40 protein-coding genes (2 of these 40 cut by a window edge) are annotated in these 57,671 nt (G+C 47.7%); 19 read left to right on the top strand and 21 right to left on the bottom strand.

The window, feature by feature from the left end; genetic code table 11:
* A protein-coding gene (locus ACESTD_RS01525) for a DUF4276 family protein (protein WP_016272130.1) crosses the window boundary here: on the bottom strand, positions 1-617 show its 5' portion. It extends 52 nt beyond the left edge of the window; 617 of the gene's 669 nt are visible here — the first part of the coding sequence; it begins with the start codon at positions 615-617; its stop codon lies off the left edge, out of view.
* 1 nt (position 618) lies between these two features.
* Positions 619-2,004 (bottom strand): AAA family ATPase, encoded by a 1,386-nt coding sequence (locus ACESTD_RS01530; protein WP_016272131.1) that lies wholly within the window; start codon positions 2,002-2,004, stop codon positions 619-621.
* A gap of 299 nt (positions 2,005-2,303) precedes the next feature.
* On the opposite strand from ACESTD_RS01530, the gene ACESTD_RS01535 reads away from it, so the two are divergent.
* A complete protein-coding gene (locus ACESTD_RS01535) occupies positions 2,304-2,738 on the top strand; it encodes a DUF6078 family protein (protein ID WP_005833904.1) in 435 nt (144 codons plus the stop codon).
* A gap of 178 nt (positions 2,739-2,916) precedes the next feature.
* Here the strand turns inward: ACESTD_RS01535 and ACESTD_RS01540 are convergent, their stop codons facing one another.
* The gene (locus ACESTD_RS01540) at positions 2,917-3,684 is read right to left on the bottom strand and encodes a DNA alkylation repair protein (RefSeq protein ID WP_373158633.1); all 768 of its coding nucleotides are present in this window, start codon (positions 3,682-3,684) and stop codon (positions 2,917-2,919) included.
* Positions 3,685-3,815: 131 nt separating this feature from the next.
* On the opposite strand from ACESTD_RS01540, the gene ACESTD_RS01545 reads away from it, so the two are divergent.
* The 3 genes from ACESTD_RS01545 (at position 3,816) to ybeY (ending at position 6,559) form a co-directional block, all read left to right on the top strand.
* A complete protein-coding gene (locus tag ACESTD_RS01545; protein ID WP_270558888.1) occupies positions 3,816-4,820 on the top strand; it encodes a M28 family metallopeptidase in 1,005 nt (334 codons plus the stop codon).
* A gap of 25 nt (positions 4,821-4,845) precedes the next feature.
* Positions 4,846-6,078, top strand: a complete 1,233-nt coding sequence (locus ACESTD_RS01550; protein ID WP_016272134.1) for a nucleoside recognition domain-containing protein — start codon at positions 4,846-4,848, stop codon at positions 6,076-6,078.
* Between the two features lie 67 nt (positions 6,079-6,145).
* Positions 6,146-6,559, top strand: a complete 414-nt coding sequence (gene ybeY, locus ACESTD_RS01555) for an rRNA maturation RNase YbeY (RefSeq protein ID WP_005826129.1) — start codon at positions 6,146-6,148, stop codon at positions 6,557-6,559.
* Positions 6,560-6,630: 71 nt separating this feature from the next.
* On the opposite strand, the gene ACESTD_RS01560 is transcribed toward ybeY, so the two are convergent.
* The 16 genes from ACESTD_RS01560 to ACESTD_RS01635 all read right to left on the bottom strand — a co-directional run bounded on the left by ACESTD_RS01560 (position 6,631) and on the right by ACESTD_RS01635 (position 37,033).
* Positions 6,631-7,170, bottom strand: a complete 540-nt coding sequence (locus ACESTD_RS01560; protein ID WP_373158632.1) for a hypothetical protein — start codon at positions 7,168-7,170, stop codon at positions 6,631-6,633.
* Positions 7,171-7,298: 128 nt separating this feature from the next.
* Positions 7,299-7,826: a hypothetical protein gene (locus ACESTD_RS01565; protein WP_008662148.1), complete on the bottom strand. Its 528-nt coding sequence runs from the start codon at positions 7,824-7,826 to the stop codon at positions 7,299-7,301.
* Between the two features lie 6 nt (positions 7,827-7,832).
* Positions 7,833-9,263, bottom strand: coding sequence for a C10 family peptidase (locus ACESTD_RS01570; RefSeq protein ID WP_016272137.1), 1,431 nt, complete (start codon positions 9,261-9,263; stop codon positions 7,833-7,835).
* A gap of 69 nt (positions 9,264-9,332) precedes the next feature.
* Complete coding sequence (locus ACESTD_RS01575; protein ID WP_373158631.1) at positions 9,333-10,469, bottom strand: aldose epimerase family protein; 1,137 nt, start codon at positions 10,467-10,469, stop codon at positions 9,333-9,335.
* Between the two features lie 29 nt (positions 10,470-10,498).
* The gene (locus ACESTD_RS01580; RefSeq protein ID WP_117963403.1) at positions 10,499-12,529 is read right to left on the bottom strand and encodes a hypothetical protein; all 2,031 of its coding nucleotides are present in this window, start codon (positions 12,527-12,529) and stop codon (positions 10,499-10,501) included.
* A gap of 33 nt (positions 12,530-12,562) precedes the next feature.
* Entirely contained in the window at positions 12,563-15,289 is a 2,727-nt protein-coding gene (locus tag ACESTD_RS01585) for a family 78 glycoside hydrolase catalytic domain (protein WP_151858503.1), read from the bottom strand.
* A 5-nt stretch (positions 15,290-15,294) separates the two neighbouring features.
* Positions 15,295-16,302, bottom strand: coding sequence for a family 43 glycosylhydrolase (locus tag ACESTD_RS01590; protein WP_087332823.1), 1,008 nt, complete (start codon positions 16,300-16,302; stop codon positions 15,295-15,297).
* Positions 16,303-16,329: 27 nt separating this feature from the next.
* Complete coding sequence (locus ACESTD_RS01595) at positions 16,330-17,298, bottom strand: glycoside hydrolase family 43 protein (RefSeq protein WP_057259006.1); 969 nt, start codon at positions 17,296-17,298, stop codon at positions 16,330-16,332.
* A gap of 3 nt (positions 17,299-17,301) precedes the next feature.
* Entirely contained in the window at positions 17,302-18,270 is a 969-nt protein-coding gene (locus ACESTD_RS01600) for a glycoside hydrolase family 43 protein (RefSeq protein WP_234146289.1), read from the bottom strand.
* A 244-nt stretch (positions 18,271-18,514) separates the two neighbouring features.
* Positions 18,515-21,157: a family 43 glycosylhydrolase gene (locus tag ACESTD_RS01605; RefSeq protein WP_234146287.1), complete on the bottom strand. Its 2,643-nt coding sequence runs from the start codon at positions 21,155-21,157 to the stop codon at positions 18,515-18,517.
* A gap of 84 nt (positions 21,158-21,241) precedes the next feature.
* Positions 21,242-22,819, bottom strand: coding sequence for a RagB/SusD family nutrient uptake outer membrane protein (locus tag ACESTD_RS01610; protein WP_005826150.1), 1,578 nt, complete (start codon positions 22,817-22,819; stop codon positions 21,242-21,244).
* A 22-nt stretch (positions 22,820-22,841) separates the two neighbouring features.
* Positions 22,842-25,853 (bottom strand): SusC/RagA family TonB-linked outer membrane protein, encoded by a 3,012-nt coding sequence (locus tag ACESTD_RS01615; RefSeq protein ID WP_373158630.1) that lies wholly within the window; start codon positions 25,851-25,853, stop codon positions 22,842-22,844.
* Between the two features lie 300 nt (positions 25,854-26,153).
* On the bottom strand, positions 26,154-30,107 hold the full coding sequence (locus ACESTD_RS01620; protein ID WP_117880850.1) for a hybrid sensor histidine kinase/response regulator transcription factor: 3,954 nt from the start codon (positions 30,105-30,107) through the stop codon (positions 26,154-26,156).
* Positions 30,108-30,212: 105 nt separating this feature from the next.
* A complete protein-coding gene (locus tag ACESTD_RS01625) occupies positions 30,213-32,030 on the bottom strand; it encodes a glycoside hydrolase family 2 protein (protein ID WP_005826156.1) in 1,818 nt (605 codons plus the stop codon).
* A 331-nt stretch (positions 32,031-32,361) separates the two neighbouring features.
* Positions 32,362-33,852, bottom strand: coding sequence for a RagB/SusD family nutrient uptake outer membrane protein (locus ACESTD_RS01630; protein ID WP_005833916.1), 1,491 nt, complete (start codon positions 33,850-33,852; stop codon positions 32,362-32,364).
* 19 nt (positions 33,853-33,871) lie between these two features.
* Positions 33,872-37,033: a TonB-dependent receptor gene (locus tag ACESTD_RS01635; RefSeq protein WP_329779256.1), complete on the bottom strand. Its 3,162-nt coding sequence runs from the start codon at positions 37,031-37,033 to the stop codon at positions 33,872-33,874.
* Positions 37,034-37,328: 295 nt separating this feature from the next.
* Here ACESTD_RS01635 and mnmG point away from each other — a divergent pair, with 295 nt between their 5' ends.
* From mnmG to deoC, 6 genes are all read left to right on the top strand, one after another.
* Positions 37,329-39,203 carry a tRNA uridine-5-carboxymethylaminomethyl(34) synthesis enzyme MnmG gene (gene mnmG, locus ACESTD_RS01640; RefSeq protein WP_005826165.1) on the top strand — a complete coding sequence of 625 codons (1,875 nt, stop codon included), beginning with the start codon at positions 37,329-37,331 and terminating at the stop codon, positions 39,201-39,203.
* Between the two features lie 56 nt (positions 39,204-39,259).
* Positions 39,260-39,784 carry an adenine phosphoribosyltransferase gene (locus ACESTD_RS01645; protein WP_005826167.1) on the top strand — a complete coding sequence of 175 codons (525 nt, stop codon included), beginning with the start codon at positions 39,260-39,262 and terminating at the stop codon, positions 39,782-39,784.
* 122 nt (positions 39,785-39,906) lie between these two features.
* The gene (uvrC, locus tag ACESTD_RS01650; protein ID WP_005833920.1) at positions 39,907-41,727 is read left to right on the top strand and encodes an excinuclease ABC subunit UvrC; all 1,821 of its coding nucleotides are present in this window, start codon (positions 39,907-39,909) and stop codon (positions 41,725-41,727) included.
* Positions 41,728-41,807: 80 nt separating this feature from the next.
* Positions 41,808-42,260, top strand: a complete 453-nt coding sequence (dtd, locus tag ACESTD_RS01655; protein WP_005826171.1) for a D-aminoacyl-tRNA deacylase — start codon at positions 41,808-41,810, stop codon at positions 42,258-42,260.
* Positions 42,260-42,598: a nucleotide pyrophosphohydrolase gene (locus ACESTD_RS01660; protein ID WP_009037466.1), complete on the top strand. Its 339-nt coding sequence runs from the start codon at positions 42,260-42,262 to the stop codon at positions 42,596-42,598. The genes dtd and ACESTD_RS01660 overlap by 1 nt, the downstream gene beginning before the upstream one ends.
* Complete coding sequence (gene deoC, locus ACESTD_RS01665; protein ID WP_009037467.1) at positions 42,585-43,487, top strand: deoxyribose-phosphate aldolase; 903 nt, start codon at positions 42,585-42,587, stop codon at positions 43,485-43,487. Before ACESTD_RS01660 ends, deoC begins: the two co-directional genes overlap by 14 nt.
* 85 nt (positions 43,488-43,572) lie before the next feature.
* Here deoC and ACESTD_RS01670 read toward each other — a convergent pair whose 3' ends face one another.
* The gene (locus ACESTD_RS01670) at positions 43,573-44,547 is read right to left on the bottom strand and encodes a polyprenyl synthetase family protein (protein ID WP_005826176.1); all 975 of its coding nucleotides are present in this window, start codon (positions 44,545-44,547) and stop codon (positions 43,573-43,575) included.
* A gap of 87 nt (positions 44,548-44,634) precedes the next feature.
* On the opposite strand from ACESTD_RS01670, the gene polA reads away from it, so the two are divergent.
* The 3 genes from polA to ACESTD_RS01685 all read left to right on the top strand — a co-directional run bounded on the left by polA (position 44,635) and on the right by ACESTD_RS01685 (position 48,918).
* Positions 44,635-47,490, top strand: a complete 2,856-nt coding sequence (gene polA, locus ACESTD_RS01675; protein ID WP_373158629.1) for a DNA polymerase I — start codon at positions 44,635-44,637, stop codon at positions 47,488-47,490.
* 278 nt (positions 47,491-47,768) lie between these two features.
* On the top strand, positions 47,769-48,161 hold the full coding sequence (locus tag ACESTD_RS01680) for a DUF3836 domain-containing protein (RefSeq protein WP_005826180.1): 393 nt from the start codon (positions 47,769-47,771) through the stop codon (positions 48,159-48,161).
* A gap of 133 nt (positions 48,162-48,294) precedes the next feature.
* Positions 48,295-48,918 carry an HD domain-containing protein gene (locus ACESTD_RS01685; RefSeq protein WP_005826183.1) on the top strand — a complete coding sequence of 208 codons (624 nt, stop codon included), beginning with the start codon at positions 48,295-48,297 and terminating at the stop codon, positions 48,916-48,918.
* 270 nt (positions 48,919-49,188) lie between these two features.
* Here ACESTD_RS01685 and ACESTD_RS01690 read toward each other — a convergent pair whose 3' ends face one another.
* Positions 49,189-50,805, bottom strand: coding sequence for a family 43 glycosylhydrolase (locus ACESTD_RS01690; protein ID WP_373158628.1), 1,617 nt, complete (start codon positions 50,803-50,805; stop codon positions 49,189-49,191).
* 339 nt (positions 50,806-51,144) lie between these two features.
* On the opposite strand from ACESTD_RS01690, the gene ychF reads away from it, so the two are divergent.
* The 6 genes from ychF to ACESTD_RS01720 all read left to right on the top strand — a co-directional run.
* On the top strand, positions 51,145-52,248 hold the full coding sequence (gene ychF, locus ACESTD_RS01695; RefSeq protein ID WP_120129573.1) for a redox-regulated ATPase YchF: 1,104 nt from the start codon (positions 51,145-51,147) through the stop codon (positions 52,246-52,248).
* Positions 52,249-52,322: 74 nt separating this feature from the next.
* Positions 52,323-53,135, top strand: a complete 813-nt coding sequence (locus ACESTD_RS01700; protein ID WP_120129571.1) for a carboxypeptidase-like regulatory domain-containing protein — start codon at positions 52,323-52,325, stop codon at positions 53,133-53,135.
* Positions 53,136-53,149: 14 nt separating this feature from the next.
* Positions 53,150-54,070 carry a ketopantoate reductase family protein gene (locus ACESTD_RS01705; protein WP_120129568.1) on the top strand — a complete coding sequence of 307 codons (921 nt, stop codon included), beginning with the start codon at positions 53,150-53,152 and terminating at the stop codon, positions 54,068-54,070.
* Between the two features lie 86 nt (positions 54,071-54,156).
* Entirely contained in the window at positions 54,157-55,059 is a 903-nt protein-coding gene (gene lgt, locus ACESTD_RS01710; RefSeq protein WP_022401919.1) for a prolipoprotein diacylglyceryl transferase, read from the top strand.
* Between the two features lie 101 nt (positions 55,060-55,160).
* On the top strand, positions 55,161-57,497 hold the full coding sequence (locus ACESTD_RS01715; RefSeq protein WP_373158627.1) for an alpha-xylosidase: 2,337 nt from the start codon (positions 55,161-55,163) through the stop codon (positions 57,495-57,497).
* A 169-nt stretch (positions 57,498-57,666) separates the two neighbouring features.
* Positions 57,667-57,671, top strand: the 5' portion of a protein-coding gene (locus ACESTD_RS01720; RefSeq protein ID WP_373158626.1) for a glycoside hydrolase family 3 C-terminal domain-containing protein. The gene runs 2,173 nt beyond the window's last position; the window shows 5 of its 2,178 coding nt (coding positions 1-5); it begins with the start codon at positions 57,667-57,669; its stop codon lies beyond the right edge, outside the window.

The following is a 57,671-nucleotide window of genomic DNA, read 5'->3' on the forward strand; positions in this document are numbered from 1 at the left end:
TGCCTATATGAAGGAAGCAGATGCAACTTTTCCAATTCCAACCTCGCACCAATGGAAGCATATAGTTCACTAATATCCAAATCCTTCCTATGCCTACGTGTCGTAGTCCGATTAGATTTACCTATGGCTTGTATAATGGTAGCCTTAGGATCAAGATAAAGTTCCGGCATACGATTTATACCCAATTCTTCATCCGACATCCTTGTACCCATTTCCTCTTTTAATAGTTCTTTGTCAGCAAGCATCCATGCTTCTACCATCCTCACTGGAACAATAGGAATCAGACTCTTGCAAATCTCCCCTTTCTTATCAGACAAGAACTCTTTGGCCGGATTTATCTTTTCAGCATAGGCTCTTTTAGTATCCTTACTATCAGCATCTGTATGGACACAAAGTATATCCATACCCATCTCTTCCATTCCTCGACGTGAAGCTTTCTCTACATATTCATTAAAACTAAGTCGCACTTTTTCCACAGTCAAGCATTTCACGTATGGTTCTAAATCATTCTCGCATTCAAAAGCCACATCAATAAAAGTCCTTTCCACCACACTCTGCAAGAAACGTACATCCGTAGGGCCTTCCGTGATTAATCCAATAAATAATTGTCTAGCCATATTACCACTCCTTTAGGGTATTTTCTAAGTACTCCTTAATCATTTGCAAAGAAAGCTTTCGTTCTTGCTCAGAGAAATTGATAGTCAATTGCCCTTCTTTAGGAACTTGTATAATTTTCGAAACATCGAGTTTCACCTTATTGCCCGATGGCAAAGAAAGCACTCTTGATTTCATCTCCGCAAAATGGATGGAAACATTCAAATCATCTTCCCATTTCTGAATTTCACCGACAAAAACGGTAGAATGCGTATTCACAATCACTTGTCTTAAAGGTAGATCATGGTCTTCAAAGTTAGTGGTCAAATCCTTCAATAATTTCGCCATTGATTTTATCCTAAATGGGTGAATGCCATTCTCCGGTTCTTCAAAACAAAGCAAACCGGAGTATTTCATATCGTGTTGCAGGATGCAAAGCGTAAGCAATCGCAACGTACCCTCGGACAACACGCGGGAAGAGTATTTCTTTCCGTCCACATTCTTCAGATAAATGATATACTGCTTGTTTTCTGTATCATCTTCTACAAAGACCTGGGTATAGTTGGGAATAAAACTATTTAATTCACGAGATATCTCTACCAATGAATATTTATCTTCCTGCTGAATCCTAAATAATGCTGCAGCCAGGTTTTTCCCAGAAACACCAATGACATCTTCTCCCGTCCTCTTACTTGTGGGTTGACGTAAATCCTCCGGGTTCAACTGTAAGAAACGCCAACTGATCATTTCCTGCTTCACGGCCAGAATATGGCGGAAATCAACAGAATCAATGCTGCTCAATACCGTACGCGTAGCATTTCTCAGGGGAAAACTTCGCTTGTTACCTCCACCACCATCTTGAGGAACAAATACCGTAGGCAATTCATTTTGCTCTTGTGTATAGATATAAGGTTGACCACGTTTCCCTGTAATTACTTTAGGTCTCCAAAATTCTATTTGTTCTTTAGGCAAAAGTTTTATCCATTTGTCTTCTTGATGTTTCAATGTAGCCAAATGTTCATAAACAACTTCTAAATCATCAATACCACTGGAGTTTACAAAGCGATGTATTTTTAGTTCATAACGCAACCTCGTATATTTCAATCTTGCAGTAGCTCCCCAAGCATCAGTCACTTCACGATTTACCAGCACTTCCACACAAAACTCCATTTCATCGGCATAAGCATGTTCATCATACTGAGTGAATAGTTCAAACAAATCACCTCTTTGCCCTTCTCTGAATGCTGTATGTATTTTGTCCACTTCAGCCAAGCGTGACAACAGATTCAATGCATCAAACAAGTTACTCTTCCCAGCAGCATTTGTTCCTGCAACAATGGTCAAAGGGGTAAACTCCATTTCAAAATTATGAAATGACTTAAAACCATTTATTTTAAGATAAGTAATCATAGGGATATTCCTTTTGTTTCCTGCAAAATAACGAATTTATTTTGAGATAGCACTCATCCCCTTTCTTTTTTCACATAAGTAAAAGGCGTATGACATACCTAGTACGCTCCATACAACGGAATATTATGCTGCCCGGAGGCAAATTACAGAAAAAACGATAGAAGTAGCAAGATATATACTTGAAATATATTTGCAGGCTCACACTTTCTTCCTACATTTGTGCAGAATAACCAGCCATTTACTGACAGCAAGCCGAATCTCCCCCCTGCTGAAAGCACAATGCATAGAACACGCTACTTATGAAAGAAGAAATATCCTTTACCCAAGTCCCCTTCGACTACCCCTTATGCCTCAACGGGCAATGCCCCAAGGCTGCCACCTGCCTCCGCCAGCTCGCCATGCAGAGCATGCCTACCGAAAAGGATTACTGGAAAATCATCAGCCCCAAACGCCTTGCCACCGTCAAAGGGGAATGCCCCTTCTACCGCTCCAGTCAGAAGGCGCGTTACGCCAAAGGCTTCATGAACATGCTGAACAGCCTACCCTACAACAAGCGGGGAATCGCCATCGCCAACCTGATAGCCGGCTTCGGCCAACGCACCTACTACCGCGCCCGCAAAGGCGAACGCCTGCTGCTCCCCGAAGAGCAACAATCCGTACTGAACGTCTTCAGACATCTGGATGCCGGCATGGCTACAGAATTTGATAGTTACGCAGAAGGCTACCTTTGGTAACACACTGACCATCAGAGACTAATTTTGCCAACTCTTTGCCTCACCTTTGGCAAAACTTTGCCATGCCTATGGCAAAAGTTTGCCAACGCGGTGGCAAAGTCTTGCCAATAAGGTGGCAAAAACTTGTCAACTTGTTGGCAAGAAGAGCAAAATACAGTTTAACGATTTTCATTCCCCATCAGCGCTTCATAAACTCCTTGCGCTCCTCCTCTGGAAACTTCTCTATGGCATAGCGCAACATCGTTCGCGGCATCGTCCTGCAATACTTCTCCAAGAATTGTACCAGCAAGTCCTTGTCCCGCTTACCCATCTCCCGGAGCATCCATCCTACCGCCTTTTGCATCAAGTCATGCTTATGATGGAGCAGCCGTTCCGAAAGGGCTAATATATCGATGAAATCACCATTTTTGATAAGAGTATAGGTAGATACCACAGCAATGCGCTGGTCCCAAAGCAGCGGACTATCCACCAGCCGGTAGAGGTCTTTACGAAGTTTGTCTTTCAAATATTCGCCCACAATGCCGGGGGCAGACAAATCGACCAAATCCCAATTATTGATACGGCCCGTTTGCGAAAGGTAAAAGTCATAAATCTCCTTTTTCCCCTTTTCATCGCTCTTTTTGAATCGCTCCACCAACATCAGCAAGGCACAAAGGCGACACTCGTGCCATTCACTCTGAAGCAAGGTTGCCATTACCCCAAAAGGTTCGTGCTTGTGCTGCTTTGCCACCTGCCGGGTGTTGGGTACCACCACTCCCAGAAACTTATCCCCCTCGCCATACTGCCCCTTTCCGGTCTTGAAGAAACGGGGAAGATACTCCCTTTTCACCGGGTCGATATACGCCTCCAATTCCTGCTGAATCTGTACCGAGATGCACGCCACTTCTTCTGCCGAAAGCACACGTTCGCACAAGACGGTTTCCACTGCTTCATTCTTCTTTTTCATCCTTCTCTCATTTGATTTACACGGATTTGAATTCATCCACCAATGGACAAAAATACAACATTTATATAGAAACTATGGAAAGTTATCTTTAATTTTGCAACCGGTATGTCCAATCCTTAAAACCGTACGACATGTATAAAGCTGTTTTGGGAGCAATCTGCTGCCTTTCTTTCGCACTATCCTTACATGCACAATCTCCACAAGAAAAGGGGTTGCAAAGCATCAGCCGCACTTCAGCCAAGGCTATTGTCGGCTTTCTGGCCGATGATGAGCTGCAAGGACGCGAAGCAGGCATGCACGGTTCACGACTGGCTGCCCGCTATCTGGCATCCTGCCTGAAAGAAGCCGGCATTGCCCCGCTGGAAAAGGACAATTATTACCAGCCCTTCGAGGCTTACAACAAGGAACGCCAACAACGGGGACGGTGGCAAGTGCATCCCGACTCCATCGCCATCCTTAAACAAGGCGTCCACCGCATCCTGCAGATGAGTAATGTATTGGGAACCATCCCGGGAGAACGACCGGATGAATATGTCATCGTAGGTGCCCACTTCGACCATCTGGGTGTGGACGAGACGCTGGCAAACGACCGGATATACAACGGTGCAGACGACAATGCCTCCGGTGTCTCTGCCGTCCTGCAGATAGCTCGTGCATTTCTTGCCACCGGACAGAAGCCTCTGCGCACGGTCATCTTTGCCTTTTGGGATGGGGAAGAAAAGGGATTGCTCGGCTCAAAATACTTTGTACAAAGCTGTCCTTTCATCAGCCAGGTGAAAGGTTATCTCAATTTCGACATGATAGGCCGTAACAATAAGCCCGAGCAGCCTCAACACGTTGTCTACTTCTACACCGCCGCCCACCCCGTATTCGGCGACTGGCTGAAGCAGGACATTGCACGCTACAGCTTGCGCCTGCAACCGGACTACCGCGCCTGGGACCGCCCCACGGGAGGAAGTGACAATGCTTCTTTTGCCCTGTGCAACATCCCCATCATCTGGTACCACACAGACGGACATCTCGATTATCACCAGCCTTCGGACCACACCGACCGGCTGAACTGGGAAAAAATGATAGAAATAACCAAAGCAGCTTTCCTCAACGCCTGGAATCTTGCCAACGAAAACAAATATTAATCCACTAGAAACAAAGTAACGATACATGGTTTTAAATTACATCTGGGTAGCTTTCTTCGTCATCGCATTCATCGTAGCCCTCTGCAAACTCATCTTTATGGGTGATGTGGAGATATTCACAGAACTCGTCAACTCCACCTTCTCCTCTTCCAAAACAGCTTTTGAAATATCCCTGGGACTGACGGGAATACTCGCCCTCTGGCTCGGCGTGATGAAAATAGGCGAAAACAGCGGCATGATCAATGCCCTCTCCCGTTGGCTGAGTCCGGTATTCTGCCGTCTCTTTCCCGAAATACCGAAAGGACATCCTGCCATGGGCTCCATTTTCATGAATCTCTCTGCCAACATGCTGGGGCTGGACAATGCCGCTACTCCAATGGGGCTGAAAGCCATGAAGGAACTTCAGGAACTAAACCCGAAAAAGGACACCGCCACCAATCCGATGGTCATGTTCCTTGTCCTCAACACCTCGGGACTGATACTTATCCCCGTCAGCATCATGATGTATCGCTCGCAGATGGGTGCCGCCCAACCCACGGACATCTTTATCCCCACACTGATAACGACTGCCATCTCGACCATTGTCGGTGTCATTGCCGTCAGCATTGCACAACGCATCAACCTGTTGAACAAGCCCATACTTATCCTGATTGGCTGCATCAGTCTTTTCTTTGCCGCGCTCATTTATCTGTTCACACAGATTAGCCGTGATGAAATGGGTGTATATTCCACTTTGATTGCCAACATACTGCTGTTCTCCATCATCCTGCTGTTCATCCTCTGGGGGCTATGGAAGAAAATCAATGTATACGATGCCTTTATAGAAGGAGCCAAAGAAGGCTTTACCACTGCCGTACGCATTATCCCTTATCTGGTTGCTTTTCTCGTTGGAATCGCCGTTTTCCGCACTTCCGGCGCCATGGATATACTGGTGAACGGTATCGGTTATGTAGTAGGACTATTCGGTGTAGATACCAGCTTTGTAGGTGCCCTACCCACTGCCCTGATGAAGTCACTGAGCGGCAGCGGTGCCAACGGACTGATGATTGACACCATGAAACAGTATGGCGCCGATTCATTTGTAGGACGCATGAGTTGCGTGGCACGTGGCGCTTCGGACACCACATTCTATATTCTTGCGGTGTATTTCGGCAGCGTAGGTATCACCAAAACGAGGAATGCCGTGACGTGTGGGCTGATTGCCGATTTTTCCGGCATCATTGCAGCCATCATCATCAGTTACTTATTCTTCTTTTAAAAGAACTAGCTTAATCGCAAGAACGTAATTTCAATCGTACATCGTAAATCATTAAATCGTAAATAAAATGATTAGTTATCAGACAGACGGCGTGGAAATGCCATCCATCAAGAAGCGTGAAACCACGGAATGGATAAAATCCGTAGCCGCCACTTACGGAAAAAGAGTCGGTGAAATCGCCTACATCTTCTGCTCGGACGAGAAGATACTCGAAGTGAACCGCCAATATCTGCAACACGATTATTACACAGATATCATCACTTTCGACTACTGTGAAGGCAACCGCCTTAGCGGTGACCTCTTCATCAGCCTCGATACCGTACGCACCAATGCGGAACAGTTCGCCGATAACAACTACGAACGTGAACTGTACCGGGTCATCATCCACGGCATCCTCCACCTTTGCGGCATCAATGACAAAGGGCCGGGAGAACGGGAGATTATGGAGGAGGCGGAGAATAAGGCGCTGGCGATGCGGTAATTCCAAAGAATAAAAACTCTGTCTTGATAAAGTGCTGATTTTACCAAGACAGAGTATTTAAGAAAAACAAGTTACTTTGCCAACACAGCGATAACTAACGGTTGTTGATATTTGTCTGTTCCTGATTCGATGCGGGCATCCACACCATCTATAGTTATTCTAATAAGTTCAACACTGCCATAACCATCATTATACTTCCAATGGGAAATAATGGAATGTTCCTCTTCGTCACCAAAGATATAGGGGCAAACAAAGGTACGTGTCAACACTTCAGGCTTCTTGTCATATTTATATCCATCCCATAATACATCAAAGATTGCCAAAGTAAAAAGTCCGTCCCTGCTTTCCACATAGATACAGTCCGGTCCGGTAAAGTCATCTTTAGAATCGGGTTCTACCAATTTATAGGAGTAATCTTTCTCTCTCAAAGCAGGCTTACCATTTCTTCCAAGACCGGTTTGCATTCCCTCAATCAAATCATTGCCATTTTCATCGACAAATGCTAAATTGTATCCATAATGAATAGGAGGATAAGAGTCTTCCTCACTTTTGCAACCCATGAAAATCAAAGGGAATAAAGCAGTCAATAACAAAAATCTAAAATTTCTCATAATATATTTTCTGAAGTGAAACATACAAACTTACTCTATCATATTGATAAATCTATCTTCTATAGGACTAACATCATAAGCTGTATACCAACCATTATATCGTCCATATAAAAAACATAAGATACTCTCTATTTATCTAAGCTAACAAGAGCTTGAGGATAAAATTTGTCAAAACCTTCAAGAATCGGACTCTCCACATCATCTATTGTAAGACGGATAAGTTCTGCCTCCCGATAATCAGTATCAAACTTCCAATAAGAAACAATCGTATGTACTTTCTCATCACCGAATATATGCTTACAGGCAAGTTTATGAGTAAGGACTTCCGGCTTCTTATGCCCATACCAGTCTTCCATGCAGACATCAATGCGTAGCGATTGATAGCCACTTACCTTTCCTAATATTAATGATTTGGTATCAAAATAATCATCTTCCGTTGATTTGATAAACTCAAAAGTATAAGTTCCGCGTAATAAAACAGAATCCCTCTCGCTGTTTATTTCAAATGGTACATCTGCAAGCAAATCATTACCCGATTTATCTATGAATGCTAAATAGTATCTATAGAGATGAGGCGGGTAAGAGTCCAATTTATGTTCACAACCGGCAAAGCATATCGCAAACAATAACAATGAATAGATATATACTCTTCTCATAATGCGTCATTTTAAGGGTGAAACATACAGATTTTCTCTGTCGTATTGATAGTTCCTATCATCTGTAGGATTCACATTATTTCCACTAAACCAGCCATTACCAGTGCCATACCACCCCCAGTTCATATGAAAATATATGCGACCAGAACCAAAAGAAGTAGTAGTGGGATTCATATAATTAGGGAATCCACAACTTGAATAACTTGGATTTGTAGAACGGTTTACAAGATACTCCACAAAATAGCTATAGGAACTTCCATATTCTTCCGCACCATCACAAACCCATGCATGCCCTTTCCAAGTTATTCCGATAAAATTTTTCCTGTCACCTGTCATATATACAGGACGTCCTCTAAAATAGATTTCACTTTCTACATCCCACATGTCATGATCCTTTTTAGATACTGCATACCCCATTGCCTCAAAACCTCTTTTGGCATCACCTAAGGAAGCTCCAGATTCGTCTTTACCATATTCCATATTCACGGCTTTACCAATCATCGCTATTAGAGATTGAGATGCAGAAGTCGGTCTATCATTAGCCATACCGCTCCAGTCAAAGGATTGAGGCCATTCATGATACTTCTCAATCTGAGCCATAGCAATGGCAACACAGCCAGCAGGATATTCATTCGGACATAATGCACTATATCCTCCCTCCTGCCCCCATTTTGTATTCATCAAAGGCCCAACTTTTCTGTTATTACTATTATATCCTACTATTGTAAACTCAAGAGGAGAACCATAAAAATTAGCCTTTTCTACAAGACTTTCATAATCTGATTGTGAGAGAAAAGATCTTGCAGAACTTAAAGGACCAAACGAATATCCCGGACACAAAGTATACAATTCGCCTAACCTTTCACGAAACATTGTCCCATCACTATAATGATCAGAAGTAGCATCACGTGTTGTGGCAGGCAGTATTTCGTAAGCCTCCCACATAGAGCGCATATTTGCCAAAGTCTCGGCATTTTGCATATCGCTTTCCTTAATAGCCCAATTTGTTTCATCCATCCAAATAGAAAAGCCACTCTGCTTAGCTTTTTCTATATTGATAGAGTTAGTATCTGAATATGCCAGAATCGGATAGTAATTCTTGGTAGCACCTACTATAACAAAACCACCGCCTTCATAATTTATTATATACATAGAAGGCGTATTGTCTTCACCGTAAACCGTCTTAATATCTTTTACTGTTTTACCAGAAAAGGCATCTGGCTCAATAGAGCCATTTCTTGTTGTCACCGCATCTTTACCATTAGCAGCTAAAAACAAGCCGGCCACCTCTGTGGCTTGACTAACCGGCACAAAGCTTTCATCATTTACAATGTCTACACAATCAGCATCCACTTCTATAGGAAGGGGTTCCATGCTATTCTCACTGCATGAACAAAATGCTGATACAATCCAAGCATACAATAAATACTTTTTCATACGCATTAATTTTTAAAGTTAACAAAAGAGATTATTATAAATATAAGGCAGGCTACGCCTGCCTTATATTTATTTCTTCACCGAAAAGCGATAGATGCAATGACTGTCATACTTTTCTCCCGGCTTCAGCAACGCCGAAGGCCATTCCGGCTTGTTGGGCGTATCGGGATATTTCTGCGTCTCCAAACAGACGGACGCACGATGACCGTACACGATACCTTTCTTTCCGGTCAGTGTGCCATCCAGGAAGTTACCGGCATAAATCTGAATGCCCGGTTCGTTGGTATAGACATCAAGCACAATACCCGTTGAGGGAGATTCGAGGGTGGCACACGGACGGGTGATGTCACCCTTCGTATTGAGTACCCAGTTATGGTCATAGCCCTTGCCGTTCTTCAATTGCTCAAAGTCATTGTCAATGCGGGCGCCAATGGCTGTAGGAGTGCGGAAATCCATATCCGTACCTTCTACGGAAGCTATCTCACCGGTAGTCATGAAGGTACTGTCCACGGGAGTATAGGCATCTGCATCGATGGTAAGCAGATAATCCGAATTGGACTTGGAGGGATCGCCATCCAGATTGAAGTAAGAGTGGTTCGTCATGTTGATGACAGTGGTACGGTCTGTTTCGGCACTGTAACGAATGTCGATGGCATCGTCATCTGTCAGCGAGAAAGTGACCTTGCAGGTCAGGTTACCCGGGAAACCCTCCTCTCCGTCTTTCGACAGATAAGTCAGTTCTAAAACCTGATTACTCAACTGGCGGGCATCGAACACTTGATATTGGTATCCCTTGGGACCTCCATGCAGGCAATGACCGTAATTGTTGCGCGGCAGCTGATACTCTACCCCATCCACCGTAATCTTACCCTGGTTGATTCGGTTGGCATAACGTCCGATGGTAGCGCCGAAATCCGAAGGGAACTTGATGTAGTCCTGAATGGAATCGAAGCCCAGCACCACATCACGCATAACGCCATCCTTGTCCGGCACCATCACTGATACAATACGTCCACCGAAATTCGTAATACAAACTTCCATACCATTCTTATTCTCCAAAACAAACAAGTCTGTCTGCTTGCCATCCACTTCCGTACGGAAGTTCGCAGGTTCCAGTCCAGAAGCAGTCTTTTCACTCGCCTGTTTGCCCGTGCAAGCCGATGCCAATAGCATCACGCTTGCCAACAAAGTCATCATCTTATTCATAAATACAATATTGGTTACTGTTTAGACTATCATTTTTTCAACAAGAACTGCTCCGCACGTCCCGGAGTGAACAACTCCCACAAAGAAGCAACCGTCCAGCCCGGAGCGAAGATATTGTTGTAATATCCCTTTCCGTTACGTCCGTAATCCCAATTGGTATGCTGCACCACTTCCGGGTAATAGCCTACTTTGGCAATGCCACACATGTGCCCTTCATACGGCAGTAACTGGCGCATGGAAGTGGATATCACCTCGGCAAAGTCAGAGAAGCGCGGCTCGTTGTACTCCTTGGAGAGCCAATGCAGCACATCGGCAAATTCGAAGATAAATACATCGATATGGTTATTCTCTACCGACACATTTCCCCAACCACGGGTTTTCAAGCCGATATCTCCCAGCATCTGACCTTCGGCAAAAGGAACATCCCAAGTATAATACCATGACAAGGCAAAATAAGCGGCTTTCTTTGCCAGACCGGCATAGTGTGCACGCTCTTCTCCTTTGGTAACCAAAGCCAGGTAATAAGCAGCCGTAGCAGCATACAAGGAGGCTTCCTTGTCCTCGCAGTTGGCATCCAGCGTAGAAGAGAAATAATCGGCTTTGGATATCAATTCCTTCTCCAGATAGTCTACCGTACGCTTGGCGCTTGCCAGATAACGCTTGTCTTTGAAATACTTGGACGCCATCACCAAAGGCAATGTTGCCGAAGGCGTGCTACCACCGCTGGCATCCACGACAGAGAAATCATCCTTGAACTTGCGCGGGAAGCTGCCGTCCTCGTTCTGCAACTTGAGGAAGCTGTCCAGCATGCCCTTGATGCGTTTCTCCCATTCGGGGTGTTTACGCTTCTGCTGTTTCTCGTAGTTCAAATAGTTCAAGATGGCATACACTCCCTCGGACTGACGGCGGATGCTATGTCTGGTTTCCTTGAAGCCGCGGTTGTAGTGTACCACTTCGTTGAAGAAACCGGCAGGCGAAAAACCGTTCTGGAGATAAGTGTCAAAGATATGGTTGGCATTGTCCACCAGGTCTTGGCGGTTCTGCTGTTTGCCATACTCCAAAGCATTGAAAGCGTTCAGCAATGTACGTCCCACAAAGCCCACTTCGGCAACATCGGTATTGGCACAAGTAGCAGTCTCCAACTCTACACCGGAATAATAATGAGTGGGGGTATTGCCAACATAGCTTTCCACGAAGAAGTTGCTCATCACCTCCTTCATGCGGTCTACCGTGTAAGGTGTGTCAACCGGTTTCGGACGGTTAGTGTCATAACAATACTCCCAGGTGCGCTGTACGCATTCCGAAAAATCGGCAGCATTCCTTTCGGACACCTCCCAAGTCATGGAGATGCTGTCACCCTTACGAAGCAACTGGAAAGCCTCAACGGCAGGAGCCAGCGTCAATTTGCGGATATATGTCTTCGGTGCTTCCTTATAGGGGAAACCGTATGCCAAGACAGTCATACCATCCACATTGCAGAAACCGGTATATCCGATGGAAGTCTCACCGGACAAGATTACCTCTCCCTCCTTATGAGTGGTCAAAGCTTCCTTGTCGAACTTGTCAATACGGATAACCGACATGGACGTACCACTTGCCGGATTGAAAGCTGCCGTCAGCGGAGTGCTCAAACGGTCCTCACGCACCAGCCAACTGTCCGATGTGTGGAAAGAAGGAGCTTCCTTCGGCGAACGCAGGTTGCGGCGATACCAGAAGCCCGGCATGTAGAACTGGCAGTCTGAATGCTTGTAACCGGTCTTTATCTGTTCCCCGTAGTTGAAATACACATTTTCCAGCGCCTTGAGTGTGACGGTAATGCGCTGTTTGCCATCCTTGTCCACCACCTGGCGGATGATGTCCAACGGTAACTTTTCCGAAGCCCGGCAGCTGTACATACCATCCTGCATCTTCTGCAAGGCCAGCGGATATTGCTTGGCATCATTCCCCGGCACTTTCAAGGAAATAGAAGCAGAGATGTCTTCCGGAGCAGCATTTGTCGCTCCGGCACCCGTAATGCCCACCAAAAGCATTACCCCCAAAAACAATCTTTTTAGTCTCATAGTTACATCTGTTTTATTGTTGTTAGAAAAATATCATTCAGACATGAATACATACTTGCCGGAGCCCAATTCGACTACCAGCTTACCGTCAGCCTCCTCCACGGAATGAATCCCCGCCTGACCGGCATCTACCTGTACATGGAAGTCAAGCGGCAGCTTGACCGTAGCGGTTGTATTGGCAGGAATCTCAACGTTCCACTCCAGCTTATTGCCATCACGTTTCCAGGAACTTCCTATTCTGCCATAAGGCGATACATGCGAAGCATTCACATAATTCAGTTTTTCCGGGAATACCGGTTCCATCAGAATCTGCTTGAACCCGACGGAAGCGGGAGTATTCTTTATGCCGGCAAGATCCTCATAGAACCATATCAGCAGATCTCCCAAAAGCATCACATGGTTTCTTGAATTCATCGCCGGATTTGCCGTGTCACCATTCCATAATTCCCAAATGGTGGTTGCACCCTTCTTAATCATGTAGCCCCATGAGGGATAAGTGTCATTGGTCACTATCTTATAGGCAAGTTCCAGTCCACCGTACTCGGTAAGTCCGCGCATCAGATGCTGGATGCCAAGCACACCGGCACTGACATGTCCCTTACAGTCTTTTTCCGTCTTCTCCACGACATTGGCAAATACTTTATCTTCATATCCGTCGGGAACCAGGCCCAGTCTAAGGGAAAGCAGGTTTGCCGTCACCGTATTGTTGTCATACTGTGCAGTCTCAGTATTGAAGAATTTCTTGTTATAAGCGTCCTTGACCTTAATGGCAAGTGCTGCATACTCTTCAGCATCTGCCGGAAGTCCGTTCATTTGCGCGAACTTCTCCATCAGTTGCAGAATGCTGTAAAACACCGTTGTACTCAGCACTTCGCCGTTCGTCTTCCGGGCAGGGTCCTCCGAATGAATCAGCTCCGGCGACTCGGGAGGCATGCACCAATCCCCGTATTCATCCTTCACCAGAATATAGTCCTTCATTTTGGTCTCCGTCATGTGGTTTACCCAGCGCTTCATGGACGGATAGCGCCCTTTGATGGAGCTATCATCGCCAAACTGGCGGTAAAGCATGTCGGCTACGTAAAAATAGGCAGCCGGCCAAGTCACGTCATCATGGAAGATGGTCCAGTAACGGGGAGATACCACAGAGATACTTCCATTTTCATTCATGGACTCTTCTATATCCACCAGCCACTTCTTATACATCAAGGCATTGCCGAAAATGAAACTTTCACCATAGGCACCAGTAGTGCGGTCGCCCAGCCATCCAAGACGTTCATCACGCTGGGGGCAGTCGGTAGGCATACCGCGATAGTTTCCACGGATTCCCCAATAGGCATTCTTGTGAAGTCTGTTAATCAACTCCTTAGAAGTCTCGAACGTACCGTTCGTTGCCATTTCATCATACACCACCTTACCGGTGAAATCATCCGCTGCCGGTTCATAGTCCAAACCGGATATTTCCATAAAACGGAAACCATGGTAAACAAACAACGGTTCCCAAACAAACTCACCGTCAGCGGCAGGAGTATAAATATCCGTGACAAGGGCACTGCGCAGGTTGTCAAGATACAGTTCCGTACCATTGTCCTTCAGCACTTCGGCAAAACGCATAGTAATGGGCTTGTCCTTCTTGCCACGCAGTTTCACCTGCTGTATTCCTACCATATTCTGCCCCATATCCACGATATATCTTCCATCACCTACCGATTTAACGGATATTGGCTTTATCTCCTCCATCACCTTCAGACTCGGAGAGAGCTGTGCCACAAGTTTTCCTTTGGGAGCCTCCATCCGTTCGGCCAACTGCCATCCGGAATCATCATAGCCGCTTTCCGTCCATTTACCCAATTCCAAGCGGGCATCGTAATGTTCACCGTCAAATTCGTTGTTCGCAGTTATAGGACCGTGGTTCGTCGCTTTCCAGGAATCATCGCTGACTACCGACACCGTCTCACCATTGTCGCACTCTATATTCAACTGCGCCATGAGACGGGGCAAACCAAAACCTACCATCCCATTGGCGCGCATGGAAAAATAGCGGCCGTTGCCCAGAGCCACGCCTATCGCATTGGTACCGGACTTCAACAAGGGGGTGACATCATAGGTCAGATAAGATACAGAAGCATCGTACCAGGTAGGCAAAGGACCGAATACATCATTTCCAATCCTCTCGCCATTCATATAGCATACGGAAGAGCCTACTCCCGAAACATAAAGGACTGCACGCTTCGGCTGTGACGGCAAATCAAACTCCTTCCGCAGATAACGTGCCGGAAGGATGGTCCGCTCACCGTCCAGTTTCAAGTTTGTACTGTCGTTCAGTCCAATCCAGCCGGCTTTCCAGTCCGAACTGTCCAGCAAAGCCATTGACCAATATTGGATACTACTTTGCGCCTTGTCACCGGTATTTGTCCATACAGTGACACGCCACCAATATTTCTGTCCCGACTCCAAAGACGCCCCTGCGTACTTCACTAGCACCGATTGGCCAGACTCCACACGACCGCTGTTCCATACCAGCCCGGAGCCGGCCTGCAAGCCCTTTTCCGAGTCCGCCACTTCAATCTGATAAGCAGTCTGCATCACATCCTGCTTGTCGGTTACCAGTTGCCATGAGAAACGGGGAGCCGATACAGCTACTCCTTCGGGATTCTTCCGCATTTCAACAGTGGTTTCCTCCACTTTCAAGGAACTGCCACCCGATACTTGACAGCCCATCATCAATAGGGCCAACAAGGAGACTAAAATAGATTTCTTCATACTTGTCAGAATTTCGGTTTCTCCGCTTCCGTGGATGCAACGGAGCCTTCTACCGTCGGCCATCCGTCTTCCCAGCTAATCTTATCCAACATCAATACACGGCCTTCAGGCTTCTTTGTGCTCACCGCATGATAGAAGAACCAGTCATTGCCGGCATTGTCCGTCACAATCTCCGAATTATGACCGGTACCCACAAAGGAATTGCTTTTCTGAATCAGCACTTCGTGCTTGTTATCCATCATGCTACCGCCATTCTTGTTGACATAGGGGCCGAAAAGATTATCTGAACGGCCTACAACAGTAGTGTAAGTACTCTTCAATCCCTCACAACAACTTCCTATGGAAGCAAAGAAGTAGTAATGCCCGTCCTTCTTGTGAATATAGGTACCTTCGTAAGCGGTTCCTGCCACTTGCTGCGGTGTGGCGCCGTCCTTCAGAGAGAGTCCGTCATCAGACAGTTCAATCGCATAGATTCCTCGAAAACTGCCCCAGAAAAGATATTTCTTCCCTCCATCCTCTATATAGAAAGGGTCGATGGAGTTCTGTACATTGATTTCATTGCTGCGGAACATCTTTCCGTGGTCCGTAAAAGGTCCCTCAGGCTTATCGGCAGTAGCACAACCGATGCCGCAAGTTAACTCGCCTCCCCAAACAGACATAGAATAATAGAGCACGTATTTATCACCTATCTTGTTGATGTCCGGCGCCCACAAACCGCCGTTCGGCTCAAAATCAGGCCGCGTACGGTCCGTAAAGGCAGTACCGACATACTCCCAATCCACCAGGTTCTTGGAACGGTGAATCGGCAGATTGCGTATGTCCTCGGTGGCATACAAATAGTAGTATCCATCATCTCCCTCAATGACAGAAGGGTCTGGCAAACTATAATCTATCACCGGATTGCGATAGACATTCTTCGGCTGTTGTTCTTCCGGTTTATCCTCTTTTGTAGCCGATGACGAGGAACAGGCTATCAGACTGCATAACACTGATAATACAAGAAACTTCTTCATACAATGTATTCTTTTCATTCTTTCATTTTACTTTTCGGGTGATGTACTGCCCAATACCTGCGGACGGATAAGAGAGCCACCGATAGAAACCGTTCCCTGGTCGGAAATGGCAAAATCCTTGATATACGAAGTGCGCGGCTGTACTTTCGTGGAATCCCAATGTGCATGGAAAATGTATTTCCAGCTACCGTCCTTACAGCAGAAGGGTGCTCCATGACCGGTACCCATCAAGCCGTCGGCATGTTGCAGAATCGGATTTCCCTCGTATTTCTTCCACGGTCCCATCGGGCTGTTCGAAGTCGCGTAACCCACTCCGTAGTTCTTGCTTTCAAAGTGATTGGCTGAATAAACCAGGTAGTAGACACCCTCTTTCTTCAAAATTGAAGGACCTTCGGCCACCTTAGCAGGCTTGTCCTGCGAAAGTTCCCAAGGCTCTCCCACCTTAATGCACTCTGTCAGCGTCTCCTGCTTGATGCCGGTTAGGTCATCGTTCATCTCTGCCACCCAGATGACGTTGCCATCTGTAAAACGCACGAAATAAAGGTAAGGCGTACCGTCATCATCAATGAATAGAGAGGTATCGATACTCTTCTCATCCCATATCGGCTGCTTCACTTCCTGACGGAACGGGCCTTGGGGAACATCTGCCGTTGCCACGCAGATATGCTCCTCGGTGGAGTAGAACAGATAAAACTTCTTTTTCGATTCGATGTAGTAGACCTCCGGCGCCCAGAATCCCCACGTACCGTAGGAATCTGCGGCCGACAACGCCTGGCCTTCACGCGTCCAGTTTTTCAAGTCATCGGAAGAGAAGCAGGCAAAGCCTTCTCCTTCTACCGTACCTCCAGTGCCGTAAGCATAATACTTGCCTTCGTAAAGCATTACGTAAGGGTCGGCAATCGGCAGATAGTCTGATTCTACAACCGTCTTCTCCTTGCATCCTGCAAAGCAAAGACAAAGCAACAGTAGCAATATATAATTCTTTTTCATATCCATCTCTTATTTTACTATTTTGGGCGTCATATAGTCCTTGCTGATTCTCATGCGGTCCACACCGTCCACTTTCTCGAAAGAAACGTCACTGATGTACATGGCACGTGGGTGGATACTACTCTTGTCCTTATGGGCATGGAAAACGATACGAAGCTTGCCTGCCTTGTCTGTGAAGGTGGCACTATGCCCCACTCCAACCAGTTCTCCGGGTTTCTGCAGCAAAGGATTCTCCTCGTATTTGGTCCAAGTACCCATCAAATCGGTAGCTGTGGCGCAACCTATGCCGTAGAAAGGACTTTCATAGCTATTGGCAGAATAGGTCATATAGTAGAGCCCATTACGCTTAATGACAAACGGACCTTCATTCACACGGGGCCATACCTCCTCCCATGCCTGAGAGACGTGGATGCAAGGGTGCATGGTCTCCTTCTTGATAGTCATGAGGTCTTTCTCCAATTCGGCCACCCAGATGTTGAGCCCGTCGTTGAAACGGTCGAAGAAGAGATAAGGCGTGCCGTCATCATCAATAAACAGAGAGTTGTCAATGCATTTCTCATCGGCAATCATCGGTTCCTTCTTACTTTGGGTAAATGGTCCTGCAGGTGAGTCTGCTGTTGCCACACAGATATGCTCGTCTGCCGAGTAATACATATAGAACTTCCCGTTCACTTCGTAGACCTCCGGTGCCCAGAACCAGCGGTCGGCCCAGACATCCTTCTTCTGGAGCGCCATGCCCTTATACTTCCAAGTCTTCAAATCATCGGAGGTATAGACTTCGATGCCTTCATCCGCATAGGTGCCATAGGCATAGTAAGTGCCATCGTGCAACATGATGAACGGGTCGCCCAAAAGCACCGGCGTTTCAACTCCTTCGACAACAATATCGTCCACATCCTTATAGTCTGAAGAGCAGGACTGGCAGGAAGCCAGCGTGGCCAACAGAAACAGATACATACATATAAAATTCTTTTTCATGATTCTTTCTTAAACAATTGTTATGATGATAAATATTTACTTTCAAGAAGATGTTCCGTTACACCCGTATATTGAACCCTATTCAGTCGTATACTGAATCCTATTCAATCGTATACTGAAATACATTCAGTCGTATACTGAATCACCCCAGTCCATCACACTGATTCACAAGGAAATACAAACACCGGCTTCTATATACATCTTTCATTACATATATACGGAACGGCACATCCCACGATTGCGTCTAATCGCGCCTCTGCCCTACATGATAATACAACGTACCACTATAAACCGGAGAGCCGCCTTCCGAACAGAATCCGATGCGGGATGCAGGGTAGCGTATATCCAAAGCTCCCAGCTCCCTGCCGTCGACAAACAGATACAGCTTGTCTGCACGACGCACGGCACGAAAATTATAGGATTCCTTCCACAATTCATGTACACCTATCTTATAGATATGGCGTTCCAAATCCTCCGCCTCCTTGTTGATGAAGCGGATGCCTTCTGCCTTTACCGGAGTAAAGGTACAATAATTATATGCAGGATGTTCTGCTATCCCCCTATCTTTGTTTTCTATCGGATGCCATTCGCCGCCATTCAGGTATTCTATGTCGAACTTGCCGAACATGTCATCCACAAATTCGGATTTATTGCCTGCTTCGTGACGATTCAGGTAAATTGTATCCAACCATGCAGGTGCGGCAAAACGATAACCTTTCTCAATGAAGTCGGTATACTTCACATCCGGATAGAGCGTTTGCAGGCATCCCAACGGGAATTCCTTCTTCCAGGCAGTTTTCCCTTTCTTCACGGCTGTCACCTCAAGCATACGGGTGATGCCATCGAACTGAGCCTTCACATAGTTATCCTTATCCACATAAACCGGATAGCTTCCTGCCTTGTCTTGTCCGGACAAGCCGGACAACTGGAAGCTCAATTCATAATCGTTCAAGAAATCGCCCTTCAACAACTCCTCATTCCCCGAAAGCTGGAAATGCACATCATCGAAGCCGATGGTATAGGTAGCCCCTTCGAACAAGGCAGACTTTGTCTCATCAAATACTCCGGGAACACCCGCTTCTTCTGCCGGAACAGCCTCTGCAAAGACATGTCTCCCCGGTGCGGGAATCTCATCCAGCCAAATCTTCAGACAGCCACCATTACGCTCAATGCGCAGATGATGGTACACACCCCAATGGAAATCTTCAGGCAGGGCATAGGATTCCTTATTTTCTTTGCCGCCGACAAGTGTACGCAGGTACCAGCTCCGGTTCTCGGCATCCAAACCTACATAGGCACAGTTATCTGCATCCTTCCACCAGGCAATGACGCCGGCTCCACCCTCAGTCTTGACTCCCGTCTCGAACAAGTAAGCCACGGACGGCTGTACTTGTTGCAACACACCGAACGAAGCTGTCTCGCCTTTGCCCGCAAAGGTAGGCATCGAAGGTTCGGGATGATAACCCATCGTGCGGGGGCTGGTGATACCATCCACAAACAATGTCTTGTCGAAGAACTGGACACGGTTGATATATTGTCCCCGATGCTCATTGTTCTTGTTTGCCATATAAATCAGCCACCATTCAAATCCGTTGGGGCCTCTCAGAATATTGGGCTGCCCGGGAGTCATCAGAATATCGTCGGCAATGCCGTCTTTCATATCGAACAGAGAAACGTCGAAGAATTGCGAACGTCCCTTGTTTGTTTCTACGGCAAGCAGATTCGTGCCTTCCTTCAAAGCAGCACGCAGCTTCTTGTCCAGGTTCACGATACAATAATCACGCCCCTGCTTCTCGTAGACAAGTGTTCCGTTCAGATAAATCCGGGTATCTCCGTCGTGAGCGACACGCAATGCCAGATTGCCGGTTTCGCTACCGGCAGAGAAAGTCTTTCGCAACCATAAGGAGGGCGTATTCCACAAGGTACCCAGATGCCGGGTGGTGGAACCTTTCACTTCACGGGACGAAAAGCCGGTCTCCCCTTTCGCCCAGCCGGAGTCATCGTAGGTCGCTTTTGTCCAATCGCTTCCCGGTTTGCTCTCCGTATAAGCAAACAACGGCTCATACGTGCGGCCATACCGCAATAAATCCACTTGCTTCTCCTCCAGTTGTGTCTGATTGCAGCCTACAACCGGATAGCTATATTTATTACCATTTTGAAAACCTAAAGGAGAGTCTGCCTCAGCAACTCCCAACTGATAATTGCCCCACTCTGTAGAGGTGTGGTTGGCATTATACATCATATAGTAGCGGTCTCTATACTTCATGACCCACGGTCCCTCCGCTACTCTGTTATCCATCGTTTCCCATGTATCCGGCAATGAGGCGAACTGGCACACCGGTTCGCCGGCAAATTCTGCCGGGTTCTTCATTTTACGTCCCCATATGGTATTTCCATCAGTAAAACGTACCATATACATGTATAGTTGTCCATCATCATCTCTGAATATTTTGGGGTCGATACGGTTATCCATCCATGTCTTCTTGTTCGGTTCTGTATAAGCGCCCAAGACATCTTTGCTCTGCGCATGTACAATGTGAACGGCATGCTTGTCCTTTCCCCAATAATTGACTGACCAGTACAAATGAAAATCTCCATTCAGATAGAACATGTCATTGGCATGAATCTGGTCATCTCCGGCTCCGCTGCCTCTGGTCCAGTCATTGTCCATGGATACGACATGGATAGGTTTCCCCCAATGAACCAGGTCATCGGATACATAGAAATCCCCGTTTGTACGGACCCCGCCAATATAATATTTGCCATTATATTTCATTACGCCGGCATCCGCCACTCCCGGAAGTACCGGATTCTGGATGTTCTGCGCAAACAAGCTGCCGCAGCAAGCAAAAGCGAATGGTAATAGTAGTTTTTTACAGACAAGCATATGGTATAAGATTTAAGAAAGAAAAGGCTATGCCGGAAGCATCCTGAATGAGAACAGGCTTCCAGGCATAGCCTTCTTTAGTTATTAATAGTTAGGATTCTGAGTAAGATGTGCAACACCACCTACTGTGCTGTTTTCCACCTCATCTCTTGGAATAGGCAGACGTCTGTGCTTGCCGACAATAAAGTTGTCAAAGTCCTTGTCACGAGCTTTCAGTTCATCAATTCCAGCCTGGGAATCAAGTAATCCCCAACGCTTCAAGTCAGCCCAACGCCAACCTTCGAAACAGAGTTCCAATGTACGTTCCATCTGCAGACGCTTGATAAAGGCATCTTTAGAGCTCAAGCAGTCTTTCCACTGACTGTCTTCCAACTTGGCTAGACCGGCACGTTCTCTTACCTTGTCCACATAAACAGCAGCATCGGCAGGATTGGTTCCCGTTTCAACAAGACACTCTGCATAGTTCATCAGTATATCTGCGTAACGCATGATACGATAGTTGTTACGGGCAAAATAATCTTCTGCACTACGATAGTACGAAGTATTGTATTTACGGATATAGCAGTCTTCCGGGTCAGTTCCCCAACCGTCATTCCAATCGGCATTTTCAAATCTATAGTAACTTTTCGGCTGGTCGGGGAAGTCTTGTGAGAATCCACGGTACAAAATGCTACCGTACAAACGCAAGTCGTTCTTTCCGTCCACACGCTTCTCTTTCAAGAACTCGTCTACCAGCCAGCGGCGTGCCTTACCGTCTCCCCAACCTATACCACTCGGAGCATAGAACTGAGTACGCTGGAAACCGAATGCCATACTGGCGTCATTACCCGTGCCACCCTTGTTCTGGTCATCGAACTGAATTTCAAAGATGCCTTCCTTGTTGTTCTCGTCCAAGTCGGTGAAGTTATCCTCACGGTTGGCAATAAGACCGTACAAAGAGCCCTCTTTATCAATCAGCCATTGCAACTGTTCCTTTGCCTTGTCATACTTATGTTGTTGCATATAAGCCTTGCCCAACAATGCCTTGGCAGCACCTTTGGTAGCACGTCCCAGATTGGCAGCATCCCAAGATTCCGGCAAATACTGCATGGCAAAAGTCAAATCTTTCTCTACCTGGTCCCATATTTCCTGCTCGGAAGCATCTTCCGGTATATAGGAAGCATCTTTAGGCTCCAACGGCATAGTTCCTTTATCCCACAACAGATTTACCTGAAAATACCACAATGCACGCAAGAAAGAAGCTTGTGCCAGTACCTGGTTTTTCGTCGTCTCGTCCATTTCAATAGAAGGAACATGAGCCAACACCTGATTACAACGGAAAATACCTACATAGAAATGCTCCCAATGTATGTTGTTGCCTTCATAAAAATTATAGTTGTTGTAAAGGAAACGTGTCCAGTCGCCCAATTCAATCCAAGGAGAAGAACTCCATCCTTCGTCCGAAGTCAAATCATAGCGGAAAGAGAGCCAACGCATCCAAGTACCTTCCTTATAAAGAAAACTGTAGCAGGCATTCACACCGGCTGTCGCATCTTCCGGCTTATTCCAATAAGTATCATTGGTCACTTCATTGGGATTATCAATATCCAATAAACTCGAACTGCATCCGGTGCACAACGTCAAGGCACCTGCAAGCATTAATCCATAATATATCTTTTTCATAATTTATAAGCTGATTTATAAGTTAAAAGGTCAAATCCAATCCAAACATTACCGAACGGGTATTGGGATATGCAAAGCTGTCCGTACCACTGTTCCAAACGGAATTCGCACCCTTGAAGTCAGGATCCAAGCCGGAATATCCGGTGATGGTAATCAAATTGCTGCCGGTAGCAAACAGCCGGAGCTTCTCGACTCCCAAATTCTTCAACCAATCTTGTCTGAAGTTATATCCAATGGAAATGTTCTTCATACGGAAGTAAGAGCCATTCTCCAAGAAACGGTCGGCATCACGGGAGTTGCGGAAATCACCGTAAATGATACGCGGGGTATTGGAGTTAGGATTTACCTGGTAAGGTTCTTCACCCTTTTTAAAACGGATATAGTTGGAGTTGTCTGCAAACAGACGTCCTTGCCAGCGGGATACGTTGTATATCTTATTGCCGAACTGACCATTCCACATCATACTGAAATCGAAGTTCTTCCATTCTGCATTGAATACCAATGACATTTGCATCTTGGCCCAGGGGCTACCACAATAACCACGGTCGGCATCAGTAATCTCTCCATCATCATTCAAATCGAGATACTTGACATCTCCCAATTGAGGACGCTTTCCCTCAATCATAATGGGGGTACCCGTAGATGTCACATAATTATCAATCTGTTCTTGTGTCTTGAAAATACCGTCTGTCTTTCTCAAATAAAATTCAGCCAAAGATCTGCCCGGTTTGGTTCTTGCCTGACCGGAATCAATATAATCCCTATTAGTACCATCACGGCCCAAGCTCAATACTTCGTTATCCATAGTAGTCACATTCAGCAAAGCGCTATACTTAAAGTCCGAAATCTGGTCTTTCCAACCAAATGTAAACTCGAAGCCCTTGTTGCGCAAGCTGGCAGCATTTTTCCATGGAGAACCTCCTTGGTTACCGGTAGAAATGGCAATCGGAGTCTCTGCCAATACATCACTGGTCTTTGAGTTGTAATACTCTGCGCTGACAGTCAAGCGCTGGTTAAGGAAGCTGGCATCAAAACCTACATTCACCGTTTCTTTCGTTTCCCAAACAAGACCTGCATTCACAAGTTTCACCTGAGTAGAACCCGGAACAATAGCACCTCCGAATACAGTTACAATACTCTGATTGATAGTTCCAATATAATCCCAATCGCCAATGGAAGAGTTACCAAGACGGCCCCAGTTACCTCTAATCTTCAAATCATTAATCCAAGGCACATCAAAGAATTCCTCTTTTGAAATTCTCCAGGCACCGGAGAATGACGGGAAATTACCCCAACGGTTTTCCTTAGCCAGACGGGAGGTTCCGTCACGACGGAAGGTGGCAGTCAGATAGTATTTATCATCATAAATGTAGTTCGCACGTCCCAAATAAGAAATCATCGCATTCTCACTGATACTGTTTGAATTCTGCTGGTTGCTTTGTCCGGCATTCAATACTGTCAGATAATCACCGTTACCCAACATCGGGAAGTTCAGACGGGAAGCCCACAAGCCTTCCCATTCATGGTGCTGGTAAGTAGTACCGACCACGGCATCCACATGATGCTTGCCAAAATCCTTATTGAAGTTCAACGTGTGCTCAATCAACATGTTGTAGGTATTGTCACGCGCCTTCTGGCTTTCCGGATCACGGTGTTCCTGATTCTGAGTCCAGTTACCTTCTCCACGGAACCATGAATTCTCATAAAAGTAAAGGTCAATACCACCATTGAATTTATAGGAAAGGAATTCGAATGGCTTGAATTCCAACCATAAAGAACCATTCAGACGATTCTGGCGGAAATGACGGTATTCCAAATCTTCACGGGCAATCGGGTTTACACCGAACGTATTGTACTTGGCAGCATCACCATAGCCATATCCACCCGGGTTATTCTCATCATAGATAGGAATGGTAGGCATCATACGCAAAAAGTCATTGTAGGTATTGGTCTGGTTCGGGTCTGTGTTTGTGAGTGAATAAGCCAAGTTTTCACCAAAAGAGAACCAGCCCTTTTTACCTTGTGTATTGACACGGAAGCTATAACGGTCGAAAGTATTTCCATAAGAAACGCCGTCATTGTTATAGTAACCGGCTGATACAAAATAACTGCCGGAATCGCCACCACCGGAAAGCGATACGTTGTAGTCCTGCACCAATGCGGTCTTCAACACTTCATCTTGCCAGTTGGTATCATACTGTGAGTGTTTCTGAGTGCTGTTTACAGTGGCAATACCGTCTTTGATGGCTTCATTATAGGCAATATCATTATACTTGATATATTCTGCCGCATTCATCAAATCGAATTTCGGGCTCCATTCCAATGTTTCCTTTACGCTTACATTCACTTTCATGGGACCTTTCGCACCTTTCTTGGTAGTAACGATAATCACACCGTTGGCAGCACGCGAACCGTAGATGGCAGCAGCAGAAGCATCCTTCAGAATCTGGATGGACTCTGCATCCGCAGGATTGAAATCAACACCCGGGTCTGTAATCATACCGTCAATAACCCACAGCGGAGAGTTATTGCTCAAGGAACCGACACCGCGAATTTCAATAGAGGCATCTTCGCCTGCCCTACCGCTACTGCGTACGTTAATACCGGTTGCCAAACCCTGCATCTGGCTGACCAGTGTTCCTGCAGCGCTTTTCTTCATTTCCTTGGTATCAACAACGGCAACCGCTCCAGTCAAGTCGGACTTCTTCACAGTCTGATAACCGATGACAACCACTTCTTCCAGTGCTTTCGAATCATCTTTCATCACCACGCGCAAGGCAGTTCCCTTATAGACAACTTCCTGCGTAAGCATACCGATATAAGAGAAAACGAGTGTACTTCCTTTTTTTCCACTCACTGAGAAATTACCGTCAATATCGGTAATGGCACCCGTGGTAGTACCCTTCACCAATACATTCACGCCCACCAAAGGCTCACTATTTGCATCCGTCACCGTTCCCGTTATGGTCACATCTTGTGAATAAGCGGTAGCTGCAAACACAACAAAGAATAAGAATAAGATTTTCTTGATCATTTTTTATAGAATTAGATTTTAAAACTATGCGGAAACTAACGCCCGCTTTTTAAATACACCGCAGAAAGTGATTAGTCACTTCTGCCAATCATAGAACATTGATTAGGATTTGTTACGTCATAGGCATAGGGGTCATAGTATTATAAATTGTTGGCTTTCGGATGCAAATATATCCGCATAAAGCTAAAATTAATGCAAATATCGCTTCAATCTATGCAATTATAAATCCAAAAAATGCCCCTGAGAGACACCTCAGGGGCATTTGATTGGATTGTTATATTTAGCAAGCATTCCATGCTATCATTTCACGAAGTCTTTGGGCAGAATACCAAATTGTTTTTGGAAGCACTTGGTAAAATAGGAAGGAGTATTGAAGCCGGTCATATAGCAAACCTCATTGATTTTACACTCTCCTTCCTTTAAAAGCTGCGCCGCTTTCTTCAACCGCTCCAGACGGATGTAGTCATTGGGAGTCATATCCAATATGCCCTTTATCTTCCGGTTCAGGCTCGACCGGCTCATGTTCAGCAGGCTTGCCATATCATCCAGGCAGAAATCCGGATTCTGCATATTGGCAACCACCACTTCCTTCAATGTTTTAAGGAAAGATTCATCTGCCTTTGTCATTGCCATACTGCCCGTCTGCACAAAGGGAGAATTGACAAAAGAAGCCCGTAGCTTCTCACGGTTGTTCAGCAGATTGGCCACACAAACTTTCAGATATTCCACGGAGAAAGGTTTCTCTATATATACGTCAGCCCCCAGCTTCATTCCCTCTATTTTGGCTTGAAGAGTCGTCTTCGCCGTAAGCAGGATAATCGGTATATGGCTATAGTCAAGCTCGGACTTCAGATGCTCGCACAGCTCCAATCCATTCATCTCGGGCATCATAATGTCTGAAATGACAAGATTTACAGTATGTTCCTTCAACACCTTCAAAGCTTCCACCCCATTCACGGCAGTCAGCACACGATATTCCGAAGAGAGCTGTTTCACAACAAATGCCTGCATTTCCAGACTGTCTTCCACCACCAAAAGAGTATACCGGTGCTGTTCCAAGGCAGTACCTGCACCACTTTCCTCAGAGGATTCCCCGCCCGTTACCGGTTCTTTATGCTCCATAGCCACCGTCTGCTCGTGCTTCAGCGGAAGTGACAGCAGGAAACAGTTGTTCTCCATCGAATCTTCCATGCACAACGTACCCTCATGGAGTTCGGCCAATGAACGGGCAAGTGCAAGCCCGATACCGGTGCCGGGTACAGAGCGCAAGGTACCGGTTTTATACTGGATGAACGGCTTGAAAATCTCCTCGCGCATCTCTACCGGAATGACAAGGCCGTCATTGCATACAGAAAGCAGCAGTCTTTCACCTTCCGAATATAGCCTGATGCGTATATAGGTCTCCGAATACTTTATCGCATTGGTCAGCAGATTGCTGATAATCTTGGTAAGCCCTTCCCTATCAACCGAAGCATACAAGCTTTCGGGAGTCTCTATACTCAATGCCAGCCCCCTTTCACGTGCCAAAGGCTTGAAACGCTTATACGTCTTTTGTAAGAGCTCAGACACGTCACATTCCACAAAATTCAATTGGAAGCCTTGTGTCTCCGTCTTCCGGAAGTCCAGCAACTGGTTCACCAAATCAAGCAGTCGGTTGGTGTTCAGTTCCATGGTCTCCAAATCATCCCTGATGTCATCCGAAACAGAACGGGAAGCCAATACATTCTCGAGCGGACTCTTTATCAGTGTAAGCGGTGTACGTATCTCATGCGCCACATTCGTGAAGAAGTCTATCTTCGCAGTATACAACTCCCGTTCCTTTTCCCGCTCAAACTTGTCCATAGCCTGCTGATGCTTCTGCCGGGTCCGTTTTCTGAAATAGATAATTACAGCAGCCAGTGAACATAACGCCAATACCGTATAAACAGCATACGCCCAAGTGGAGAGATAGAAAGGAGGATGAATATGGATGTCGAGCACACGTTCCGTCGCGTTCCACTTGCCATCGCTGTTGGAACCTTTTATACGCAATGTATAGCTTCCATAAGGAAGGTTTGAATAGTTGATGATGGAATTCCGCCCTACCGTATACCAGTCGCGGTCAAAGCCTTCCAGCTTACATTCAAGACCATTCATTTCGGGTGCCTGGTAACTCAGGGCTGCAACCTGAAAAGAGAAAGAATTCTGGTCGGCATCCAGCTCTATCTCATCCGCATAGGTGATGCTCTTCTCCAAAGGAGAATCCGGACTATCCACCGAAAGCCGTTTGTTGAACAGATAAAAATCTGTAATCACTACGGGAGGGAGAAAAGTGTTCTCCACAAAAGTTTCCGGGTCAAAGGCTATGAATCCGTTGATACTTCCCAAATAGATGCGTCCCTTCTTGTCAATGTAACCGGACTGGAAATTAAATTGGTTGCTCAGCAGCCCGTTTGCCGTGGTATAGACATGTTTGCTCTCCGTATCGGGATTGAAGCAGACCAGACCATAATTGGAAGTAATCCATAAGTTACCCCGCTTATCCTCGACCATCTTGTAGATAGTGTTGCTCGGAAATCCTTTCGACATGTCATAACGGGTAAAATTGTCCGTTTCCGGATTGTAGCGGCAGAAGCCCTCACCCAGCGTCATGAACCACAGACGCTTCCTGCTGTCTTCGTAGATACTGATTACCTTATTGTAGGGAAGAGAGGTCGAATCATTCTCATTAGACAGATAATTCCTCCACTGCTGGCTTCTTACATTGTAGCAGAACACTCCATTAGAAAAAGTAGCAAACCACAGATTTCCGTTGAAGTCCTCCAGAATGTTATAAGTAAACATATTCTTCAGCTGAGGAATCCGGGTAAAGTCATCTGTAGAGCGATTGTACTTCAACAGACCGGACGTGGTGCCTATCCACACGTCTCCCGTAGTGGTCCTGCAAATGGTAAAGGCGTCATTGGCGACCATGGAATTCTCACTCTCACCCTTGGCATAATGTTTCACCTGCCTGGTCCGAAGATTCACCCGGTTCAGACCACCGGAGAACGTACCTACCCACAAATCATCCCCGTCCAGGCAAAGGCCGTGGACATTCTGATAAATGGCCGGATGCTCAAAAGGCTCTATCTTTCCGTTTTCCGGATTGTAATTGAACAAGCCTTTGTCTTCGGTACCTATCCACAAGGTGCCATCATTACTTTCACAGATTTCCCGTACACGACGGCCGAAATGCCTGAGATTGTCTCTCGGATAGAACTTCTCGAAATAAGTCCACTGATAAGGGCAATAGTTCACTCCACCGAAATAAGACCCTATCCACATGCCGTTCTCCTTGTCGCAGCAGAGCGAATAAATGGCATTGTCCGACAATGCATACGAATCATCCTGGTCGGGAACGGTCAAATGGGTAATCTTGTCATTCGTCAGATTGTAAATATACAAGCCGGACTCTGCGCCCACCCACAGCTCGTTGTCAGATTTGAACTGCAAAGCCCTCACATAGGTGTTCAGCAGCTTCCGCGTCTTGCCGGTAGTCTGGTTTATCTCTGTCAACCCGTTCAGCGAAGCGATATACACACAATTATGGGGTCCGCTGACCTGCCAGTTGATAATATCATTCTTGAAAATCTCATTTCCTTCCGCATCCTTGAAAGGCTGCAGAGGAGTTTCAAAGTCAGCTTTCGTATAGTAAAGATTATCCGCATACAAGGCCAGCCAACACGTATTCCCATTCAGCCAAAAGCGGGTTACATTGGGCAGTCCCGAATCGTGCAGATGGTTCAGCAGCCTCCCTTCATCCGGTTTATAGCAGAACAACCCCTGGTTTTCTACCGATATCCAGATATTGTCGTCCTCGTCACTTCCAATCATGGTGACGAAATCCCTGATGATACTGCCATTATCACTGGCCTCATCGAAAGCGGTAAAGGAATCCAGTACCGGGTCGTAAATAAAGACTCCCCCATCGGTACCAATCCAGATATTGCCCCGGCGGTCCTCGTAGAGCGCGGTTATGAAATTCTTGCCTAAACCGGAGTTCTCTTTCTTGTAGACACGGAAAGACAACCCGTCATACCGGTTCAGACCGTCCTTGGTTCCGAACCACATAAAGCCTTTCCTATCCTGCAAAATCTGATACACGGTGTTCTGCGAAAGACCGTTCCGGATATCCATCGTTCTGAAATAGTAATGAACAGCATCCTGCGCACAGACCGGCAATACCGCCCATAGGCACAGACTAAGGAAAAGCTTTATAATCAATCGTTTCATAACAACATTTTTAATGCACAATTTACCATTTACAAAGTACAATTTAACTATGCAGATGACAGCGCAGCCAAATTGTACTTTGTAAATGGTAAATTGTAAATGCCCCTATTTCTTAAGTGAATTGCAGATACGTGTATTTATCTCTTTCACGCGTTTCTCATCCAGCTTTATCACCTTGCGGTCGTAAGTCATCAGACCGTTCACTTCCACCTCCACATCCGTGGTCTGTGTATAGACGGCTGCCGAGAAACCTCTTTTTATCATCTGATACAGCATATCGGCATATTTCACGTACTCATCCGTAACCTCCTTGGAAGAGTTGAACTGAACATATCCCCAGTTGCGGTTCGGTTCCCAGATATGGTCTTTCAAGACAAGGCCGATGCCGCCATACTCACCCAAAACCGTGGCACGCTGTGCATCATACAGATACATCTCCGGTTGGGGATAGTTGTGGAGGTCGAGCATGTCACCGCAAGTATAATGGTTACCGCCACTTGCCGGATTCACCAGACGGGTCGGGTCATACTGTTTCGTCCATTCGGCTATCTCTACCGTCTTGAACTGCCCCCAGGCTTCGTTGAACGGTACCCATGTACCGATACACGGATAAGAGTAGAGACAATCCATTATTTCCTTCCATTCCTTGTGATAATAGGCTTCGGATTCGGCGGAGCGTTTCAGTTCTGTTCCGTCGAAATAGCGGCGGTTCTGCCATTCCGGATTACGGTCACCGCTCGGCATATCCTGCCATACGATGATACCCAAACGGTCACAATGTGTGTACCAACGTGCCGGTTCCACCTTGATATGCTTGCGAATCATATTGAAACCGAAATCTTTCGTCTTCTGTACATCATACAGCAAAGCCTCGTCTGTGGGAGCTGTATACAGTCCGTCGGGCCACCAACCCTGGTCCAGCGGTCCAAACTGGAACAAAGCCTCGTTATTTAGTTCCAGGCGTACGATGCCATCCGCGTCACGACGGGTGGAGTACTTACGCATGGCAGCATAGCTGTCCACCTTATCCACTACCTTGCCTCCGCTTTTCAGAGTCACTTTCAGCGTATAGAGGAAGGGGGAATCCGGACTCCACAACTTGGCATTCCGGGGCATGGACACCTCCACCGGCTCTGCATTGATACTTTTGCCGGTGGCTACCAGTTGATTGCCGTCATACACATTCACTTCCACAAAGTCGGAAGGACATGCACTATTCAATTCAGCCTTCACTGTCAACAGATTACGGTCAATATCGGGAGTGATACGGAGGTTCTTGATATGTTTTCCGGCAACCGGCTCCATCCATACCGTCTGCCAGATACCGCTTACGGGAGTGTACCAGATACCTTCCGGATTGCTGACCTGCTTTCCACGGGGTTGAGGTCCTTTATCCGTTGGGTCCCAAACTTTTACGACCAACTGATTATTGCCTTTGCCAGAAAGGGCGGCAGTAATATCGAAAGAGAACGGAGTAAATCCCCCCGTATGGCTGCCTACTTTCACATCATTCACCCATACATCCGTTTTCCAGTCGACAGCGCCAAAGTGCAACAGCACTTGTTTTCCCTTCCAGGCAGAAGGAATTTCAAAACTGCGCTGGTAGACCAGTTCCTGGTTTTCATTGATTCTTTTTCCAACTCCGGACAAGGAGGATTCGATGGCAAAAGGAACAAGTATCTGCCCTTCGAACTCTGCCGGAAGATGCTCACCTTTATTTATAACGGCATAATTCCACAGTCCGTTCAAGTTCTTCCAGTCACTCCGTTCCATGATGGGACGAGGATATTCGGGCAACACATTCGCGGGATTGATCTGGGATGCCCAGTCCGTTTTGATTTTATCACCTGCCGGCTTCCATTGCGCCGAGCTTCCGATTGCAAACAACGTCAAGAATGACGATATGAGGAAAAATCTTCTCATAGTATTATAACTTTTTATTGGTTTCTACGAAAGCAAAGATAAGCCGATTCAGAAAAAAAGAATAGAAATTTCGAACCAATAAATAGTATTTTTGTGGAATATCAAGGTATTACCATCTCATTTTATCAAAGAAATTCATCAAAGGCACCTTTTTCCGCTTTTCTTGCCACGCCTATGACAAGGTTTTGCCTTCCCATTGGCAAGACTTTGCCACCGCGTTGGCAAAACTTTGCCATAGGCGTGGCAAAAGTTTGCCAAGGCAGTGACAACTTGTTGGCAAAATACCTCCCTGATATACAAGGAGTAGCAAACAATAGACAGCAGGGAATGACTAATATCCCGGATTCTGCTGGTTCTCCAATGCCGGATTGGCATTTATCTCATCCTGCGAAATAGGAAGCACAATCTTCTCGAAAGTACGGTCGATTGTTTTTCCACGGTGACTCACCGGAATATCTTGAAAATCGTCGTTGAATTCGATGGTTCTGCCCATACGCATCATGTCGAAGAAGCGTTGTCCTTCACCAAAAAGCTCCTTGCTGCGCTCGTCCAGAATCATATCATCGGTAATGGTAGCGGCAGTGGCCGGTGCCAGTCCGGGAGAACGCCTGCGGATTTCATTCAGGTAACCGGCGGCGGCATCTGCGCCTGCTTCCTGCTTCGTGGAGTGCAAGGCTGCTTCGGCGGCAATCAGATATATCTCGGAAAGACGGATTATCTTGATATTGACGGCTGTATTGGTTGCCTTGCCGTCACCTGCCAGAGTGGTACTGCCCATATACTTGTAGCAGGCTCCCTTGCGTTCAATCTCATTGTCCACCCAGTATTCATCGTTGTCCATGATTCCCCAACGCACATCCGTCTCGTCTTCACCCAGACGGTTCAAGAAATAATCGCTGGCAAGATACCAGCCCATGGCATTCTTCAACTGTCCGTAGCGCATCAGGTAAAAGCCCAAAGAAGAAGTTCCCAGGTCTGATTCCTCAGTGGTGATGCCCAGCTCAAAGATGGACTCGGAACCAAACTGCTTGCTCCAGGAAGCCGTCCAATCGGCAGGCTCATACAGTTTGTACACACCGCTTTCTATAATCTCCCGGGCAGCGTTCAAAGCACCGTCATAATCTTCCATATAGAGTTTCACACGCGCTTGCAGGGCTATGTTGGTGTAATAGTCCGCATATCCGCTCTGCTTTGTCTTCTTCTTGGCAAGCAGGGCCGCCCCGTCCGACAAGTCCTGCAGAATCTGGCGATAGTTCTCCTCCACAGTAGCACGGGTGGGCTGGGCGTTCACCGTAAGCGGCTCGGTTACATTGGGAACTCCATAAGAGGTCTTGTTGTAATTGTAAGGAAGCCCGTAGAGACGGACCAAATCGAAATAGAACAGCGCCCTCAGAGTCAACGCCTGCCCTTTGGCTTCGGAAAAGTCTTCCATACTGCCCGATTCTTCCAGCTTCTCAATGTTGCTCAACAAGGTGTTGACCTGCAGAATGCAGTAATATCCACGGCTCCAGAAACCGGAATAAGTATTGCTGTTGGAAGTGTGGTTGAACGTATAGAATGCATCCAGTCCGCGTCCGGCAGCAAAAATCGTGAGGTCACCGCCCTTGGCATCACCGTACATAAAAAGGTTTCTGCCGTAATAGGACGATGAGGTCATCGCACTCATCACACCGTTGATAACCACCTGCGCATCGGCTACCGTACCGACAGCACCTTCTGCATTTCCGGAGTTGGTGGGCTGCATATCCAGAAAATCGTCACACGAAGTGAATGTAAAGGCACCAAGTATCACAAGTGCCAATAAATGATATATCTTTTTCATTGTTAGTTCCTCCAGTTCATTAAAATTTCAATTCAACGCCAACGACAAACGTTTTTCCGATAGGGGTTTCCCAACCACGTGTGCCGTATTCGCTCACTTCGGGGTCTGCCTCCTTGTATTTGGCTATTGTCCAAAGGTTGCTGGCAGTGAAGAAAAGGCGGGCATTCTCGATGAAAGCCTTGCGGGTCATGGCTTTGGGCAGCGTATAGGCCAATGAGAGATTCTTCAAGCGCAGATAACTGGCATTGAACAAGTGGCGGCTGCTGTATTGTTGCGGGTCATCGAGGTCTACACCTTCGATACGGGGCTCTGTACCGTTCGTATGGTCTGGCGTCCAAAGGTTGTTGTAGTAGCTTTTAGCACGGATACGCTCCCAATAATAACCGTCGTCGGCCACATCCATGTAGGCTCCGTCGTACAAGTCTCCTCCTATCTTATAGGTAAAGCCCAACGAAAGGGCTATGCCTTTGTAGGAGACCGAGGTATTGATGCCCCCATACACTTTGGGAACGGCATTGCCGATGATGGTGTAGTTGGCATTGTTATAGTCATAAGTAGCTCCGCGCCCGTTATACTCAAAATCTCCGGCCTTGCCATTCTTGGGGTCATTTACATAGTAGACGTTCTTGCCGTTGGTCTTGTCCACACCTGCCCATTCGTATCCATAGAAAGCCAGCGTGGACTGACCTTCCCGGTATACATATTGCGCACGGCTGTCGCTACTGGTGGGGTCGTACCAGATAATGTCCGCACCGCCATACAACTCTTTCACCTCAGAACGGAGGAAGGTTGCGTTGGCACCGGCACTCCATAACCATCCTTTACTATCAATGATGTCACCACTCAACTCCACCTCTACCCCATGGTTGTTGATGCATCCTACGTTCCGCAACGTAGAGGAAAATCCCGTAACCATCGAAATGGGAACATCCTGGAGCAGGTTCTTCGAATCACGGTTGAAGTATTCCACCGTACCGCGCAGACGTTGGCCGAAGAAGCCGAAGTCGATACCCACATTCGTGTTGTAGCTCGTCTCCCAAGACAGCTTGTCATTGGTGACGGTAGTGATTGTACCGCCCGGGTTACCCATGTACTTACTGGTATAGCTCATCAAGCTCATATAGCCGTAATTGTCCGAAGGCAGCGTACCGTTAATACCATAAGAGGCACGTATACGCAGGTTGCTCAGGAAAGAATATTTGCTCATAAAACCCTCGCGCATGATGTTCCACGCTCCCGCCACTGACCAGAAGTTTCCCCAACGTTCCTGCTTGCTGAGCCGGGAAGAACCGTCGCGGCGGTAAGAACCGGAAATGAAGTAGCGTTCATCGTAATTATAATCCAACTTGGAGAGCACGGACACCATCGAGTTTCCCCAGGAATATCCGGCAGAAGTCTGCGTTCCGGCAGTAGAAACTGTATGAATGGTGCTGACCGCAAGATTGCTTCCTGTGGCACGCACATAGTCTGTCTTGTTCTTCTCCGCTTCGAAACCCACCATGGTGCCAACTGTGTGTTTGTCGAAGGTGCCGGTATAATTGGCGGTAGTGGAGGTAACCATCTTCTCGTATGTAGTACGGTATTCGTTGACATTCCCATTGTCTGCCGAGCCTTTATAGTGATTGGCACTGTAATAGATATGGTCTTTTACAGTAGTATTGTCGTAAGAGTAGATAGAACGAAGGTCCAGGCCCGGCATCAGATGCAGGGTGAGCGTCTCCGCAGCTATGATTTTGGTACTGGTAGAACCGTTCTCCCACTCTTTGTCATAATAAAGCCCATTGTAGGCGTAGCTACCGTAACGTTCGGTCCAGAGCTCGCCGGTCTTGTAATCAGTGGGCCAGTAGAGTCCCCACAGCAAGTTACGGGTCTGCATGAAGTAATTACTGCCCGTGTTGCGTGTATCATTATAACCGCTTTTCTTGGTACGCGCCAGGCTGGCATTGGTGGTCAGTTCAAGGAATTTCCCCACCTTCTGGGTGAGGTTCAGGCGACCGGAAACACGGTCGAAGCTGTTCATCTTCAAACGTCCTTCGTCCTGGGTATAGGAAAGGGAAGTGTAATAGTTGGTATTCTGCGTAGCACCGCTGACGGACATATCGTAGGTCTGGTAAATGGCGGTACGGAAATATGCCTTGTCCCAATCGTAGTATTTGCCTCCACGCCCGGAGTTGTCGTACTCAAGGATATTGACGTTCTCGTAAGCTCCCGTACCATTTGTGGTAAATTGGTAGCCATGTTTGTTGAAACGGCTGTTCAACTGGCCTATGGCATAGGCTGCCGCCTTTTCGTCCGTTTCGCCCTTACCGCTTGTACGGGCATCGTGAAATACGGTGTAGAGCATATTCACATTCTCCTGTACGCTGGCCGTTTCATAGTTGTCCGTTGCCCAGCAGGGCGTGAAGCCCACTTCGGCTTTCAGCGTCACCACCGGCTTGCCAATCTGTCCTTTTTTGGTAGTAATCAGAATGACGCCGTTTGCCGCACGCGACCCATAAAGCGAGCTGGCCGCCGCATCTTTCAATACAGAAATAGATTCGATGTCTTCCGGGTTCAACGTATTCATGATGTTGTTGGTAGAATAGAGCTCACCGCTCATCTGCCCCGTATTGCCCGAAGAGACCGGAACACCGTCCACTACATACAACGGTTCATTCCCGGCATTCATAGAACCTATGCCACGGATGCGGATGGCCGGTGCGGAACCCGCCTGGCCGGAATTATTCGTCAGTTGCAAGCCCGCCACTTTACCGTTCAACACGTTTTCAAAGCTGGTCGTCGGAATGTCTTTCAGCGCATCCGCTTTCACTAAAGAAGCCGAACCTGCATAGCTGCTCTTTTTGGCCGTGCCGTAAGCCACCACCATCACTTCATCCAGCAGTTCCGAATCCGATTTCAGCACCACCTTCATAGCAGGCTTTATGGCAGCTTCTACTTTCTGCATACCTACAAAAGAGACAATCACTGTCTTTGCCGTGCCCGGCACATTCAAGATTGTAAATTTACCTTCGATATCGGTCACGGCCCCCAGCGTTGTACCCTTCACCAATACCGATGCCCCAATAATCGGCTCATTGTTGTCCTCGGCAAATACTGTTCCCGAGACCGTAGACGTCTGAGCCATCACTCCCGCCCCCATAACCAGGCAGACAATGATTAACAAGAAGAATTTCTTTCTCATGCTTCTCTTCCTTAAAATTAGTCAATCAAAACACTTTTTAATATCCAAACGTTGCAAAGGTATGTATCTTTTTCAAAAAGAAAAGCAATAGTATTCAAAAAGCTTCATTTTGATTGTATTTTAAGCTAAACACAAGCAATATGTCTATAGCCTAAGCATTCCAAGCAATAAGTATGATGCTGGATACGGAAATATAAGCAATGCCAAAGAAGATATATCCGGATTTTAAGATATGACACGTCCCGGCATACAACTTTTTTCGTAACTTTGCACAGTTTTAAAATACACTGAACGAATGGAGTTTAAGTATGACGTTATTGTAATCGGCGCCGGACACGCAGGATGCGAAGCCGCTGCCGCTGCTGCAAACCTGGGTTCGAAGACTTGTCTTATCACAATGGATATGAACAAAATCGGACAGATGAGTTGTAACCCGGCAGTGGGAGGCATCGCCAAAGGACAGATAGTACGCGAAATAGACGCCTTGGGAGGATATATGGGATTGGTGACAGACCAGACAGCCATACAGTTCCGTATACTGAACCGTTCCAAAGGTCCCGCTATGTGGAGTCCGCGCGCGCAGTGCGACCGCAACAAATTCATCTGGGCATGGAGAGAGATACTGGAAAATATCCCCAACCTGCATATCTGGCAGGATACCGTGCAGGAAATCCTCGTTGAAAACGGTGAGATTACGGGAGTAGTCACATTATGGGGAGTAACGTTCCATGCCAAATGTGTAGTACTCACCGCAGGAACTTTCCTCAATGGACTGATGCACGTGGGACGTACCATGCTTCCAGGTGGACGTATGGCAGAACCTGCATCCTACCAATTAACCGAATCCATCGCAAAGCATGGCATCACCTTTGGACGCATGAAGACGGGAACCCCCGTACGCATAGATGGACGCAGCGTGCATTATGAGGATATGGAAATCCAAGACGGAGAATGTGACTTCCACAAGTTCTCGTTCATGGACACTCATGTACGCCATTTGAAACAGCTCCCTTGCTGGACCTGCTTCACCAACGAAGAAGCACACCGCATCCTGCAGGAAGGTCTGCCGGATTCTCCCCTTTTCAACGGACAAATCCAAAGTATCGGCCCACGTTATTGCCCCAGTATAGAAACCAAGATTGTGACTTTCCCCGACAAACCGCAGCACCAGCTTTTCCTGGAGCCCGAAGGGGAAACAACCCAAGAGCTCTACTTGAATGGATTCTCTTCTTCATTGCCCATGAACATCCAGATTGCAGCATTGAAAAAGATACCGGCGTTCAGAGACCTCGTCATCTACCGCCCGGGCTATGCCATCGAATACGACTTCTTTGACCCCACCCAACTGAAACATACGCTGGAAACGAAGAATATAAAGAATCTGTTCTTTGCCGGACAAGTAAACGGAACAACCGGTTACGAGGAAGCAGCTGGACAAGGAATCATGGCAGGTATCAACGCCCACATCAATTGCCACGGCGGAGAACCGTTCACCCTTGCAAGGGATGAAGCATATATCGGCGTTTTAATCGATGACTTGGTAACAAAAGGTGTGGACGAGCCTTACCGTATGTTTACTTCCCGTGCCGAATATCGCATCCTGCTCCGTATGGATGATGCGGACATGCGACTCACGGAAAAAGCCTGGAAGCTGGGACTCGCCAAGGAAGAGCGGTACAAGCTGCTGACAGAAAAACGTGAAGCCGTGAACCGGATTATAGACTTCGCGCGGAATTACTCGATGAAACCGGCATTAATCAATCCGGTATTGGAGCAGCTCGGCACTACTCCACTGCGCCAAGGATGCAAATTGATAGATTTGATAAACCGTCCGCAGATAACGATTGAGAACATTGCCGAACACGTCAGTGCCTTTAAACGAGAACTGGATAAAATATCCGATAGAAAGGAAGAAATTGTAGAAGCTGCAGAAATACTCATCAAGTACGAGGGATACATCGGACGCGAACGGATTATTGCGGATAAATTGGCAAGATTGGAAAGCATCAAGATAAAAGGTAAGTTTGACTATAATTCCATTCAATCCCTTTCTACCGAAGCTAGACAGAAGCTGATGAAGATAGATCCGGAAACAATAGCCCAAGCGAGTCGGATTCCGGGAGTATCTCCAAGCGACATCAACGTGCTACTGGTACTTTGCGGACGATAGAGCGCAAAGTTCCACGTGAAACAAAGAATTCAATAAACGTATTAAATAAACTGATTATGAGCAAAGAAACTCTTACCAAAAGCATCCGGGAAATACCCGACTTCCCCATTCCGGGAATTCTATTCTACGATGTAACTACCTTGTTCAAGGAGCCTACCGCCTTGCAGGAACTCTCGGACACACTATACGAGATGTATAAAGACAAAGGCATCACCAAAGTAGTGGGTATAGAATCAAGAGGATTCATTATGGGCCCCATTCTCGCCACCAGACTGGGGGCAGGCTTCGTACCTATCCGCAAGCCGGGAAAGCTTCCTGCAGAAACCATTGAAGAAAGCTATGATAAAGAATATGGCAAAGACACCGTGCAGATGCACAAGGATGCCATCAATGAAGACGATGTAGTATTGCTACACGACGACTTGCTGGCAACCGGTGGAACAATGGAAGCCGCCTGCAAACTGGTGAAACAGATGAACCCCAAGAAAGTGTATGTAAACTTCATCATCGAGCTGAAAGAGCTTCATGGCAAGGATGTGTTTGGAGATGATGTGGAAGTGGAGGCTGTGCTGTCGCTTTAGCCATTTCATATTTCACCACAGATTACACAGATTAACACAGATTATTTATCCACCACAAAACACAGTTTTATCGAAGAGAAATCTGCGCTAATCTGTGTAATCTGTGGTGAAACGTCGGTATTATGGAAGAACTCAGAACTAACGACTACCTCAAAGGGATTGTATCCAACCTTCCCGAAAGTCCCGGTATTTACCAATATCTGAATACCGAAGGGACTATTATATATGTAGGAAAGGCAAAGAATCTGAAGCGAAGAGTGTCTTCCTACTTCAACCGGGAGCACGAACCGGGAAAGACGAGGGTGCTGGTCAGCAAGATTGCAGATATCCGATATATCGTGGTGAATACGGAAGAAGACGCGCTATTGCTGGAAAACAATCTTATCAAGAAATACAAGCCTCGCTACAACGTACTGTTGAAAGACGACAAGACGTATCCCAGCATCTGCGTGCAGAACGAATACTTTCCACGTGTATTCAGAACCCGGAAGATAATCCGTAACGGTTCCTCCTATTATGGCCCTTACAGCCATATACCTTCCATGTACGCATTACTCGACCTCATCAAGCATCTGTACCCTTTGCGTACATGCCACCTGAACCTCTCTCCGGAAAACATACGTGCCGGAAAGTTCAATGTTTGCCTGGAATACCACATCAAGAACTGTGCAGGACCTTGCATCGGGAAGCAAAGCCAGGAAGAGTATCTGAAAAACATCGCTGAAATCAAGGAAATACTCAAAGGGAATACCCAGGAGATAGAACGGATGCTTTTCCAGCAAATGCAGGAACTGGCAGCCGAAATGAAGTTTGAAGAAGCACAGAAGATAAAGAAGAAATACCTGCTGCTGGAAAACTACCGGGCGAAATCGGAAGTGGTAAGCAACGTGCTGCACAATATCGACGTGTTCTCCATCGAGGAAGACAGCGATGAAAAGTCCGCTTTTGTCAACTACCTGCACATTACGAACGGTGCCATCAACCAGGCTTTCACCTTTGAATACAAGAAACGATTGAATGAGAGCAAAGAAGAACTGCTCTCTCTCGGCATCATCGAAATGCGGGAAAGATACAAGAGCCTTTCTCGTGAAATCATCGTGCCTTTTGAGCTGGATATGGAGCTGAAAGATGTCGTCTTTACCATTCCGCAACGGGGAGACAAAAAGAAACTGCTGGAACTCTCCATCCTCAATGTGAAGCAGTACAAAGCCGACCGCCTGAAGCAAGCCGAAAAGCTGAATCCGGAGCAACGGACCGTGCGCCTGCTGAAAGAGATACAGCAAGAGCTGCACCTGGACCGCCTGCCCATGCAGATAGAATGTTTCGACAACTCCAACATCCAGGGTTCCGACCCCGTGGCCGGGTGCGTGGTCTTCGTCAAGGGGAAACCTTCCAAGAAGGATTACCGCAAGTACAATATCAAGACCGTAGAGGGACCGGATGACTATGCCTCCATGAAAGAGGTCGTAAAACGGCGCTATCAGCGCGCTATAGAAGAGAAAGCACCCCTGCCCGACCTTCTTATCACCGACGGTGGAAAAGGGCAAATGAGCGCCGTAAAAGAGGTGATAGACGAGCTTGGCCTGAACATCCCCATCGCCGGACTTGCCAAAGATGGCAAACATCGCACTTCCGAGCTATTGTATGGCTACCCTCCCCAGACCATCGGATTGAAACAGAACACCCCCCTCTTCCGACTGCTGACGCAGATTCAAGATGAAGTGCACCGCTTCGCCATTACCTTCCACCGCGACAAGCGCAGCAAACGGCAGATTGCCTCCGCACTGGACGAGATAAAAGGTATCGGTGAAAAGACGAAAAGCACGTTGCTCAAGGAGTTCAAAAGCGTGAAGCGTATCCGCGAAGCATCTGCCGAGGAGCTTGCCGCCGTGGTGGGAGAAGCGAAAGCCAAAATCATCCAGACCTATTTCTCAGAGAAATAATGACTGATAAATCAGCCTGCAGAGCCATGCACACAACGAATTAATTCGTAACTTTGTCCCCTCAAAAAGACAAGAACAACATGAGAGTAGTGATACAACGTGCCGGACACGCTTCCGTCACCATCAACGGAACCTGCAAAGCCTCCATTGGAAAGGGCCTCATGATACTCGTAGGCATCGAAGAATCCGATGGAAAAGAAGATATCGACTGGCTTTGCAAGAAGATAGTCAACCTGCGCATTTTCGATGACGAAAACGGCGTAATGAACAAATCCATTCTTGAAGCAGACGGCGAGATACTGGTTATCAGCCAGTTCACCCTCCACGCCTCCACCAAGAAAGGCAACCGTCCCTCCTACATACGGGCAGCACGGCCGGAAATATCCGTCCCGCTGTACGAACAATTCTGCCGGGAACTGAGTTTAGCATTAGGTAAAGAAATAGGTACCGGCGAATTTGGTGCCGATATGAAAGTAGAACTGATGAACGATGGTCCCGTGACCATCTGTATAGATACAAAAAACAAGGAATAATGACGTTAGAAGAAGCACAGAAACAAGTGGATTCCTGGATAAAGGAATACGGAGTGCGCTATTTCAGCGAACTCACCAATATGGCGATACTGACCGAAGAAGTGGGCGAACTCGCCCGCGTCATGGCACGCAAGTATGGCGACCAATCCTTCAAGAAAGGAGAAAAAGACAATCTCGACGATGAGATGGCAGATGTTCTTTGGGTACTTCTCTGCCTTGCGAACCAGACCGGAGTGAACCTGACAGACGCCTTCTGCCGCAACTTCGAGAAGAAAACCAGACGTGACCAGACAAGACATATCAATAATCCTAAATTGAAAAACCATGGAGAAGAATGAGCCTACCCAGAGTAAGTATGACGCCGCCCTGGCAAAGTACAACACCCAACTGGATGATGCAGAAATAGCTGCACAAGCTGCCAGAATCATTGCAGAGAAAGTACCGGCAAACAATACACCGGAGGTAAAGAAATTCCTGTTCAACTGCATTGACCTTACCACCCTGAAGAGTGAAGACAGCGATGAAAGCGTCATGAAATTCACCCAGAAAGTGAATAAATTCGACGAAGAGTTCCCCGACCTGAAGAATGTGGCAGCCATCTGTGTATACCCCAATTTTGCAGAAGTCGTAAAAGACACGCTGGAAGTGGAAGATGTAAAAATAGCTTGTGTATCAGCAGGTTTCCCCTCCTCCCAGACTTTCATTGAAGTGAAAGTGGCAGAAACTGCCATGGCACTGATGGAAGGCGCCGATGAAATAGACATCGTTATTTCGGTGGGCAAGTTCCTGGCGGGAGACTATGAAGGCATGTGCGAGGAGATACAAGAACTCAAAGCAACCTGCAAAGAGCACCACATGAAGGTAATCCTCGAAACCGGAGCTTTGAAGACGGCTTCGAACATCAAAAAAGCATCCATCCTTTCCATGTATTCGGGTGCCGATTTCATCAAGACTTCCACCGGCAAGCAGCAGCCTGCCGCCACGCCGGAGGCCGCCCTGGTTATGTGCCAGGCCATCAAGGAATATCACGAGCTGACGGGTATCAAGGTAGGCTTTAAGCCCGCAGGAGGAATCAACTGCGTGAACGATGCACTGATTTATTACACCATCGTCAAGGAAGTGCTCGGCGAAGAATGGCTGAACAACGAGCTGTTCCGTCTGGGAACCAGTCGTCTTGCCAACCTGCTGCTTTCGGAAATCAAGGGTGAAGAGATGAAATTCTTCTAAGAGAAAGCTGTATTTACCTATAAATAAAGCCTGATGGAGTGGGTTCCATCAGGCTTTCTCATATTATCAACCGGAAACAGTTCCGTCATTTTTCCCGCTCTACCACATAATCCAGATACCCGGCTAGCGCTGCTTTTACCTCCGTATCGGGCAAAGAAGCCAGCAAAGAAAGAGCCTTTTCCTTATAGTCATACATCACTTGCGAAGCATACTCTATACCACCATTCTGCTTGGTAAATTCAATTAAATGGGCTATTTCGCCAGGCGTTGCCTCCCCATTCTTTATCTTTACGGCAATTTCTTCCGCTGTTTTATCCTTCACGGTATTGAGCACATGAAGCGCAGGCAGAGTCAACTTCCCCTCCACCATATCATTTCCGGTAGGTTTGCCTATTTCCTTGCTCTCGGAGTAATCGAAAATATCATCCTTTATCTGAAAACAAAGCCCGATATATTCACCGAACAGACGCGCAGATTCCGCCTTTTCATCGCTGGCCCCCACCGAGAGAGCGCCCGCCTTCGTACAAGCTGCAAAGAGCACGGCCGTCTTCTTGCGGATAACGTCGAAATAGACTTCCTCGGAGAAATGGAGATTGCTGACGTTGGAAAGCTGCAGAAGTTCACCATCTGCCAAATCCTGCCCCAGGCAGGAGACGATGTCGATAATGTCATGGTTACGGGTCATGCCCACTTGCACCAACGCTGTTGCAAGCAGATAATCGCCTGCCAGTACGGCTACTTTATTATTGAAAATGGCATTAACGGAGAGTTGTCCACGGCGTTCAGTACTTTCGTCCACTACATCATCGTGCACAAGGCTGGCATTATGAAGAAGTTCCAACGCAACCGCAGCATGCAGGGTTGCAGGACATACCTTGCCAAAAAGCTTCGCAGCCAGAAGCACCAGAATGGGGCGCATCATCTTCCCGTTCTTCTGCCGGATATGCGCAATTACGCTGTTCAGCAAAAGGTTGGAACTGGAGAGAGTACTTTCAAAAAGCTTCTTGAAGTCCTCCAATTCCTCAGAAATCGGAGATTTTATCAATGATGAGTTGTCCATGCATCGCTATTTGCCTACAAAAATAGTAATAAAACGGTTAATACGGTATTTTTTTGTACTTTTACCATGAAAAAAAGGATTAAATGTATGAATTCAATCGATAAACTGTTTTTGCTCGATGCCTATGCACTGATATATCGAGCCTATTACGCGTTCATCAAGAACCCGAGAATCAATTCAAAAGGATTCAACACTTCGGCCATTCTGGGCTTTGTAAACACCCTGGAAGAAGTGCTCAAAAAAGAGAATCCCACACACATAGGAGTAGCCTTCGACCCGTCGGGCCCCACCTTCCGCCACGAGGCCTACGAGCAATACAAGGCACAGCGCGAGGAGACACCCGAGGCCATCCGCCTTTCCGTACCTATTATAAAGGACATCATCCGCGCCTACCGCATTCCCATCCTCGAAGTATCCGGCTACGAAGCCGACGACGTGATAGGCACGCTCGCCACCGAAGCCGGACGGCAGGGCATCACCACCTATATGATGACTCCCGACAAGGACTACGGGCAACTGGTATCGGACCGCGTCTTCATGTACCGCCCCAAGCACACCGGCGGATTCGAAGTGATGGGTACCGAAGAAGTAAAAACCAAGTTCAACATACAGACCACCGAGCAGGTCATCGACATGCTGGGACTGATGGGTGATGCTTCCGACAACATCCCCGGCTGTCCGGGTGTGGGCGAGAAAACCGCACAGAAACTGATTGCCGAATTCGGCAGTATCGAAAACCTGCTGGAACATACCGACCAGCTGAAAGGCGCACTGAAAACGAAAGTGGAAACCAACCGCGAGATGATAACCTTCTCCAAATTCCTTGCCACCATCAAAACAGATGTTCCCATTCAGCTCGACATGGATTCGCTCGTCCGCGAAGAACCGAACGAAGAGGAACTCCGCAAGATTTTCGAGGAGTTGGAATTCCGCACACTCATCGACCGGGTACTCAAAAAGGGAAGCGGCAATTCGTCCTCCCCTACTCCAACCTCTCCGGTACCCGACCTCTTTGCCGGGACTCTGTTTGCCCAGCCGCAAACCTCCACTCCCGAAAACAGCGCCCCGATTCAAGGCGATTTGTTTGCAAATTTTGCGGGCGAGGGGACGGGCGTTTCTGAAAATTCAAACCTGACGCGGTTAGAAATGCTCGATGTAGACTACCAACTCATTGATACAGAAGATAAAAGAGCAGAAATTATTCAAAAGTTACTTACAAGCGAAATTCTCTCAATAGATACCGAGACTACCGGAACCGAGCCAATGGACGCCGAACTTGTAGGAATGAGCTTCAGCGATGCCGAAAACCGTGCATACTACGTACCCGTTCCCGCCGAACGAGAGGAAGTCTTAAAAATTGTAAACGAGTTCCGTCCCCTCTTCGAAAACGAGAAATCCATGAAGGTGGGACAAAATATCAAGTACGATATGATTATCCTCCAAAATTACGGCGTCCAGGTGAAAGGCAAACTTTTCGACACCATGCTTGCCCACTACGTGCTTCAACCCGAACTGCGACACAACATGGACTATCTGGCGGAAATCTACCTGCACTACCAGACCATCCACATCGATGAGCTAATTGGAGCGCGAGGCAAAAACCAAAAGAACATGCGCGACCTTCCACCCGAAGATGTCTACCGTTATGCCTGCGAGGATGCGGACGTCACCCTCAAACTGAAAAACGTGCTGGAAAAGGAACTGAAGGAGCAAGGTGCCGAACATCTGTTCTACGAAATAGAGATGCCGCTCGTCCCCGTACTTGTTAATATAGAGAGCAACGGAGTGCTGCTCGACACGGAAGCCTTGAAGCAATCGTCCCAACACTTCACCGTCCGTCTGCAGGAGATTGAGAAGGAAATCTACGAGATGGCTGGCGAGACATTCAATATCAGCTCCGCCAAGCAGGTAGGCGAAGTGCTCTTCGACAAGCTGAAAATCGTGGAGAAAGCGAAAAAGACCAAGACCGGACAATACGTCACTTCCGAAGAGGTGCTGCAGAGCTACCGCAGCAAGCACGACATCATCGGAAAGATACTGGAATACCGCGGACTGAAGAAACTACTGAGCACCTATATAGATGCCCTACCCCAGCTCATCAACCCGCGCACGGGTCGCATACACACCTCCTTCAACCAGGCGGTGACCGCTACCGGACGCCTCAGCTCCAGCAATCCCAACCTGCAGAACATCCCCATCCGCGACGAAGACGGAAAGGAAATCCGCAAGGCGTTCATCCCCGACAACGGCTGCGAGTTTTTCTCTGCCGACTACTCGCAGATAGAGCTGCGCATCATGGCACACCTCAGCGAAGATAAGAACATGATAGACGCCTTCCTCAGCGGACACGACATCCACGCCGCCACCGCTGCCAAGATATATAAAATAGATATAAACGACGTAACCGCCGACATGCGCCGCAAGGCAAAAACGGCAAACTTCGGCATCATCTACGGCATCTCCGTCTTCGGGCTTGCCGAACGCATGGGCGTTTCCCGCCAGGAAGCCAAAGAGCTGATAGACGGCTACTTTGAAACCTACCCACAAGTGAAGGAGTATATGGACAAAAGCATCCAGGTGGCACGCGAGCAGGGCTACGTGGAAACCATCTTCCACCGCAAGCGCTTCCTGCCGGACATCAACTCAAGAAACGGGGTGGTACGGGGCTATGCCGAACGGAATGCCATCAACGCCCCCATCCAGGGAAGTGCCGCCGACATCATAAAAGTAGCCATGGCACACATCTATCAGCGCTTCCAAGCTTACAATCTGAAAGCAAAGATGATTTTACAGGTCCATGACGAACTAAATTTCAGCGTTCCAGAGGCAGAAAAAGAGCTTGTACAGAAAATCGTAATCGAAGAGATGGAGCAGGCATATCGCATGCACGTACCCCTGAAAGCCGATTGTGGGTGGGGAAACAACTGGTTGCAGGCACACTAAACAGCCCAATAACTTTATTTAACTTACAATCAGAAAGCAACAGAAGCAATCCTTTCCAAATACAGTTTGCTCATCAGAATATCCGGCGACCTCGCTGCCGGATATTTTTTATTCACCAATCTTGCCAAAAGGAAAGCATACCGAAACCCTCACTACTGACATATTGATAAAATTTAATCCGATATTTATATTTATGTCAATTTAATACGTACCTTTGCAGCGAAATCAATGACATATTGATAGAAAATAGAAAGTTAAACTAAAAAAGACATAAAACCATGAAAGCAAAAGTATCTTTAAAAACAGTGATTGTTTCAGCACTTCTCTTAGTTTGCGGATTAAATGCCTCAGCCGACAATAAGAGCAACCTCATTTACAATTCGGAAGAAGTAAATGGCATGAAAGTGGCAGAGACCGTATACAAGATGGACGGAAACACGCTTGCCAACTATATGAAGTACAATTATAAGTACGACGACCAGAACCGCATGACGGAAAGCGAAGCCCTGAAATGGAACAGCACCAAGAATACATGGGGCAAGGACATGTGCATCCGCTATGCATACCAAGGCAAGACGATGACTACCACATACTACAAATGGAACAACAAGAAAGGCGAATACATACTGGTTCCCGAGATGACAGTAATCATGGACAACCCTAACATGTAATTGACAAACTCTCTCTTAAAGTAAGAAATCTTATTCCTAACAACAATAACCGAAACCTTTCATAAAAGAGCCGGAATGATTCGCACATTCCGGCTCTTTTATTATATCTTCGCCTCCTAAAAAGGAATGCCACATGATACCCGAGACCCTCATTACCTACATCGAGACAGCAATCATTCCCCGGTACAAGGAGTTTGACAAGGCACACAACCTCTCACACGTCCGCACCGTCATCGAAGAAAGCCTTGCCCTCGCCCGGCAATATCCCGAAGCGGACGAACGCCTGGCATACGTCATTGCCGCCTACCATGACACGGGACTGTGCCGCGACCGCGCCACCCACCACCTTGTCTCCGGCGAGATACTGATGGCGGACTCCACCCTGCGGCAATGGTTCTCCGACACGGAAATCCTCCTCATGAAAGAAGCCGTAGAGGACCACCGGGCCTCTACAGACCACGAACCTCGTAGCATCTACGGCAAGATTGTTGCCGAAGCGGACCGTATCATCGACCCGGACATCACCCTGCGCCGCACCGTGCAGTACGGATTGAAACAGAATCCTGCCGCCGACAAGGAGTGGCACTACCAGCGGTTCCATCAGCATCTCATGGCAAAATATGCACCCGGCGGTTATCTGAAGCTCTGGTTTCCCGAGGGCAAGAATGCGGAACAGCTGAAGAAGCTCCAAGCCATTATCGCAGACGAAGGACAGCTGCGGCAAGTTTTCAACCGAATATTCGAGGAGGAAAAGTAATAGCGGTATCAATGAAGCATATGCCCCATTTCATTTCCGACTATGAAAACGGTTTGTTTCCTATAATGGAACAGAGTGTTCTCTATAAGGAAACAAAGTGTTTCCTATAACGGAACAAATCGTTTTATCCCGTCGAAACAAGTCGTTTCATACAAGAGAAACAATCTGTTCCGACGGGGTGTAACAAAGTGTTCAGTACTGTGAACTAATACAATAGCTCTATTTAGAAGGTCTCACAAGATAAGTATCCGCCTCCATAAGTATAAAGACTTATGGGCGTGCCAACATGAGGAAATCATAAAACTCACAGATGGACTGGCCTTCGGTCTCTGATTCGAAGACAAAGAAGAGCGGCTGCTTTCCCTTATGCAGCTTTGCCGGAATAGAGAGCGAAGCATAGAACTCCCTGCAAGTGCTGCCAGCCTTCACATTCACAAGTCCTATCTCTACACCGCCTTTTGTTGTCCAAGGGCTACCCAGCATGATGCGGATGCGTCCGTCGGTATCTTCAGCCTTCAACCTTAACTGCATCTGCAAAGACTTATCTCGCGGAACGGCATTCATATTCAGGTATTTATATCCTACAATCGACCCACTTGTGTTATTCACCACCGGAGCGAACGGGATTTTGTGGTTGTTATCGCCGGCATAGGGATTATTATCCCGGTACACAGGCCGGATATAAGACCCCGTATACACATAATGGGGATAGACCTCTTTGATTCCTCCGGGATTGGTGTGCCAACAAGCCAGCCCGGCCGAGATGCGCTGCATAGGATTGAGCCCTTCAAGAAGGAAACCTTCAGAGTTGAACTCTCCGCGTGAAATCACGACTTTCCCGCCTTTTCCTTTTTCCACCTTTACATCAATGGCCGACACCATAGCTTGGCGTGCATAGCAATCGGTACCTATCTGGCGATGATAGAACACGTACCATTGCTCACCTATCTTGCAGATACTGCCATGCGTATTTCCACCGGGCATGGCCGAAGCTATCACATTGCCTTTTTCATCATATTCGCGCGCCCGCGCATCGATGATTGTCCCACCATAGGTCCACGGGCCCAAGGGATGCTCGCTGTAGGCATAGGCCAACGTATAGTTGCTGGCGTTTGGCAGGCCATCTTCACCCTCAGCGGTAGTACGGCTATAGATAAACACATACTTATCCTCAATCTTGCGGATAGAAGATGCCTCAAAGAAGCGGAATATACCTTCCTGCCGATAGCCCGAAATCATGTTCTCCACCACTTCGGTACCGGGCTTTACCGTGCACATGGTAGCAGGGTCCAACTCCGCGCCATGCGAAATGCCAAATCCCCAATAACCATACACGCGTCCATCATCGTCAACAAACACTGCGGGGTCGAATCCCAAGCAACCGAAAGTCTCACGAGGACGTTCCTTGTTCCAATTGCATACTGTAAACGGACCATCGGGACGGTCGCTTTTGGCAATCATGGAATTGCGCCCGCCACCTTGATTATTCGGAAAGAGGTAATAAGTTTTCTTACCATCGGCATCGGTAGTTACTGTCACGTCAGGGGCAAAAAGCACGTCGTCGGTCCCATCAGCATTCAGTTTATACAGCTCGGGCGACTCATTGACTTTAAATATCACGCCGTCATATCTCCAACGGGTCAAGTCCTCTACGGGTGCCGACCACACCACTTGGTCACGTCCACAATACATCCACTTGAGATTATCGTGCGAGCCATAAATATAGACACGGTACTTGCCGGGGCAGTCAGGATCCTCAAACACATAGGGCTCACCGTCAGGAATAAACTCCCAAAGCGGCAGATAAGGATTCTGTGCAGATAATGTAAAAGACAGACCGATGAGACATGAGAAAATCATCAGAATTTTTCTTACTTTGTTTTTCATAATTGCATTGATTTATAGAATGATACTTAAATTATAATTGCGACAAAACTATCAATTTATCGTTTCATCGTCATGCTTTTAATGCAAATTAACACGTTCAATACGAATTTCTAAATACCGTTCCGGCGGCTCTCCCATCTCCTCCTTTCTTCGTTGGTGTATGCAAAAATCAGCTATTTTTCAGTAAGTTTGTCCGGTTTGCACTATCTTTGCTTAAAAAAGCGAAGATAGGCTGCACCTCAGCATAAAAAATGAACGAGTTCATTTTATTCTGCATTCGGTTTGCACTATCTTTGCATCCAATTAACTGAACAATAACTAAAAAAACAAGATAACACTATGGCATTAAAAGCTGGTATCGTGGGCCTTCCCAACGTAGGAAAATCCACTCTTTTCAACTGCTTGAGCAGCGCAAAGGCACAAGCGGCAAACTTCCCGTTCTGTACAATCGACGCCCAAATGGGACAAGTGTCCGTACCCGACGAACGACTGACGAAGCTCGCCGAGCTGGTTCACCCGGGGCGTATCGTACCTGCCGTGTGCGACATCGTAGACATTGCCGGACTGGTGAAGGGCGCCAGCAAAGGTGAAGGACTCGGCAACCAGTTCTTGGGCAACATCCGCGAGTGCGACGCCATCATTCACGTGCTGCGCTGCTTCGACAACGGCAACATCGTCCACGTGGACGGTTCGGTGAACCCCGTGCGCGACAAGGAAATCATCGACACAGAGCTGCAACTGAAGGACCTCGACACGGTGGAAAACCGCATCAAGCGTGTAGAGAAGATTGCCAAAGTGGGTGGCGACAAGGCGGCAAAGATAGAGTACGAACTCCTGCTCCGCTACAAGGATGCCCTGGAACAAGGACAAAGCGCCCGCACCGTCATTCCGCAGAACGACGACGAGGAACAATGCGCCAAGCAGATGTTCCTGCTTACTACCAAGCCTGTGCTCTACGTCTGCAACGTGGATGACGTCAGTGCCGCCAGCGGCAACCAGTACGTAGAGCAGGTGCGTGAAGCCATCAAGGGCGAGGATGCGGAACTCATCATCATCTCCGCCCAGACCGAGGCCGACATCGCCGAACTGGAGACATACGAAGAAAAGCAGATGTTCCTCGAAGACCTGGGACTGAAAGAAAGCGGCTGCAACCGTTTGATTAAAACTATCTACAGCCTGCTGAACCTCGAAACCTTCATCACTGCCGGAGAGATGGAAGTAAAGGCATGGACCTATCGCAAGGGATGGAAAGCGCCGCAATGCGCCGGCGTTATCCATACGGATTTCGAGAAAGGGTTTATCCGGGCAGAGGTCATCAAGTATGAGGATTATATCAAGTATGGTAGCGAAGCAGCCGTGCGCGAAGCCGGAAAGTTGGGTGTGGAAGGTAAGGAATACGTGGTGCAGGATGGGGACATCATGCACTTCAGGTTCAATGTGTAATGATATTCATTCCAGATGGCAATGTACTTTCTTTGTACATTGCCATTTTCTAATAAACTCCATACAATAACAATATGAAACAGATTATCTTCCTTTTATTCTTATTGTCCTGTACTGCCGTTTATGCACAACAGCAAGACTCAGTAACCATTCACGGACGGGTGACTGATTACAACGGACAGCCGATAGACAGTGCCAGTGTCTGGTGGCAAAACCCGCAGTTCAATGACATCATAGAAGCCATAACCGACAAAGACGGGCATTACACGGCCCGTATACCCAAAGGGAAATATCAAAGTGCAGCCTCTATTTATCTGCCCTCCTATGCGCACATTGCCATGAAAAGCGGGCTGCCCGAGACTGAACACCGCCTGGAGTTCTGGGCCTGGGATTTCATCGCCGACCGCGACACTACACTCGACATACGTTATCATCGTATGGAAGCTTATGGCCTGCGTGCTTTCTACATCCCCGGAGCCATGCCTACTTATCAGATATACGTCCGTCCCATGAGCTTGACACGTACCTACCAATGGATGAAAGAAACAAAGCCCGAGTCATTGGTACACGGTGAAAACCTGAGTGACATTGAGCAACAAGAACAAAACAAAGAAGCCAGAGAATGCCAGATGGCTCCCCGCCCCGGGCAACTGAAAGTCACCGTCTGGATAGACGGTGAGAAAGTCCCCGTGCTGATGAAGCAGGAAATAAAAGAATATTTCGACAGCAACGAATATGGCAACGCCTATCTATTGACAGTAGACATGCCCAAGCATCCCAAAAAAGACCTTCCCTACCGTATCTTCAAAGTAGAGCTGGAAGACATGGAAAACGGTGACCGGGGCGAAGGGCTTTACTATATGGAAAAGGAAAACTACGTTCAATAAACCATACACAACAAATGGCAAACAGTAATCTGAAATACCTCATAGCAGGTACCGGCGGCGTAGGCGGAAGCATCGCCGCCTTTCTTTCATTATCCGGCAAAGACGTCACTTGCATTGCACGTGGCGAACACCTTGCCGCCATACGCGGGAACGGTCTGCAACTGCACTCCGATTTGAAAGGTGAACATTGTCTGAAAGTGGCGGCATTTACCGCAGAAGAATTCCAAGGCAAAGCGGATGTTATCTTCGTCTGCGTCAAAGGTTATTCCGTAGACTCCATTACGGAACTCATCAAACGTGCCTCACACGAGCGTACAGTGGTAATCCCCATCCTGAATGTTTACGGAACCGGTCCCCGTATCCAGCGGTTGGTCCCCGGCGTCACGGTGCTCGACGGCTGCATCTACATCGTAGGATTCGTATCCGGACGGGGAGAAATCACGCAGATGGGAAAGATTTTCCGGCTCGTCTACGGAGCACACCGCAGCACGATTGTTTCCCGTGAAACATTGGAAGCCGTGCAACGCGATTTGCAGGAAAGCGGCATCAAAGCCGAAATCTCCGACGACATCGACCGGGACACATTCGTCAAGTGGTCCTTCATTTCTGCTATGGCCGTCACCGGAGCCTATTACGACGTACCTATGGGCGAAGTCCAGAAACCGGGCAAAGTGCGCGACACCTTTATCGGACTGTCACAAGAGAGTGCAGCTTTGGGCAGGAAGTTGGGTATAGAATTCAAGGAAGACATCGTGCAGTATAACCTCAAAGTAATAGACAAACTCGCCCCTGAAAGTACCGCCTCCATGCAGAAAGATATGGCCAAAGGACATCAGAGCGAAGTACAAGGCTTGTTGTTCGACATGATTACGGCTGCAGAGGAACAAGGGATTGAGGTGCCGACGTATAGGATGGTGGCGGAGAAATTCAAATAAACTGCCACGATGAACTGCCAAACGAGATAATTTCATACCTTTGTCCCGAACAACCCCGTAATTCAGTAATTTAATTCTTCATAAATATGTTATCACTACTCACCATCAACTGGAACCCCGACCCCGAACTATTCAACTTCTTCGGCATATCCATCCGCTACTACGGTTTGTTATGGATTATCGGCCTCGCTTTTGCCTACCTTATCGTGCAACACCAGTACCGCGACCGCAAAATAGACGAAAAGAAATTCGAACCTCTTTTCTTCTATTGCTTCTTCGGCATACTGATAGGCGCACGACTGGGCCACTGCATATTTTACGACTGGGCATACTACCAAGACCACTTCGTTGAAATGATTCTCCCCATCAAGCAGACCGCCGCAGGATGGAAAATGACGGGTTACACCGGCCTTGCCAGCCACGGCGGCACGCTGGGCCTGATTATCGCCCTCTGGATGTACTGCCGCAAGACGAAGATGCACTACATGGACGTGCTCGACATGATAGCCGTTGCCACTCCCATCACCGCCTGCTGCATCCGCCTTGCCAACCTGATGAACTCCGAAATCATCGGCAAACCGACCGACGTGCCCTGGGCATTCATCTTCGAGCGCGAAGACATGCTGCCCCGCCATCCGGCACAGCTCTACGAAGCCATCGCCTACTTCATCTTCTTCCTGGGGATGGTCTGGCTATACAAACGCGGACAGAAGAAACAAGAGACCAAGCTCGAAACAGATTTCAGCACCACCAAGCGGAAATCAACCACCGTGCAGGCCGAAGCCTCCCTGCCCTATCACCGCGGTTTCTTCTTCGGACTCTGCCTGACGGAGATTTTCACCTTCCGTTTCTTCATCGAGTTCCTGAAAGAAAACCAGGTGAACTTTGAGGACAGCATGACGCTGAACATGGGCCAGTGGCTCAGTATCCCGTTTGTGATTATCGGGGTATATTTCATGTGTTTCTACGGGAAGAAAGCTTCCAAATAAACATTTCAGCCCTACATAAGCAACATACCCACCCCTTTCATCTGTGTGGATTTCTCTACTTTTACGGCATCGAAACAGTAACCGTAAATCATATATTTATCATGAAAGAGAAACAACTGATGAAAGGGGCAGCTTTTATGCTGCTAGCAGCAACTGCCATCCCGCCCGCACATGCCCAACTGAAAACAAATGCCGGCGTGCAATACCTGCTTTCCCAGTCGAAAGACATGAGCCAGGATTTTCTGGACCTCAGCAACACCTATTTCTTTGCCGACAGCCTGGTATCGTTCGACACCTCCACCGGCAAGGGGACTGTCCAGTGGAAACGCCAGCAACTGATGCCCCGCCAGGCATTCAATGCAAACACCTACCTGCACCAGCCCCTCCAGTCGCTGGACTTCCCGGAGACGGCCTACGACAACAATCCACAACTGACGTTCACCGTCGAACCGGTCAGCGAACGTACCCTCCGCATCCATATGCTTACCTCGCCCATCGTACCGAAAGAAGATGCCGATGACCCCATGCTCATAGGAAAGCCTGCCGACGGACGCTCCTTCTGGAAAGCCGAGAAGACGGATAAAGGTACCCTGTACACCTCCCGATACGGCAGCCTGCTCATCGAGAATTACCCCTGGCGCCTGGTGCTGAAAGATGCCGACGGACGCCTGCTGACACAGACTCGTTGCTGGAGCGACAACGACTCCACACAGGTCAAGGTACCTCCATTCAGCTTTATCAAGCGCGGCTCGGACAACTCACGCAGCATCAATCCCGTATTCAGCCTTGCACCGAACGAGAAAATCTACGGTTGCGGCGAGTCCGCCACCGCACTGAACAAGGCCGGACAAAAGGTCAACCTCTTTGTCACCGACCCGCAGGGCCCCGAAACTCCGGATATGTACAAGCCTATCCCCTTCTTTTTCAGTAACCGCGGCTATGGCATGTTTATGCACACTTCCGCCCCCGTGACCTGCGACTTCGGCTGCTCCTACATCGGAGCCACCAAACTCTTTATGGCAGACGAAGCGATGGACATCTTCATCTTCCTGGGTTCGCCGAAGGAGATGCTGAGCGAATACACCGCACTGGTAGGACGGCCCGAAATGCCCCCTTTGTGGAGCTTCGGCACCTGGATGAGCCGCATCACCTACTTCAGCGAAGCAGAGGGCCGCGATGTAGCCCGGAAACTGCGTGAGAACAAGATACCGAGCGATGTCATCCACTTCGATACCGGCTGGTTCGGCGTGGACTGGCAGTGCGACTACGCCTTTGCCGCCGACCGCTTCGACAATCCCCGGCAGATGCTCACCGACCTAAGGTCACAAGGCTTCCGCACCTGCCTCTGGCAACTCCCCTACTTCACTCCGAAAAACAAGTTCTTCCCCGAGCTGGTGGAACGCGGTCTGTACGTACGCAACGGTAAGGGGCAGCTCCCCTACGAGGACGTGGTGCTGGACTTCACCAACCCCGAAACTGTGAAGTGGTATCAGGAAAAACTCGGCAATCTGATTGAAATGGGTGTAGGCGCCATCAAAGTAGACTTCGGCGAAGGTGCCCCGCTGGATGCCATCTATGCCAACGGCCGTAGCGGACTGTACGAACACAACCTCTACCCGCTGCGCTACAACAAAACCGTGGCCGACATCATCAAGAAGCTGCACGGCGAAAACATCATCTGGGCACGCTCTGCATGGGCAGGCTCACAACGCTACCCGCTGCACTGGGGCGGTGATGCCGCCACCACCGAAACCGGTTTCGAGGGAACCGTCCGCAGCGGTCTCTCCATCGGATTGAGCGGGTTCTGCTTCTGGAGCAATGACATAGGCGGCTTCGTGACCCAAAGCCCCGAAAGCCTCTACCGCCGCTGGCTGCCCTTCGGCTTCCTCACCAGCCACAGCCGCGTGCACGGAGCACCTCCCACTGAGCCGTGGTACTACGGGAAAGAGTTCACAGACTATTTCCGCCGTTGCGCCGAGCTGAAGTACAAACTGATGCCCTATGTATACGCACAATCCAAAGAGTGCACCGAGAACGGCTGGCCGATGCTCCGCGCCCTACTGCTGGAGTATCCCGACGACCCGGGTGCATGGCTGGTAGAGGACGAGTACATGTTCGGCTCCAATCTCCTCGTGGCCCCCATGCTCGAAGAGGGCAGCGGACGGGATGTCTACCTCCCCGGACGGCAGAAATGGATAGACTACCAGACCGGAAAGGTGTATGCTCCGGGATGGAACCATATCGAGTGCGGCACCCTGCCCATCATCATTCTTGTAAAGGACGGTTCGGCCATCCCCCATATCCCCGTGGCACAATGCACAGACCAGATGAAGTGGGACAAGATTACGTGGAAGAAGTATCTGGCAGACGAAAAGAAAGCCGAAGGGTTGCTCTGCCTGCCGCAGGACGGACGGTTGCAACGAATGTCCATCCCATAATCCCCTATCCTTTCATGTACGAGATGCGCATCTCAAGTTGCATGAAATATACATCTCGTACATCATGAGATGCACATCTCGTGCAGACAAAAGGTATAGATTGAGATAACAACCAAGAATGTTTGCTATGACAACCCACTACATTGAATCCATTAAACCCTAATGAACCATGAG

This window comes from Bacteroides sp. AR20 (genome assembly GCF_964250605.1).
Taxonomy (GTDB): Bacteria; Bacteroidota; Bacteroidia; order Bacteroidales; family Bacteroidaceae; genus Bacteroides; species Bacteroides uniformis.

Excerpts from the sequence above, each read along its gene's own strand:
- ACESTD_RS01610 (WP_005826150.1), bottom strand. The coding sequence starts at position 22,819 with ATGAAAAAGATATATTATGGATTAATGCTTGCAGGTGCCTTGACGTTG.
- mnmG (WP_005826165.1), top strand. The coding sequence starts at position 37,329 with ATGGAGTTTAAGTATGACGTTATTGTAATCGGCGCCGGACACGCAGGA.
- ACESTD_RS01680 (WP_005826180.1), top strand. The coding sequence starts at position 47,769 with ATGAAAGCAAAAGTATCTTTAAAAACAGTGATTGTTTCAGCACTTCTC.
- ACESTD_RS01600 (WP_234146289.1), bottom strand. The coding sequence starts at position 18,270 with ATGAAAAAGAATTTTATATGTATGTATCTGTTTCTGTTGGCCACGCTG.
- ACESTD_RS01565 (WP_008662148.1), bottom strand. The coding sequence starts at position 7,826 with ATGAGAAGAGTATATATCTATTCATTGTTATTGTTTGCGATATGCTTT.
- ACESTD_RS01705 (WP_120129568.1), top strand. The coding sequence starts at position 53,150 with ATGGCAAACAGTAATCTGAAATACCTCATAGCAGGTACCGGCGGCGTA.
- ACESTD_RS01535 (WP_005833904.1), top strand. The coding sequence starts at position 2,304 with ATGAAAGAAGAAATATCCTTTACCCAAGTCCCCTTCGACTACCCCTTA.
- ACESTD_RS01560 (WP_373158632.1), bottom strand. The coding sequence starts at position 7,170 with ATGAGAAATTTTAGATTTTTGTTATTGACTGCTTTATTCCCTTTGATT.
- ACESTD_RS01615 (WP_373158630.1), bottom strand. The coding sequence starts at position 25,853 with ATGATCAAGAAAATCTTATTCTTATTCTTTGTTGTGTTTGCAGCTACC.
- ACESTD_RS01620 (WP_117880850.1), bottom strand. The coding sequence starts at position 30,107 with ATGAAACGATTGATTATAAAGCTTTTCCTTAGTCTGTGCCTATGGGCG.
- ACESTD_RS01625 (WP_005826156.1), bottom strand. The coding sequence starts at position 32,030 with ATGAGAAGATTTTTCCTCATATCGTCATTCTTGACGTTGTTTGCAATC.
- ACESTD_RS01570 (WP_016272137.1), bottom strand. The coding sequence starts at position 9,263 with ATGAAAAAGTATTTATTGTATGCTTGGATTGTATCAGCATTTTGTTCA.
- ACESTD_RS01700 (WP_120129571.1), top strand. The coding sequence starts at position 52,323 with ATGAAACAGATTATCTTCCTTTTATTCTTATTGTCCTGTACTGCCGTT.
- ACESTD_RS01630 (WP_005833916.1), bottom strand. The coding sequence starts at position 33,852 with ATGAAAAAGATATATCATTTATTGGCACTTGTGATACTTGGTGCCTTT.
- lgt (WP_022401919.1), top strand. The coding sequence starts at position 54,157 with ATGTTATCACTACTCACCATCAACTGGAACCCCGACCCCGAACTATTC.
- ybeY (WP_005826129.1), top strand. The coding sequence starts at position 6,146 with ATGATTAGTTATCAGACAGACGGCGTGGAAATGCCATCCATCAAGAAG.
- ACESTD_RS01590 (WP_087332823.1), bottom strand. The coding sequence starts at position 16,302 with ATGAAGAAGTTTCTTGTATTATCAGTGTTATGCAGTCTGATAGCCTGT.
- ACESTD_RS01545 (WP_270558888.1), top strand. The coding sequence starts at position 3,816 with ATGTATAAAGCTGTTTTGGGAGCAATCTGCTGCCTTTCTTTCGCACTA.
- ACESTD_RS01540 (WP_373158633.1), bottom strand. The coding sequence starts at position 3,684 with ATGAAAAAGAAGAATGAAGCAGTGGAAACCGTCTTGTGCGAACGTGTG.
- ACESTD_RS01660 (WP_009037466.1), top strand. The coding sequence starts at position 42,260 with ATGACGTTAGAAGAAGCACAGAAACAAGTGGATTCCTGGATAAAGGAA.
- ACESTD_RS01530 (WP_016272131.1), bottom strand. The coding sequence starts at position 2,004 with ATGATTACTTATCTTAAAATAAATGGTTTTAAGTCATTTCATAATTTT.
- ACESTD_RS01635 (WP_329779256.1), bottom strand. The coding sequence starts at position 37,033 with ATGAGAAAGAAATTCTTCTTGTTAATCATTGTCTGCCTGGTTATGGGG.
- ACESTD_RS01690 (WP_373158628.1), bottom strand. The coding sequence starts at position 50,805 with ATGAAAAACAAAGTAAGAAAAATTCTGATGATTTTCTCATGTCTCATC.
- ACESTD_RS01550 (WP_016272134.1), top strand. The coding sequence starts at position 4,846 with ATGGTTTTAAATTACATCTGGGTAGCTTTCTTCGTCATCGCATTCATC.
- dtd (WP_005826171.1), top strand. The coding sequence starts at position 41,808 with ATGAGAGTAGTGATACAACGTGCCGGACACGCTTCCGTCACCATCAAC.
- ychF (WP_120129573.1), top strand. The coding sequence starts at position 51,145 with ATGGCATTAAAAGCTGGTATCGTGGGCCTTCCCAACGTAGGAAAATCC.
- ACESTD_RS01685 (WP_005826183.1), top strand. The coding sequence starts at position 48,295 with ATGATACCCGAGACCCTCATTACCTACATCGAGACAGCAATCATTCCC.
- ACESTD_RS01595 (WP_057259006.1), bottom strand. The coding sequence starts at position 17,298 with ATGGATATGAAAAAGAATTATATATTGCTACTGTTGCTTTGTCTTTGC.
- ACESTD_RS01580 (WP_117963403.1), bottom strand. The coding sequence starts at position 12,529 with ATGAGACTAAAAAGATTGTTTTTGGGGGTAATGCTTTTGGTGGGCATT.
- ACESTD_RS01605 (WP_234146287.1), bottom strand. The coding sequence starts at position 21,157 with ATGCTTGTCTGTAAAAAACTACTATTACCATTCGCTTTTGCTTGCTGC.
- ACESTD_RS01715 (WP_373158627.1), top strand. The coding sequence starts at position 55,161 with ATGAAAGAGAAACAACTGATGAAAGGGGCAGCTTTTATGCTGCTAGCA.
- polA (WP_373158629.1), top strand. The coding sequence starts at position 44,635 with ATGAATTCAATCGATAAACTGTTTTTGCTCGATGCCTATGCACTGATA.
- ACESTD_RS01585 (WP_151858503.1), bottom strand. The coding sequence starts at position 15,289 with ATGAAGAAATCTATTTTAGTCTCCTTGTTGGCCCTATTGATGATGGGC.
- ACESTD_RS01575 (WP_373158631.1), bottom strand. The coding sequence starts at position 10,469 with ATGAATAAGATGATGACTTTGTTGGCAAGCGTGATGCTATTGGCATCG.
- ACESTD_RS01670 (WP_005826176.1), bottom strand. The coding sequence starts at position 44,547 with ATGGACAACTCATCATTGATAAAATCTCCGATTTCTGAGGAATTGGAG.
- ACESTD_RS01645 (WP_005826167.1), top strand. The coding sequence starts at position 39,260 with ATGAGCAAAGAAACTCTTACCAAAAGCATCCGGGAAATACCCGACTTC.
- uvrC (WP_005833920.1), top strand. The coding sequence starts at position 39,907 with ATGGAAGAACTCAGAACTAACGACTACCTCAAAGGGATTGTATCCAAC.
- deoC (WP_009037467.1), top strand. The coding sequence starts at position 42,585 with ATGGAGAAGAATGAGCCTACCCAGAGTAAGTATGACGCCGCCCTGGCA.